Annotated in this window: 50 protein-coding genes (1 of these 50 cut by a window edge); 32 read left to right on the top strand and 18 right to left on the bottom strand. The window is 70.4% G+C overall.

The window, feature by feature from the left end:
- Positions 1-1,048: the 3' portion of an NADH:flavin oxidoreductase gene (locus tag ACIBCK_RS36580; protein WP_399397361.1), read on the top strand. Its footprint begins 77 nt before the window's first position; only the last 1,048 of its 1,125 coding nucleotides appear in the window; its start codon lies off the left edge, out of view; its stop codon occupies positions 1,046-1,048.
- Positions 1,049-1,118: 70 nt separating this feature from the next.
- Entirely contained in the window at positions 1,119-1,751 is a 633-nt protein-coding gene (locus ACIBCK_RS36575; RefSeq protein ID WP_399397360.1) for a CGNR zinc finger domain-containing protein, read from the top strand.
- Here the strand turns inward: ACIBCK_RS36575 and ACIBCK_RS36570 are convergent.
- Both ACIBCK_RS36570 and ACIBCK_RS36565 read right to left on the bottom strand, forming a co-directional pair.
- The gene (locus ACIBCK_RS36570; RefSeq protein ID WP_399397358.1) at positions 1,748-3,010 is read right to left on the bottom strand and encodes an MFS transporter; all 1,263 of its coding nucleotides are present in this window, start codon (positions 3,008-3,010) and stop codon (positions 1,748-1,750) included. The two genes, ACIBCK_RS36575 and ACIBCK_RS36570, sit on opposite strands and share 4 nt — an antisense overlap.
- Positions 3,007-3,651 (bottom strand): helix-turn-helix domain-containing protein, encoded by a 645-nt coding sequence (locus ACIBCK_RS36565; protein ID WP_399397356.1) that lies wholly within the window; start codon positions 3,649-3,651, stop codon positions 3,007-3,009. Before ACIBCK_RS36565 ends, ACIBCK_RS36570 begins: the two co-directional genes overlap by 4 nt.
- A 118-nt stretch (positions 3,652-3,769) precedes the next feature.
- On the opposite strand from ACIBCK_RS36565, the gene ACIBCK_RS36560 reads away from it, so the two are divergent.
- The gene (locus ACIBCK_RS36560) at positions 3,770-4,678 is read left to right on the top strand and encodes a polyphosphate kinase 2 family protein (protein WP_399397354.1); all 909 of its coding nucleotides are present in this window, start codon (positions 3,770-3,772) and stop codon (positions 4,676-4,678) included.
- A 154-nt stretch (positions 4,679-4,832) separates the two neighbouring features.
- A complete protein-coding gene (locus ACIBCK_RS36555) occupies positions 4,833-6,461 on the top strand; it encodes a GMC oxidoreductase (RefSeq protein WP_399397515.1) in 1,629 nt (542 codons plus the stop codon).
- Positions 6,462-6,486: 25 nt separating this feature from the next.
- On the opposite strand, the gene ACIBCK_RS36550 is transcribed toward ACIBCK_RS36555, so the two are convergent.
- The 4 genes from ACIBCK_RS36550 to ACIBCK_RS36535 all read right to left on the bottom strand — a co-directional run bounded on the left by ACIBCK_RS36550 (position 6,487) and on the right by ACIBCK_RS36535 (position 9,349).
- Complete coding sequence (locus ACIBCK_RS36550) at positions 6,487-6,966, bottom strand: carboxymuconolactone decarboxylase family protein (protein ID WP_399397514.1); 480 nt, start codon at positions 6,964-6,966, stop codon at positions 6,487-6,489.
- A gap of 5 nt (positions 6,967-6,971) precedes the next feature.
- Positions 6,972-8,051 carry a dihydrodipicolinate reductase gene (locus ACIBCK_RS36545; RefSeq protein WP_399397352.1) on the bottom strand — a complete coding sequence of 360 codons (1,080 nt, stop codon included), beginning with the start codon at positions 8,049-8,051 and terminating at the stop codon, positions 6,972-6,974.
- Positions 8,052-8,140: 89 nt separating this feature from the next.
- Positions 8,141-8,656 carry a lytic polysaccharide monooxygenase auxiliary activity family 9 protein gene (locus ACIBCK_RS36540; RefSeq protein ID WP_399397351.1) on the bottom strand — a complete coding sequence of 172 codons (516 nt, stop codon included), beginning with the start codon at positions 8,654-8,656 and terminating at the stop codon, positions 8,141-8,143.
- Positions 8,657-8,806: 150 nt separating this feature from the next.
- Positions 8,807-9,349 carry an FABP family protein gene (locus tag ACIBCK_RS36535; protein WP_399397349.1) on the bottom strand — a complete coding sequence of 181 codons (543 nt, stop codon included), beginning with the start codon at positions 9,347-9,349 and terminating at the stop codon, positions 8,807-8,809.
- 157 nt (positions 9,350-9,506) lie between these two features.
- Between ACIBCK_RS36535 and ACIBCK_RS36530 the strand changes: the two genes are divergently transcribed.
- From ACIBCK_RS36530 to ACIBCK_RS36515, 4 genes are all read left to right on the top strand, one after another.
- Positions 9,507-11,201 carry an ABC transporter ATP-binding protein gene (locus ACIBCK_RS36530; protein ID WP_399397347.1) on the top strand — a complete coding sequence of 565 codons (1,695 nt, stop codon included), beginning with the start codon at positions 9,507-9,509 and terminating at the stop codon, positions 11,199-11,201.
- A gap of 41 nt (positions 11,202-11,242) precedes the next feature.
- Positions 11,243-13,063, top strand: a complete 1,821-nt coding sequence (locus ACIBCK_RS36525) for an ABC transporter ATP-binding protein (RefSeq protein WP_399397345.1) — start codon at positions 11,243-11,245, stop codon at positions 13,061-13,063.
- Positions 13,064-13,101: 38 nt separating this feature from the next.
- Entirely contained in the window at positions 13,102-13,638 is a 537-nt protein-coding gene (locus ACIBCK_RS36520; protein ID WP_367046881.1) for an NUDIX hydrolase family protein, read from the top strand.
- A 116-nt stretch (positions 13,639-13,754) separates the two neighbouring features.
- On the top strand, positions 13,755-14,822 hold the full coding sequence (locus tag ACIBCK_RS36515; RefSeq protein ID WP_399397343.1) for a YncE family protein: 1,068 nt from the start codon (positions 13,755-13,757) through the stop codon (positions 14,820-14,822).
- A 20-nt stretch (positions 14,823-14,842) separates the two neighbouring features.
- Here ACIBCK_RS36515 and ACIBCK_RS36510 read toward each other — a convergent pair whose 3' ends face one another.
- Both ACIBCK_RS36510 and ACIBCK_RS36505 read right to left on the bottom strand, forming a co-directional pair.
- The gene (locus ACIBCK_RS36510) at positions 14,843-15,532 is read right to left on the bottom strand and encodes an esterase/lipase family protein (RefSeq protein ID WP_399397341.1); all 690 of its coding nucleotides are present in this window, start codon (positions 15,530-15,532) and stop codon (positions 14,843-14,845) included.
- A gap of 141 nt (positions 15,533-15,673) precedes the next feature.
- The gene (locus ACIBCK_RS36505; RefSeq protein WP_399397340.1) at positions 15,674-16,405 is read right to left on the bottom strand and encodes a FadR/GntR family transcriptional regulator; all 732 of its coding nucleotides are present in this window, start codon (positions 16,403-16,405) and stop codon (positions 15,674-15,676) included.
- 229 nt (positions 16,406-16,634) lie between these two features.
- Here ACIBCK_RS36505 and ACIBCK_RS36500 point away from each other — a divergent pair, with 229 nt between their 5' ends.
- The 4 genes from ACIBCK_RS36500 (at position 16,635) to ACIBCK_RS36485 (ending at position 22,060) form a co-directional block, all read left to right on the top strand.
- The gene (locus tag ACIBCK_RS36500) at positions 16,635-17,927 is read left to right on the top strand and encodes an SLC13 family permease (protein ID WP_399397338.1); all 1,293 of its coding nucleotides are present in this window, start codon (positions 16,635-16,637) and stop codon (positions 17,925-17,927) included.
- Between the two features lie 81 nt (positions 17,928-18,008).
- Positions 18,009-19,463 (top strand): acyl-CoA synthetase, encoded by a 1,455-nt coding sequence (locus tag ACIBCK_RS36495; protein WP_399397336.1) that lies wholly within the window; start codon positions 18,009-18,011, stop codon positions 19,461-19,463.
- 28 nt (positions 19,464-19,491) lie between these two features.
- The gene (locus tag ACIBCK_RS36490; RefSeq protein WP_399397334.1) at positions 19,492-20,910 is read left to right on the top strand and encodes a carboxyl transferase domain-containing protein; all 1,419 of its coding nucleotides are present in this window, start codon (positions 19,492-19,494) and stop codon (positions 20,908-20,910) included.
- A 100-nt stretch (positions 20,911-21,010) separates the two neighbouring features.
- Positions 21,011-22,060 carry an NAD-dependent epimerase/dehydratase family protein gene (locus tag ACIBCK_RS36485; RefSeq protein WP_399397332.1) on the top strand — a complete coding sequence of 350 codons (1,050 nt, stop codon included), beginning with the start codon at positions 21,011-21,013 and terminating at the stop codon, positions 22,058-22,060.
- A gap of 281 nt (positions 22,061-22,341) precedes the next feature.
- Here ACIBCK_RS36485 and ACIBCK_RS36480 read toward each other — a convergent pair whose 3' ends face one another.
- Together ACIBCK_RS36480 and ACIBCK_RS36475 are read right to left on the bottom strand one after the other, a co-directional pair.
- Entirely contained in the window at positions 22,342-23,454 is a 1,113-nt protein-coding gene (locus tag ACIBCK_RS36480; protein ID WP_399397330.1) for a sensor histidine kinase, read from the bottom strand.
- Positions 23,455-23,459: 5 nt separating this feature from the next.
- A complete protein-coding gene (locus tag ACIBCK_RS36475; RefSeq protein ID WP_399397513.1) occupies positions 23,460-24,272 on the bottom strand; it encodes a response regulator transcription factor in 813 nt (270 codons plus the stop codon).
- 205 nt (positions 24,273-24,477) lie between these two features.
- On the opposite strand from ACIBCK_RS36475, the gene ACIBCK_RS36470 reads away from it, so the two are divergent.
- From ACIBCK_RS36470 to ACIBCK_RS36460, 3 genes are all read left to right on the top strand, one after another.
- Positions 24,478-25,266 (top strand): glycosyltransferase family 2 protein, encoded by a 789-nt coding sequence (locus tag ACIBCK_RS36470; protein ID WP_399397328.1) that lies wholly within the window; start codon positions 24,478-24,480, stop codon positions 25,264-25,266.
- A 664-nt stretch (positions 25,267-25,930) separates the two neighbouring features.
- Positions 25,931-26,596, top strand: coding sequence for a DUF2064 domain-containing protein (locus ACIBCK_RS36465; RefSeq protein ID WP_399397326.1), 666 nt, complete (start codon positions 25,931-25,933; stop codon positions 26,594-26,596).
- The gene (locus tag ACIBCK_RS36460; protein ID WP_399397324.1) at positions 26,593-27,285 is read left to right on the top strand and encodes a class I SAM-dependent methyltransferase; all 693 of its coding nucleotides are present in this window, start codon (positions 26,593-26,595) and stop codon (positions 27,283-27,285) included. The genes ACIBCK_RS36465 and ACIBCK_RS36460 overlap by 4 nt, the downstream gene beginning before the upstream one ends.
- On the opposite strand, the gene ACIBCK_RS36455 is transcribed toward ACIBCK_RS36460, so the two are convergent.
- Positions 27,228-27,746, bottom strand: coding sequence for a hypothetical protein (locus ACIBCK_RS36455; RefSeq protein WP_399397323.1), 519 nt, complete (start codon positions 27,744-27,746; stop codon positions 27,228-27,230). The genes ACIBCK_RS36460 and ACIBCK_RS36455 overlap by 58 nt on opposite strands.
- Complete coding sequence (locus ACIBCK_RS36450) at positions 27,746-29,020, bottom strand: molybdopterin-dependent oxidoreductase (RefSeq protein WP_399397321.1); 1,275 nt, start codon at positions 29,018-29,020, stop codon at positions 27,746-27,748. The genes ACIBCK_RS36455 and ACIBCK_RS36450 overlap by 1 nt, the downstream gene beginning before the upstream one ends.
- 113 nt (positions 29,021-29,133) lie before the next feature.
- On the opposite strand from ACIBCK_RS36450, the gene ACIBCK_RS36445 reads away from it, so the two are divergent.
- The 4 genes from ACIBCK_RS36445 to ACIBCK_RS36430 all read left to right on the top strand — a co-directional run bounded on the left by ACIBCK_RS36445 (position 29,134) and on the right by ACIBCK_RS36430 (position 34,613).
- A complete protein-coding gene (locus ACIBCK_RS36445; RefSeq protein ID WP_399397319.1) occupies positions 29,134-30,525 on the top strand; it encodes a hypothetical protein in 1,392 nt (463 codons plus the stop codon).
- 135 nt (positions 30,526-30,660) lie between these two features.
- Positions 30,661-31,572 (top strand): LysR family transcriptional regulator, encoded by a 912-nt coding sequence (locus ACIBCK_RS36440; protein WP_399397318.1) that lies wholly within the window; start codon positions 30,661-30,663, stop codon positions 31,570-31,572.
- A gap of 104 nt (positions 31,573-31,676) precedes the next feature.
- Positions 31,677-33,038: a histidinol dehydrogenase gene (gene hisD / locus ACIBCK_RS36435; protein ID WP_399397316.1), complete on the top strand. Its 1,362-nt coding sequence runs from the start codon at positions 31,677-31,679 to the stop codon at positions 33,036-33,038.
- A 180-nt stretch (positions 33,039-33,218) separates the two neighbouring features.
- Complete coding sequence (locus tag ACIBCK_RS36430; protein WP_399397315.1) at positions 33,219-34,613, top strand: amino acid permease; 1,395 nt, start codon at positions 33,219-33,221, stop codon at positions 34,611-34,613.
- Between the two features lie 4 nt (positions 34,614-34,617).
- Here ACIBCK_RS36430 and ACIBCK_RS36425 read toward each other — a convergent pair whose 3' ends face one another.
- Complete coding sequence (locus tag ACIBCK_RS36425; protein WP_367046843.1) at positions 34,618-35,616, bottom strand: LacI family DNA-binding transcriptional regulator; 999 nt, start codon at positions 35,614-35,616, stop codon at positions 34,618-34,620.
- Positions 35,617-35,771: 155 nt separating this feature from the next.
- On the opposite strand from ACIBCK_RS36425, the gene ACIBCK_RS36420 reads away from it, so the two are divergent.
- From ACIBCK_RS36420 to ACIBCK_RS36390, 7 genes are all read left to right on the top strand, one after another.
- A complete protein-coding gene (locus tag ACIBCK_RS36420) occupies positions 35,772-36,911 on the top strand; it encodes a cupin domain-containing protein (protein WP_399397313.1) in 1,140 nt (379 codons plus the stop codon).
- A gap of 5 nt (positions 36,912-36,916) precedes the next feature.
- Positions 36,917-37,669, top strand: coding sequence for an alpha/beta fold hydrolase (locus tag ACIBCK_RS36415; protein WP_399397311.1), 753 nt, complete (start codon positions 36,917-36,919; stop codon positions 37,667-37,669).
- 99 nt (positions 37,670-37,768) lie between these two features.
- Positions 37,769-39,079, top strand: a complete 1,311-nt coding sequence (hisD, locus tag ACIBCK_RS36410) for a histidinol dehydrogenase (protein WP_399397309.1) — start codon at positions 37,769-37,771, stop codon at positions 39,077-39,079.
- Positions 39,076-39,849, top strand: a complete 774-nt coding sequence (locus ACIBCK_RS36405) for an SDR family NAD(P)-dependent oxidoreductase (protein ID WP_399397308.1) — start codon at positions 39,076-39,078, stop codon at positions 39,847-39,849. The genes hisD (ACIBCK_RS36410) and ACIBCK_RS36405 overlap by 4 nt, the downstream gene beginning before the upstream one ends.
- Positions 39,846-40,700 (top strand): HpcH/HpaI aldolase/citrate lyase family protein, encoded by an 855-nt coding sequence (locus tag ACIBCK_RS36400; protein WP_399397307.1) that lies wholly within the window; start codon positions 39,846-39,848, stop codon positions 40,698-40,700. Before ACIBCK_RS36405 ends, ACIBCK_RS36400 begins: the two co-directional genes overlap by 4 nt.
- A 70-nt stretch (positions 40,701-40,770) precedes the next feature.
- Complete coding sequence (locus ACIBCK_RS36395; protein WP_399397305.1) at positions 40,771-42,135, top strand: MFS transporter; 1,365 nt, start codon at positions 40,771-40,773, stop codon at positions 42,133-42,135.
- An 85-nt stretch (positions 42,136-42,220) separates the two neighbouring features.
- On the top strand, positions 42,221-43,219 hold the full coding sequence (locus ACIBCK_RS36390) for an ester cyclase (protein WP_399397302.1): 999 nt from the start codon (positions 42,221-42,223) through the stop codon (positions 43,217-43,219).
- A gap of 31 nt (positions 43,220-43,250) precedes the next feature.
- Here the strand turns inward: ACIBCK_RS36390 and ACIBCK_RS36385 are convergent, their stop codons facing one another.
- Positions 43,251-44,447, bottom strand: a complete 1,197-nt coding sequence (locus ACIBCK_RS36385) for an MFS transporter (protein ID WP_399397300.1) — start codon at positions 44,445-44,447, stop codon at positions 43,251-43,253.
- A 122-nt stretch (positions 44,448-44,569) separates the two neighbouring features.
- Here ACIBCK_RS36385 and ACIBCK_RS36380 point away from each other — a divergent pair, with 122 nt between their 5' ends.
- Complete coding sequence (locus ACIBCK_RS36380; protein ID WP_399397299.1) at positions 44,570-46,633, top strand: glycoside hydrolase; 2,064 nt, start codon at positions 44,570-44,572, stop codon at positions 46,631-46,633.
- Between the two features lie 35 nt (positions 46,634-46,668).
- Here ACIBCK_RS36380 and ACIBCK_RS36375 read toward each other — a convergent pair whose 3' ends face one another.
- Genes ACIBCK_RS36375 through ACIBCK_RS36365 form a run of 3 tightly spaced genes read right to left on the bottom strand, consistent with a single transcriptional unit; the run spans position 46,669 to position 49,129 of the window.
- Positions 46,669-46,998 (bottom strand): STAS domain-containing protein, encoded by a 330-nt coding sequence (locus ACIBCK_RS36375; protein ID WP_399397298.1) that lies wholly within the window; start codon positions 46,996-46,998, stop codon positions 46,669-46,671.
- A complete protein-coding gene (locus ACIBCK_RS36370) occupies positions 46,995-48,326 on the bottom strand; it encodes a PP2C family protein-serine/threonine phosphatase (RefSeq protein WP_399397296.1) in 1,332 nt (443 codons plus the stop codon). The genes ACIBCK_RS36375 and ACIBCK_RS36370 overlap by 4 nt, the downstream gene beginning before the upstream one ends.
- Positions 48,326-49,129, bottom strand: coding sequence for an alpha/beta fold hydrolase (locus ACIBCK_RS36365; protein WP_399397295.1), 804 nt, complete (start codon positions 49,127-49,129; stop codon positions 48,326-48,328). The genes ACIBCK_RS36370 and ACIBCK_RS36365 overlap by 1 nt, the downstream gene beginning before the upstream one ends.
- Positions 49,130-49,466: 337 nt before the next feature.
- Here ACIBCK_RS36365 and ACIBCK_RS36360 point away from each other — a divergent pair, with 337 nt between their 5' ends.
- A complete protein-coding gene (locus ACIBCK_RS36360) occupies positions 49,467-51,137 on the top strand; it encodes a methyltransferase domain-containing protein (protein ID WP_399397293.1) in 1,671 nt (556 codons plus the stop codon).
- A 623-nt stretch (positions 51,138-51,760) separates the two neighbouring features.
- On the opposite strand, the gene ACIBCK_RS36355 is transcribed toward ACIBCK_RS36360, so the two are convergent.
- Complete coding sequence (locus ACIBCK_RS36355; protein WP_399397292.1) at positions 51,761-52,120, bottom strand: hypothetical protein; 360 nt, start codon at positions 52,118-52,120, stop codon at positions 51,761-51,763.
- 135 nt (positions 52,121-52,255) lie between these two features.
- Here ACIBCK_RS36355 and ACIBCK_RS36350 point away from each other — a divergent pair, with 135 nt between their 5' ends.
- The 4 genes from ACIBCK_RS36350 (at position 52,256) to ACIBCK_RS36335 (ending at position 56,757) form a co-directional block, all read left to right on the top strand.
- Positions 52,256-52,762 carry a hypothetical protein gene (locus ACIBCK_RS36350; protein WP_399397290.1) on the top strand — a complete coding sequence of 169 codons (507 nt, stop codon included), beginning with the start codon at positions 52,256-52,258 and terminating at the stop codon, positions 52,760-52,762.
- A gap of 249 nt (positions 52,763-53,011) precedes the next feature.
- Positions 53,012-53,476: a hypothetical protein gene (locus ACIBCK_RS36345; RefSeq protein WP_399397287.1), complete on the top strand. Its 465-nt coding sequence runs from the start codon at positions 53,012-53,014 to the stop codon at positions 53,474-53,476.
- A 193-nt stretch (positions 53,477-53,669) separates the two neighbouring features.
- A complete protein-coding gene (locus ACIBCK_RS36340; protein WP_399397286.1) occupies positions 53,670-55,343 on the top strand; it encodes a DUF262 domain-containing protein in 1,674 nt (557 codons plus the stop codon).
- A gap of 322 nt (positions 55,344-55,665) precedes the next feature.
- Entirely contained in the window at positions 55,666-56,757 is a 1,092-nt protein-coding gene (locus tag ACIBCK_RS36335) for a hypothetical protein (protein WP_399397285.1), read from the top strand.
- Positions 56,758-57,016 lie beyond the last annotated feature (259 nt).

Genomic DNA, 57,016 nt, shown 5'->3' with positions numbered 1-57,016 from the left:
CAACCGCATCGTGATGGCGCCCATGACCAGGGAGTTCTCACCGGGCGGCGTGCCGGGCGCGGACGTGGCCGAGTACTACGCCCGTCGGGCCGCGGCCGGCGTCGGACTGATCATCACCGAGGGGACGTACGTCGATCACGCATCGGCCGGTACGAGCGACCGGGTCCCGCGCTTCCACGGGGCCGACGCCCTCGAAGGCTGGCGCAAGGTGGTCGACGCCGTGCACGCGTCGGGCGGGAAGATCATTCCGCAGCTGTGGCACGTCGGCGTCACGCGTGACGAGGGCAAGGGTCCGGTGCCTTCCGCTCCCGCCGCGGGGCCCTCGGGAATCGACCTCGACGGGCAGCCGAAGGGCAGCGCGCTGACAGCCGATGACCTCGACGACGTGATACGGGCGTTCGCCGACGCCGCGGCCGCCGCCGAGCGCATCGGCTTCGACGGCATCGAACTGCACGGCGCGCACGGCTACTTGATCGACCAGTTCCTCTGGGAGCGCACCAACCGGCGCACGGACGGCTACGGCGGCGGCATCGAGGCCCGCACCCGTTTCGCCGCGGAGATCGTCTCGGCCGTACGGGCCGCCGTCTCGCCCGACTTCCCCGTCTTCTTCCGTCTCTCGCAGTGGAAGGCGGGCAGCTTCGACGCCAAGCTCGCCGAGTCCCCCGAGGAGCTGGAGCGCCTGCTCACGCCGCTGGCGGACGCGGGCGTGGACGTCTTTCACGCGTCCACCCGCCGCTACTGGCTGCCCGAGTTCGACGGCAGCGACCTCAACCTCGCGGGCTGGGTCAAGAAGGTGTCGGGCAGGCCCGTGGTCACCGTGGGCTCGGTCGGCCTCGACCAGGAGTTCGTCGGGCCGCAGGGCTGGGCGGGTCCTTCCGCGGCCACGGGCATCGAGCTGCTCCTGGACCGCCTGGAGCGCGACGAGTTCGACCTGGTGGCGGTGGGGCGCGCCCTCATCGCCGACCCCGAGTGGGCGGCCAAGGCCCTGGAGGACCGGCTCGGCGACGCGCTGCCCTTCGACAAGTCGCTCCTGACGAGCCTGGCCTGAGCGACAGCCGCCGGGCGACGGCAGCTAATGCCCTACGCTGCTGTCGCCCGCGGTCGCGTACGATGTGCCCATGACCTGGCCTGCCACCGAGCGCTACTTCCCCACCGCCGTCCCCGGCGGCCTGGGGCTCGTGCAGGACATCCTGAACACCGCGCCTTCCTGCGGTGTCCCCGAAGCCGATCTCCTCGATGACGTGGCCGCCGCGCAGGAGTGGATCTCCGTGGCGCTGCCCACCTGGGCCGAGCGGACGGGGCGCACGGCCGTGCGGCTCACCCTCACCGCAGAGGACCTGCCCAAGCTGCGGCAGCTGCGCGAACAGCTGCGCCGTGCCCTGCTCTCGCGGTGCGGCACGACGAGCGGCGAGACCGCGCGCTTCACCTCCTGCGCCCTCCAGGTCAGCCTGCACGGCGACGCCGCGGTGACCACCGAGCCCGAGGGCGAGGGCTGGCGCTGGCTGACGTCGGCCGTGCTGTGCGAGGCGCTGCTCGCGCAGACCACCGGCGAGTGGAGGCGCCTGAAGATCTGCCGCAACGAACGCTGTGCCACGGCGTTCTACGACCGCTCCCGCAACAACAGCGGCGTCTGGCACTCCACCCGCGGCTGCGGAAACGCCGCGAACCTACGGGCCTCGCGCCAACGCCGCCGCGCGTACGCCGAGCCGGAGCCCGCGCCGGACGACGCGCAGCGCAAGGAGCCCCATTAGGCTGCTACGGCGTCCTGTTCGGCGGGTTCGGGCAGTTCCCGGGTGCCCGGCACGGGCGACGGCAGGAGCCACAGCACCGCGATGACGGCGCCGGCCGTGCCGATCCAGAGCGTGGGGCGCAGGCCGATGGCCGTGCCGAGCAGGCCGCCCAGCAGGGCGCCCAGAGGGCGGAAGCCGTGGTTCAGGGTGCGGTAGGCACCCATGACCCGGGAGCGGATGGTCTGCGGGATCAGCACCATCTGGAGTGACGCGGTGGCGATGTCGATGACCATCACGCCGACGCAGCTGAGGAATTCGGCGGCGAACAGCGTGACGACGACCAGCGGCAACGGGCCGTCGGCGAGCGGTACGAGCACCAGGGGCAGCGTGAACCCCACGGAGCCGCAGAGGATCGAAGGGCCGATGCCGAAGCGGCGTACGACTCTGCCGCTGCACGCGGCGCCGATCAGGCCGCCGATGGCCCCGGCGCTCAGTATCGCGCCGAGAACGCCCGCGCTCAGGCCGAGTTCGACCGTCACGTACAGCACGAAGAGCGTGTGGAACATGTAGTTGAAGAACTGGATGGTGCCGGACCACGCGAACAGCGCTCGCATCGACGGTTCCTTGAGCACCCATCGCAGCCCCGCGGTGAAGTGCCCCTTGCCGACGGGTTCGGGCACGGGCTCCACGGGTTCGATACGCGCGAGGAAGCGGGCCGAGACGAGGTAGGTGAAGGCGTCGCCGAGCAGGGCGAAGGGAGCGGTGAGGAACTGTACGAGGAGCCCGCCGATGCCGGGTCCGGCCAGCCAGGACATCGAACGGCTGCCGCTGACCAGTGAGTTGGCCTGCACATAGCGCTCGCTCGGCACGAGCGTCACGATCAGGGTGTTGTTGCAGGCATCGAAGAGCACGGTCAGCGCACCGATCGCGAACGCCGTCGCGTAGAGCTGCCCGAGGGTGAGGGCGTCGAGCAGATACGCGACCGGGAGGGCGACGAGCAGCGCCGCGCGGGCCAGATCGGCGGCGATCATGGCGCGCCGCCGCCGGGCCTGCCGGTCGGCCCAGGCGCCGAGCGGCAGGTTGAGCAGGAGCGTGGGCAGCAGCTCCACGGTCTTGAGCCAGCCCATCTCGGCGGCGTCCGCGCCGAGGACGAGCACGGCGGCGAGCGGGATGGCGATCAGCGAGATCTCGCCGCCGATGAGCGAGACCGTCTGTCCGGTCCAGTAGCGCCGGAAGGTGCGTTCCAGGAGCAGGGCGGGTATGCGCTCCCGCAGCTTCACCCCTCGGCCCCCGTGTCGCCTTCGTCCGGCGCCTCCCCGGGGATCTCCCGGTCGACGAAGCCGAGCCGCATCAGGCTGACGGGGCGCGCGCCCTCGGGGCGCAGGCCGGGATCCTTCTCACGGTCCTCGTACGGCTGCAGCACCGCTTCGATGCGCTCGCCGATACCGGTCAGCTCCTCGGGCGTGAGGTGCAGGAGCGAGTCGCTGAACTGCTCCGCCTCGCGCCAGGCGCGGGGCAGCCGGTGGCGTTGCTCGATGGCCCGGACGGCGCGTTCGAAGTACCGCTCCGCGACCGCGGAGCTCAGCGCGTCCGACGCCTCGGCGACGGACGGGTCCTCGCTGTACCCGGGCCAGTCGGTGAACTGGGCGGTCGCCTGCCACGGCTTCTCGCGCCCCCGGCCGCCCGGCGCCTCCTCGACGAGCCCGTACTTCGCGAGCATCCGCAGGTGGTACGAGCAACTGGCCACGGACTCGCCGGTCAGCTCGGCGGCCCGCGTCGCGGTGAACGGCCCGCTCCGCCGCAGGAAGCCGACGAGAGCCATGCGGGTGGGATGCGCGTAAGCCCGCAGGGCGCGGGGGTCCGTGAGGCGGATGCTGCGGGGCGTGCCGTCCGGGGAGGCCGGTTCCGAGATCTGCGACATGATGTAAAGCTAGCTTTAGAAAGGTTTCTTTACAAGGCATCGCCGCGAGCGTGAGCTGACTGGCGGGACCCCCTCCCCCGGCGCACCATCGACTGACACCGGCGGAAGGGTTCACCCAGTGGCCAAGGTCAAGAAGAAGAAGGACACGAAGAGCAAGAAGGACGCGTCCCGCAAGCCCCCCACCCCGCTCCGCGACGTCCTGCGCGTCCCCGAAGGCGAGCGCGTGAACCTCGGCTCGTACCCGGCCGACGCGACCCCTGCGGGTCCGACGGACAAGGCCGCCGGCCTCCTGGCCACCGCCCGGATGGGCGAACGCCTCGCCGACCTGCAGGAGCGGCTCCACGCGGCGAGCACCGCCGGTGACCGCCGCCGCGTCCTGCTGGTGCTCCAGGGCATGGACACCAGCGGGAAGGGCGGCACGGTCAAGCACGTCATCGGGCAGTTCAACCCCTCCGGCTGCCGCATCAGGGCCTTCAAGGCGCCCACCCCCGAGGAACTGAGTCATCCCTTCCTCTGGCGCATCACGCAGGCGCTCCCCGTACCCGGCGAGATCGGCATCTTCGACCGCTCGCACTACGAGGACGTCCTCATCGCCCGCGTACGCGAACTGGTTCCGCCCAGCGACCTCGGCCGCCGCTACGGCAGGATCAACCAATTCGAGCAGAGCCTGGCCGACGACGGCGTCACCGTCATCAAGTGCTTCCTGCACATCTCGTACGAACAGCAGCGGCGCCGCCTTCTCGAACGTCTCGACAACCCGGACAAGCACTGGAAGTTCAACCCCGGCGACATCGAGGAACGCGCCCTGTGGCCCGCCTACCAGGAGGCGTACGAGATCGCGCTGGAGCGCTGCTCGACCGCGCACGCCCCGTGGTTCGTCATCCCGGCCGACCGGAAGTGGTACCGCAACTGGGCGATCAGCAGCCTGCTCCTCGAGCACCTGACCGCACTTGACCCGCAGTACCCGAAGGCGGACTTCGACGTCACCGCGGCACGTGAGCTGCTCGCGGGCGAAGGCGCCGCATAGGGCCCCGCGTAGGCACAAGATCGGACATTAAAGATCACTCCGACAAGATCGGACAGAAGTTACTTCTAGGTATGCCGTGACTTAGTGCGCCACAAGCAGTAGAACTCGTTCCCATTCCTACGAGAGTGAGGAACGTCACATGAGTGGCACCACCATGCGTTCTGACGGTTCCGGAGGCGTTTCACGCCGAAGATTCATAGCTGGAACCAGTTCTATTCTGGGAGTTGCGTCCCTCGCGACGCTCGCCCCCGCGACCCAGACGTACGCCGCGGCCGCGGCAGGACCCATCGGCGACGGAGCCCGCGTCCCCGTGCTGGTGATCGGCACCGGATACGGCGGTTCCGTCGCCGCTCTGCGGCTCGCCCAGGCAGGCGTCGAAGTGCACATGATCGAGATGGGCATGGCCTGGGACACCCCCGGCTCCGACGGCAAGATCTTCGCCCACACCACGTCACCCGACGGCCGCTCCTACTGGCTGCGCACCAAGACCAAACAGCCTCTGAGCAACTTCCTCGGCTTCCCCATCGACAAGACCATCCCCCGCTACACCGGCATCCTCGACGCCGAGGACATGGGCGGGATCCTCGTCTACCAGGGCCGCGGAGTCGGCGGCGGCTCCCTGGTCAACGGCGGCATGGCGGTCACGCCCAAGCGCGAGAACTTCGGCGCCGTCCTCCCGTCGGTCAACCCCGACGAGATGTACTCCACCTACTACCCGCGCGCCAACGCCGGTCTCGGCGTCAGCACCATCGACCCCGCCTGGTTCGACAGCGTCGACTGCTACCAGTACTCCCGGGTCGGCCGTAAGCACGCCCAGCGTTCCGGCTTCCCGTTCGTCTTCGTGCCCGGTGTCTATGACTGGGACTACATGAAGCAGGAGGCGGCCGGAACAGCGCCCAAGTCGGCGGTCGCCGGTGAGATCCTCTATGGCAACAACTACGGCAAGAAGTCACTCCAGAAGACCTACATCGCCCGTGCCACCGCCACCGGAAAGGTCACCATCTCCCCGCTGCACAAGGTCACTTCGGTCTCCCCCGCGTCCGGCGGCGGATACACCGTCGTCATCGAGCAGCTCAACACCAGCGGCGCCACCACCGCCACCAAGACCGTGACCGCGGACAAGGTGTTCTTCGCGGCCGGCAGCGTCGGCACCAGCAAGTTGCTGGTCAAACTGAAGGCCACCGGCGCGCTGCCCCGCCTGAACGGGGAGATCGGCAAGGGCTGGGGCGACAACGGCAACGTCATGTGCGGCCGGGCCAACCACATGTGGGACGCGACCGGCAAGGTCCAGTCGTCCATCCCCACCGCCGGCATCGACAACTGGGCGGCCGGTGGCGCGTTCGCCGAGGTCGCGCCACTGCCCACCGGGATCGAGACGTACGCCTCGTTCTATCTCTCGATCACCAAGAACCCGAACCGTGCCGCCTTCTCCTGGAACGCGGCCGCGGGCAAGGTGGAGCTGAACTGGCAGACGGCCTGGAAGCAGCCGTCCATCGACGCCGCCAAGACCATCTTCGACAAGATCAACTCAAAGGAGGGGACGATCTACCGCACCGATCTGTTCGGCACGTACAAGATCTGGGGCGACCACCTCACGTACCACCCGCTCGGCGGCGCGGTCCTGAACAAGGCCACCGACAACTACGGCCGCCTGCACGGCTATTCGGGCCTCTATGTCATCGACGGCTCGCTGATCCCCGGCAACACGAGCGTCAACCCGTTCGTCACCATCACGGCGCTCGCCGAACGGAACATCGAGAAGATCATCGCCACGGATGTGTAGCAACTTCGATGTGTAGCAACTTCCCTCAGTGACCGGGGAGTACGCAGACCGCGTCAAGGCCGAGCACGTGGTTGAGGCGGCCGAACGCCAGCCAGGAGCCGATGCTCATGCTCAGTTCCACGATCTCGTGCTGGCTGTAGTGCGCGGTCATCCGCGTCCAGAACTCCTCGTCAAGTCCATGGTGGTCCAGGGCGTACCGCTCGGCGTACTCGGCGGCTAGGCGTGTCCGGTCGTCGAAGGCATCGGTGGTACGCCACTGGGTCACCGCTTCGGCGAACTCCTCCTCGACCTTCCGGCCCTCGCGTTCGGTCCGCCAGTCGAGGCAGAACAGGCACCCGTTGATCTGCGCGATGCGCAGCCGGGCAGCCTCGAACTCCCGTAGCCCCAGGGTCGTGTGCTCGTACACCGACAGCGAGAAGTTCGCGGCGGCCATGCCGATCCCGGGGACCATGTCACCCCACACGTACCCGATCGGCTCCTGCCCCTCGGGGATGTCTATGTGCATCGAGCTCATTGTTTGCTCCTTCCGAGCTTGCCGGCCGCGGGGCGCAGCGGGATGTCGAGTGCGTCGTAGAGTCCGGGTTCCGCGGCCACGAGCCAGTCGATGGCGCCGACCAGTCGGCCGACCGCGGTGGCGTTGCCGCCCGCTGACCGGTTCTCGCCCTCGTCGGTGGCCTCGACCGTGACCTCGATGCGCGGGCGGCCCTCGATGATGACCCGGTGCGCGCCGGCGCCGTCGGGCGGCGTCGGCCAGTCAGGGGCGCAGGACGGGTGGATGCGGGTGACATGCTCGATGACGATGCGGGGCTCGCCCCCGACGATGCCCTGCACCTCGAACCGCACCGCCCCCTGGGTGCCCGCCTCGAAGTCGCCCATGGTTCGTGTGCTCACCGAGGTGTCGAGGGCGCGGCGCTCCAACGTCTCGCGGATGTCGTCGAGTTCGACGCCGAGAGCCCTGGCCATCAGCCGGATCTGACCTCCCCACACCATGGTCGGGACGGTCTCGGCGAGCATCAGCGGTTCGTAGTCCATCGGATGCCCCATGCCGATCAGGTGGCGTACGGAATCCTCCTGGTCGTACGTGGAGTAGTCGAAGATCTCCTGGCAGCGGATCCCGTCGACGGTGCTGCCGAGGCCGCTGATCAGCAGCGGCAGTACGTCGTTGCCCCAGCCGGGGTCGACGCCGGACACGAAGAGGGAGCCGCCGCCGTCCGCGACGGCCGCGAGGATCGGGTCCCGCAGTTCGGCCGGTGCGTTGCGCTGGTCGTACAGCGCGTAGAGGGCGGGGGTGACGACGACGGCTCCGGCGCGGATCGCCCGGCCGACGTCGTCCAGGGCCTCGTCCGGGCGGATGTCGCCGGAGGCCGCGTACACGACGGCCCGGGGCGCCGCCGCGAGGACCGCGTCGATGTCGTCGGTCGCCGTGACGCCCAACTGCCCCTGGAGACCGGCGAGGTCGGCCGCGTCGCGGCCGACCTTGTCGGGACTGTGGACGAGCACGGCCGTGAGCTTCAGCGCCGGGTGTGCCTCGACGGCACGTATGGCCGCGCGGCCGACATTTCCGGTACCCCAGACAACCGTGGAAATCATGCGGCGGAGGGTAACCAGAGGGCGTATCACTTCATAGGGGCATGACCGGAGAGATTTCCAGCAAGGGGCCGTGCCCCGGCGGGTGTTGCCTAACGGATGTTCACGTCGATGCACGCGTAGAAGGCGTTCGACGTGTCGCCGATGTTCCAGACCGCGAGCACCTTGTGCCTGCCGGTGGCGCTGCCGAGGTTGACCTGGTGCGAGACGGTGGCCGGGGGCTGCTGGTTGCCGCCGTCGATCGTCGCGACCTTCGTGCCGTCGACGAAGTACTCGTAGTTCGCGGTGCGGTGCCGTGCGGTGAAGGTCCAGGTGAAGGTCTGGGTCCTGCTCACGTCGCTGACCTTCCAGCCCTTGCTGTCGTCGTTCAGCTCGGCGAAGCGGGCGTTGCCGCCGTTGCAGCTGCGCAGGCCCTTGGGCCCTTCGACGCTCTGCGGCTCCCATGTGATGTCGCCGCACGAGACGGTGCCCGCGGCGCACTGCGCCTGCCGGCTGGCGGGCGCGTTGACGTAGCCGTGCGCGCTGGCCGAACCGGTCGGCAGGGTGAGGGCGAGGACCGGTGCGAGGCCCGCACCGATCATGGCGGCCAGCTTCCTTTTCCTGTGCATGCGTAACTCCTTCACGACGCTGGGGTGGGGGTGTGCGTGAAGTGCTGGGGCCAGATGTTCGTGGGGGCCTATTAGTCCAGACCATAGACTTTGGCGGGCCTCGGTCAAGGCCCCTTTCGAGCCAGGTACGCGCGACAGGAGACCCGCGGCCTACGCCGTGCGGCGCAGACGTGCCGAGAGGTGGTGCTGCAGCGGTTGGCCGACCGCTTCGAGGTCGTGGACGAAGGTGAGTTCGCCCTCGTCGGTGAGCGTGTAGCGGCGGCGCGTGGCCTTGACCTCCTTGGCGGTGGGAGTGCGGGCCACCTCGCCGGTGGAGAGGTCGACCGTGTTCCCCGTCGCCAGGCCCGCCGCGATCTCCGCGATGCCGGTGGGCTGGGTGATCAGCGCCTCCACCCGCCCATCGGGCTGCAGCCGCCACCAGCCGCTCTCCCGCGCCGACGGCCGAAGCGGCGCGTCGTCCGCGTCGAGGAGCCAGGCCCGCGCCTCGTAGCGGAGGAAGGGCCGGCCGTCGTGGCTGAAGGTGACTTCCTGGGCGTAGGTGAATTCCGTTTCGAGGGTCGGGTACTCGCCTCGGCCCCGGCCGTGCCAGGTACCCAGGAGTCCGAGCACGGGCGCGAGGAGCGCGTGCGGCGCCGGCGCCTCGTCCGGCCGGTGGGCGTCGGGGTACGGGTGCTCCGGTGCGGGGTCGAACACGGTGTGCGCTCCAGGGGTAGGGGCCGGTGCCAGGAGGCAGCCTAGGGGCTCCCCGTCAGCGGCATCCGCTGGTCACTGGCCCGGGCCGGCACCATGGAGGGTCAACTTAGGGTAGCCTCACCTAGATTTTTGCTGTCCGGCCCTGGAGAGGTGGCGGGTGAGTTCCTCAAGTCCGTCGGGGCGGGACGTCCTGAGAGAGTCGATACGGGGCCAGCGGCGCGATGTCGCCGTCGGAGCGGTGCTGGGTTCCGGGCACCAGATAGGCGAGGCGCTCGTCCCCGTCCTGATCGGCGTCGCGATCGACCAGGCCGTCACCGACTCCGACACCGGCGCCCTCCTCGTATGTCTCGGCGTCCTCGCCGTCGGCTACGTGGCGCTCGCGCTGAGCTTCCGCTTCGGCGCCCTGGCCGGTGAGCGGTCCGCCGCCCGCGCCGAACACACCCTGCGCGTCTCCCTCGTACGACGCATTCTGGACCCCGGCGGCGGAGCCGAGGAAGGCCGGCTGCCCGGCGCCCTCGCCAACATCGCGACCGAGGACGCCAAGCGGGTCGGCGCCGTCAACATGGCCGTGATGGCCGGGATCTCGGCCCTGACCGGCATCCTCACCTGCGCGGTCGTCCTGCTGCGGATGTCGCTGACCCTCGGCCTCGTCGTGCTGCTCGGCACGCCGGTGCTGCTGTGGCTCGGGCATCTGCTGAGCAAGCCGCTGGAGACCCGCAGCGAGGCCGAGCAGGAGCGCGCCGCGCACGCCTCGGCCGTCGCCGCCGACCTGGTGACGGGCCTACGGATACTCAAGGGCATCGGCGGTGAATCGGCGGCCATCGCCCGTTACCGCACCACCAGCCGCGATTCCCTGGGCGCCACGCTGAAGGCGGCGCGTGCGCAGGCCTTCCAGAGCGGCGTGGTCCTTGCCCTCACAGGGTGCCTGATCGCCACCGTCGCCCTGGTCGGCGGCAGGCTGGCCGCCCAGGGCAGCATCAGCCTGGGCGAGCTGGTGTCGGCGGTGGGGCTCGCGCTCTTCCTCGTCGGCCCCCTGGAGGTGCTCGCGTGGGTCAACGCCGAGTTCGCCCAGGGCAGGGCGTCGGCGGGACGGATCGCGGAGGTCGTCGCCACCGCGCCCGTCGTCACGGCCGGTGACCGGAGCCTGCCCGTGCCGGTGCGCGGGGCGGTGCGGCTCGACGGCGTACGGCACGGCGGGCTGCGCGGAGTGGACCTGGACGTCGCGCCGGGCGAGCTGCTCGGGGTGGTCGCGACGGACCCCGCGCACGCCAACGACCTGCTGCGCTGCCTGGCCAGACGGACCGACCCCGAGGCCGGGACGGTGGAGCTCGACGGCATACCCCTGAGGGACCTCGACCCGGCCGAGCTGCGTACGGCGATGCTGGTCGCCGAACACGACGCGGACCTCTTCGAAGGCACCGTCCGCGACAACGTCACGGCCGCCGCCTCCGACGCCACCGACCCGGAACAGGCGATGGCGGCCGCCGGAGTGGCCCAGGTCGCCCAGACGCTGCCGGACGGCGAGCACACGCCGGTCGGCGAGCGCGGCCGCTCCCTCTCGGGCGGGCAACGCCAACGTGTCGCACTCGCCAGAGCGCTGGCCGCCGAACCCCCCGTCCTGGTGGTCCACGATCCGACCACCGCGGTCGACGCCGTGACCGAGGCCCGCATCGCGGCCGGAGTCCGCGAGATCCGCAAGGGCCGCACCACGGTCCTGGTGACCACCAGCCCCGCCCTGCTCTCGGTCACCGACCGGGTGGTGCTCCTTGACGAGGGACAGGTCATCGACACGGCCCCGCACGCGGATCTGATCCAACGTCATGAGGCCTACCGCGCGGCGGTGTTGGCGTGAACGGTGATGGTTTGAACGCTGATGGCATGAACGGTGTTGGCATGAACGAGTCCTCGGCCGAGCAGCAGCACACGGACACCCGCGAGCTGCTCCCCACCGCCACCGGGCCCCGCACCCGCGCCGCGGTCCGCGAACTGGTGCGCCCGCACCGCGGCCTCGCTGTCGGCGGCTTCGCCGTGATGATCGCGGCGACCGCCGTGGGTCTCCTCGTCCAGCCGCTGCTCGGCCGCATCGTGGACCTGGTGGCCGACCAGAGCCCGGCGGGAGACCTCACCCTGCCGGTCGTCCTGCTCGTCCTGGTCGCCCTCGCGCACGGCGGGACCACCTCGCTCGGCCTCACACTCGTCTCCCGGCTCGGCGAGACGGTGCTCGCGCAACTGCGCGAGCGGTTCGTGGAGAAGGCCCTGCGGCTGCCGCTCGAACAGGTGGAGAAGGCCGGGGCCGGCGACCTCACCGCGCGGGTGACCCGGGACGTCTCGGTGGTCGGCGAGGCGGTGCGCAGCGCCCTGCCCGAGCTGGCCCGCTCCCTGCTCGCCATCCTGCTGACGCTGGGCGCGATGGCGGCCCTCGACTGGCGCTTCCTGCTCGCGGCCCTCCTCGCGGTGCCCGTCCAGGCGTCCACGGCCCGCTGGTACGTACGGCACGCCGTTCCGCTCTACGCCGAGCAGCGCGTCGCCACCGGTGCCCAGCAGCAGCAGTTGCTGGACACCATCGCCGGCGCGGGCACGGTGCGGGCCTTCCGCATCGAGGAGCAGCACACCGCGCGGGTGACCCGGCGTTCGTCGACCGCGGTCGAGCTGAAGATGCGCGGCATCCGGCTGGTCCTCGACTTCTACAACCGCCTGCACGTCGCCGAGTACACGGGCCTCGCCGCGGTCCTCGTCACCGGTTTCTACCTGGTCCGCGCGGACTCCGTGTCCATCGGCACCGCGACGGCAGCCGCGCTCTACTTCCACAGCCTCTTCGGGCCGGTCAACTCCGCGCTCGTGCTCCTCGACGACGCGCAGTCGGCGACGGCGTCGCTCGCCCGCCTCGTGGGGGTCGCCGACGAGCCGACGCCCGAGCCGGCGCGGGCTCGGGCTCGGGCTCGGGCTCGGGGAACGGCCGAGCCGGAGCGGTCCGGTGCGCAGCCGGGCGGAACCGTCACCGTGATCGGCATCGACCACGCGTACGTACCCGGGCAGCACGTCCTGCAGAACGTGGACCTCACCCTGCGGGCCGGGGAACGAGTGGCGCTCGTCGGCCCGAGCGGCGCGGGCAAGACCACGCTCGCCAAGCTCATCGCGGGTGTGCACCGGCCGACCTCGGGCTCGGTGCACCTGACCGGCACCGCGGGCCGGGGCGGGGACGGCCTGCCGGTGGCCCTGGTCACCCAGGAGACACATGTTTTCGCCGGGCCGCTCGCGGACGACCTGCGCCTGGCCCGTGCCGACGCCACCGACGACGAGCTGCGCACGGCCCTGACCGACGTCGAGGCGCTCGACTGGGTCGAGGCGCTGCCCGGCGGCCTGTACACCGTCGTGGGCGACGGAGGCCACCGCCTCACCTCGGCCCAGGTCCAGCAACTCGCCCTGGCCCGGCTCATGCTGGCCGATCCGCCGGTGGCCGTGCTCGACGAGGCGACGGCCGAGGCGGGCAGCACCGGGGCGCGTCTCCTGGAGAAGGCCGCGGACCGGGCGGTGGCGGGACGCACCGCGCTGGTCGTCGCGCACCGGCTCACCCAGGCCGCGACCGCGGACCGGATCATCGTCATGGAGGGCGGACGCATAGTGGAGAGCGGCACCCACGACGAACTGAGGGCGGGTTCCGGGCCCTACGCCTCCCTGTGGCAGGCATGGTCCGGCACCCGCTCCGCGAGGTGAAGCAGCACGGCCGGAGCCAGTGAACGTATGATCAGCCGATGTCTGACACGACCGAAACCACGCCCGGCTGGCTGCCCTCCGACGAGCTCGAGCAGGCCCGCAACCGCATGCCGATCCTGTACGTCGAAGCGGTGCCGGTGCGCGTCGACGACAGCGGCGAAGTCACCAGCATCGGACTGCTGTTGGGCATGGGGCGGGACGGGGTCGTCAACCGCTCCCTCGTCTCCGGCCGGGTCCTGCACCACGAGCGGGTCAGGGACGCCCTGCTGCGCCACCTGGAGAAGGACCTCGGCCCGGTGGCGCTGCCCCGCGTCCCGGCCTCGCTGCAGCCCTTCACCGTCGCCGAGTACTTCCCGACGCAAGGCATCACGCCGTTTCACGACCCCCGCCAGCACGCGGTGTCCCTCGCCTACATCGTCCCGGTGGCCGGCGACTGCCGGCCCCGCCAGGACGCTCTCGACCTGGTCTGGTTCAGTCCGCAGGAGGCCGCGTCCGAGGTGGTCCAGAACGAGATGCCGGGCGGACACGGTGTCCTGCTCAAGCAGGCCCTGGCGCACGCGGGTTGCCTGTCCTGACCGGCGTCGGGCGGGGCGTGGGGCGAATCGTCCGGTGACGGATTAGGTAAGCCTCGGCTAAGTTGATCGCGAGTGGCTCCCTCCGGAGTCACCCCTGCCAAGGAGATCGACGCAGCATGACCGCATCCACCCACCGTGCCCGCATCATCGCGACCGCCGTGTCCCTCGCCGCGGGAAGCGCCCTGGCGTCGACCGGCACCGCGAGCGCGGCCCTCCCGGGCGCCGCACCCGCGGGCGCCGGTTCGGCCGTCACCTCCGCACCGCTCGCGCCGGGCCTGTACCAGTCCGCGTACTCGGAGCGGAACGACGCCCTCTGGGTCGCCTCTTCCGTGGGCCAGCCGCCGGCGCCGGTCACCGAGTCCAGGCTGCTGAGGGCCGATCCGGACACCCTGCGGGTGGAGAAGTCGTACGCGCCTGCCGTCAACGCGGCCACGGGCGCCGTCCAGTCCGTGTACGGCGTCGCCGTGGACGACGAGCACAACACCGTCTGGACGACGAACACCCGGGACAACTCCGTCTCCGTCTACAGCCAGCGCGGCGGCAAGCACCTCGCCACCCTGCCCGGCGTGAACCACGCGCGGGAGGTCGTCGTCGACGAGCGGCGCGACCTGGTGTGGGCCAGCGCCTTCGGTGACGGCACCCTCGTCGCGTTCGACTCCGGCACCTTCAAGGAGAAGCGGCGCGTCACCGTGCCGGGCGCGGGACCGACGGGCCTCGCCGTGAACGAGCGGACCGGCTCCGTGTACGCGGCCGACCACACCGGCGACCGGATCATCGAGGTCTCCCTCGACGCAAAGAGCCCGCGCCTCATACCGACCGGCGACGGCCCACTCTCGGTGGCACTGTCCAAGAACGGCCGCACCGCCTACACCGGTGACCAGACCTCGGGCACCGTCTCGGTCGTCGACCTGCGCAAGGGCGCCGTCACCCGGTCCGTGGCGTCGGGCGAGGGCACCAAGTCCGTGGCCGTCGACCACCGTTCGGGACACGTCCTGGCGGTCAACCGGCTCTCCGCCACCGTCACGGTCGTCGACCCGCGCAAGGGAGCCGTCGTGAAGACCGTGGCCACCGCCGCGCTCCCCAACCACGTCCACGTGGCCGACGGGGCCGCGTACGTGGTCGACAAGTCGGGGTCGGGCCCGGCGGGCGAGGATCTGCTGACCCGCCTGCGCGTCCGCCGGTAGGCCAGGGCGAGCACAGGGGGCTAGCCGCCGACGAAGGCCCGGACCCCCTGTGACACCCCGTCGTCTCCCAGCAGATCGTTGTGTTTCAGGCATCCCGCGGCGTGGTTCGTCGCGCCGCCGAGAGGCACGCTGTTGTCCGGGTTGATGACTTCGTCGCAGTTCGACCACCAGGTCGCGTAGGCGACGTCGCCCGGCGTCTCGTCGCCTTCCGCGAGGCCGTCCTGGACGTAGGAACCCGGCGTCATGTCACGGCAGGCCTGGGACCATGCCGCGCAGGCCCAGGCCGTGGCGGTGCCGTGGTTGGGGCCGGCCAGGGAGGCCCAGTGGGCGACCTTGCCGGTGCCGCCGCCGTGCTTGACGTACCAGCGGGTGACGAGGCTCCCGAAGGAGTGGGCGACGATGTCCACCTTGGCGGCGCCCGACCGCGCGCGCACTTCCTCGACGTACGCGGCGAACCGGCCGGACAGCACCTCGTTCACCGACTGGCTGGTGTCGTAACCCCAGGAGTACAGCTCCGCGTCCGCGTAACCGGACGCCTTGAAGTCGTCGCGCAGGGAGCCCCACACACCCGGGTCGGCGTTGTAGCCATGGACGAAGATCACCGGCGTACGGGCGGCCTCGCGGGGCCCGTCCGCCTGGGCGGACGTCTGCGGCGTCAGCAGAGCGGCGACGGCCGCGATGGTCAGCGGGACGGAGATTCGGCGCAGCACGGGTTCCCCCTCGGTCGGGCGGACGTCTCCACGTTCACCGCGGCAGGGCGCGGGACACGTGTCACCTGAGCGGTGCCGAGAATGGTGGGGTCTGCGGAGGCGAATGAACAGACCTGTGCACCAGGGAAGTTACCGCGGGTATTACGCCTCGGGGTGGTCCGGGGCGTTCGCCTCGTCGTCCGGGTTCCAGTCGAGGAGCCGCACCTTCGCCACCGTCCGCACATGCCGGCGCATCGCGGCGGCCGCCGCGCGGCCGCGGCCTGCCTCGATCGCGTCGAGGATCGCGTAGTGCTGGGCGAGGGAACGGGCGGGGCGCCGCACCTGGCGCAGCGACTCGTTGCGGCTCTCGGTGATCTGCTCGGCGATGGAGCGCATGAACTCGGCGAGGAGCGCACTGTGGGCGGCCGCGGTCACGGCGGCGTGGAAGAGCCGGTCACCCTCGACTCCGCGCTCGCCCTCCTCGATCTCCCGCGCCATCGTGCCGAGAGCGTCCCGCATCGCCCCCAGATCCTCGTCCGTGCGGCGCTCCGCGGCCAGTTCGGCGAGCTTGGTCTCCAGGGCCTCGCGCGCCTCCAGGACGTCGGGCAGCCGCCGCTTGCGCTCCACGAGCCGCTCCACGGGCTCGGCGTCCAGGCTGTCCTTGACCAGATAGGTGCCGCCGCCGTGCCGCACCTCGACGAGCCCCTGCACTTCGAGTACGACGATCGCCTGCTTGACGGAAGCGCGGGAGACGCCCAGGCGCTGAGCCAGTTCGCGCTCGGTCGGCAGCCGGTCGCCGGAGCGAAGACCGCCCTCGCCGACGTAGGCACGGAGCCGGTCGAGGACCTGCTCGTACAGCCTCGTCCTGCCCATGGGGCGCAGCGCGTCAGACATCCCAACCCCCCATGTCGGTCCCCGTGCCGATGGGTGCGCAGCCTAACAGCGGCCGATCCGGTGGACGAGTGGGCAAGTCAGCCAGTGGGCAAGTGGGCAAGTGGCTGAGCCAATTCGCGTCCGAACCCTTGACGGCCGAAACCGATACCCCGACGCTGAGTTCCGCCAACGGCCACATTGGCTCAGCCACTTGGCCACTGAGGGACGGCCCCAGGGACGGGAGCCCACGTTGTCCGCCGAACTCATCTCCATCCTCGTACTCGTGGTGGTCTTCGTGATCGCCACCACACGCTCCATCAACATGGGCGCGCTCGCCTTCGCCGCGGCCTTCGCGGTCGGCGAGCTGGCCGCAGACCTCGACGCGGACGGCATCTTCGCCGGCTTCCCCGGCGACCTGTTCGTCGTCCTGGTCGGCGTGACCTATCTGTTCGCGATAGCCCGCGCCAACGGCACCACGGACTGGCTGGTGCACGCCTCGATCCGGCTGGTGCGCGGGCGGATCGCGCTGATCCCCTGGGTGATGTTCGTGATCACCGGGGCGCTCACCGCGATCGGCGCGGTGAGTCCCGCCGCCGTGGCGATCGTCGCGCCGATCGCCCTGAGCTTCGCCGCCCAGTACGGAATCAGCCCGCTCCTGATGGGCGCCATGGTCGTTCACGGGGCCCAGGGCGGCGGCTTCTCGCCCATCAGCATCTACGGCTCGATCGTCAACGGCATCGTGGAGCGCGAGAAGCTCCCGGGCAACGAGGTCGCGCTCTTCCTCGCCTCTCTCGTCGTGAACCTCCTGATCGCCGGGATCGTCTTCGTCCTCTTCGGAGGGCTGAAGCTGGGCGGGCGCCACGAGAGTGACGAGTCCGCGAAGACCCGGTCGGCGGAGAACGGGACCGCCGAGCCCAAGTCGGCGCAGGACGCGGCAGATTCGCGGCTCGATCCGGCCAAGATCGCCACGCTCGCCGCGCTGGTCGCCCTCGTCGTCGCCGTCCTCGGCTTCGATCTCGACGCGGGACTGAGCGCCATCACCCTGGCCGTGATCCTGAGCGCGTTCTGGCCCGATTCCAGCCGCAAGGCCGTCGGTGAGATCGCCTGGCCGTCCGTCCTTCTCATCTGCGGTGTGCTGACCTACGTCGGCGTGCTCGAGGAGATGGGCACCATCGACTGGGCCGGTAAGGGCGTCTCCGACATCGGCGTCCCGCTCCTCGCCGCCCTGCTGCTCTGCTACATCGGCGCGCTCATCTCCGCGTTCGCCTCCTCCGTCGGCATCATGGGCGCGCTCATCCCGCTGGCGGTGCCGTTCCTGGCCCAGGGCGAGATCGGTGCGGTCGGCATGATCGCGGCGCTCGCCGTCTCCGCCACCGTCGTGGACGTCAGTCCCTTCTCGACCAACGGCGCGCTGGTGCTCGCCGCCGCTCCTGACGTCGACCGCGAGCGCTTCTTCCGGCAGCTGATGGTGTATGGCGGGATCGTGGTGGCCGTGGTGCCCGCAGCGGTGTGGCTCGTCCTCGTGGTGCCAGGATTCGGGTAGGACGAACCAGCGCAAGGGGACCAGCACAAGAGAACCAGCGCAGGACAACGGTCCGTGACGCCTACCAAGGAGATACTCACCGTGAGCTCCCCCCATCCGCCCCTCTTCCCGGCCCTCGTCGCAGCCCCCGACCTTCCCGCCCTGCGCTTCGGCGAGCGCTCACTGACGTACGCCGAACTCGCCGCCGCCGCAGGGTCCCTGGCCGCCTCGATCGGCTCGGCGCGCCGGGTCGCGCTGTGGGCGACACCGACCCTGGAGACCGCCGTCGGCGCGGTGGCCGCGCTGCTCGCCGGCGTACCCGTCGTGCCGCTGAACCCGAAGACCGGGGAGCGGGAGCTGGGTCACATCGTGACGGACAGCGCGCCGTCGGTGGTGCTCGCGGCGCCGGGAGACGAACTGCCCGCAGCGCTGGCGGCATTGGAGCGTCAGGACGTCACCCTCACCGGCACCAACGGGACCGCGGAGGGACCGTGGGCCGAGCCCGACCCCGAGTCGCCCGCCCTGATCGTCTACACCTCGGGCACCACCGGGCCGCCCAAGGGTGCGGTGCTGCCCCGCCGGGCCCTCGCCACCACCCTGGACGCCCTGGAGGACGCCTGGCAGTGGACGTCCGACGACGTGCTGGTGCACGGGCTTCCGCTGTTCCATGTGCACGGGCTGATCCTCGGCATCCTCGGCCCGCTGCGCCGGGGCGGTTCGGTACGGCATCTTGGCCGGTTCTCCATCGAGGGCGTGCAGCACGAACTGGCCCACGGAGCAACGATGTTGTTCGGCGTGCCCACCATGTACCACCGCATCGCGGAGGCGCTGCCCGACGACCCGGGCCTCGCCAAGGCCCTGTCCGGCGCCCGGATCCTGGTCTCCGGGTCCGCCGCGCTGCCCGTCCACGACCACGAGCGGATCGCGTCGGCCACCGGGCGCCGGGTGATCGAGCGGTACGGCATGACGGAGACCCTCATGAACACGAGCGTGCGGGCCGACGGCGAACCGCGCGCGGGAACGGTCGGGGTGCCGCTGAGCGGCGTGGAGCTGCGCCTCGTGGACGAGGCGGGCGCCGAGACCGCCGACCCGCGAGAGGTCGGCGAGATCGAGGTGCGCGGCCCGAATCTGTTCACCGAATATCTGAACCGCCCAGACGCCACGGCCGCCGCCTTCACCGCCGACGGCTGGTTCCGCACCGGGGACATGGCGGTGCGCGACGACGACGGTTATGTGCGCATCGTCGGCCGCAAGGCCACCGACCTCATCAAGAGCGGCGGCTACAAGATCGGTGCGGGCGAGATCGAGAACGCCCTCCTTGAGCACCCGGGCGTACGGGAGGCCGCCGTGACCGGGGAGCCCGACGACGACCTGGGTGAGCGCATCGTCGCCTGGATCGTGCCGACGAACCCCGAACAGCCGCCGCTGCAAAGTGACTTGGCGGACCATGTGGCCGCCCAGCTCGCCCCGCACAAGCGGCCTCGGACCGTCCGCTATCTGGCGGAGCTCCCCCGCAACGACATGGGGAAGATCATGAAGCGGTCGCTGCATGCTTGAGCCGGCGCCTGAGCCGGTGCGTGAGCCGATGCCTGACGGCAGGGCTCGGCGCCTGAGCGCTCGCGCGGCCATCACCGCCGTGGCCGACCAGGACAGTTTCCGTGAATTCGACGTACGCGAGGACGAGTTCACGGTCGCGGCCCCCCGTCCGGACGGTCCGCTCGCCTGGCCTGGGTACGCGGAATCCCGTGCACGCGCCGAAGAACGTACCGGCGAACGGGAGTCGGTGGTCTGCGGCACCGCCACCCTCGGCGGCACCGGGGCGGTGGTCATCTCCTTCGAGTTCGGCTTTCTGGGCGGCTCCCTCGGCGAGCGCACGGGTGACCGCCTGGAAGCCGCGCACCACTACGCCCGGGGCCACCGGCTGCCCGTCGTCTCGTTGATCGCCACGGGGGGCAGCCGCATGCAGGAGGGTATGCGCGCCCTGGTCCAACTCCAGCGCGTGGCACGGCAGTCCGAGCTCACCGGCGCGGCGGGCCTGGCCCGCATCGCCGTCCTGCGCGATCCGACCACGGGCGGCGGCTGGGCCACTCTGGGCGCGGGCGCCGACCTCATCCTCGCCCTGCCGGGCAGCCAGGTCGGCTTCGCCGGGTCCCGGGTGCGCCCGGCGGACACCGACCCGGCCGCGTACACCGCCGAGGGGCAACTGGCGGCGGGTGCGATCGATGACGTCGTACGCCATGAGGAGCTGCGCGAGGCGCTCGCGTTGCGCCTCGGCCTGCTGTCCGCTCCCGGCGGCGGCCACGCTCCCGCGGGGGCGTTCGCGCCGACCGCCGCCGCCGAACCTCCCGGTGCGCTCGGCCGCTCCAACCTGCCGGCCACCGGATGGGAAGCCGTGAGCCGTGCCCGCGACCCGGACCGCCCTCGCGCCACCGCCTACCTGGACGCCTACTTCGCCGAGCGGGCCCCGCTGCGCGGCGACCGATGCGGGGGCGCGGACCCGGGGATGCTGTGCGGGTTCGGGCGGCGTGCGGGGCGGACGGTTGCCTACGCGGCGCAGTGCGGGACGGCGACGACGCCCGCGGGGTACCGCACCGCGGCGCGGCTCGTCCGGCTCGCGGGGCGGCTCGGCATCCCCGTCCTCACGCTCATCGACACCCCGGGTGCCGCGAACGACGCGGAGGCCGAACGTGCGGGGGCGGGCGCGGCGATCGCCGATCTGTTCGCCGCCGTCGCCGGCGCGCAGGTGCCGGTCACATCGCTGGTCATCGGCGAGGGCGGCTCCGGCGGCGCGCTCGCGCTCGCGTCACCGGACAACCTCTGGGCCACGCCCGACAGTTACTTCTCGGTGATCGCCCCGGAGTCGGCCGCCGCGATCCTCAAGCGAGGCAACGAGGAGACCCGGACGACGGCGGAGCAGCTGCGCCTGCGCCCGCAGGATCTGGTGGAGCTGGGTGTGGCGCGTGGAGTTGTGACGGCATGGAGCGGTGACCTTGCGGGCCGGTGACCTGACCGACCCGTGGCCTGACGGGCCCGTGATCTTACGGACCCGTGACGAAGCCCCGTCGTTGGCCGTCACGGCTGCTCGGCGCGCCTAGCGTGGCCGTATGCGCGTACTTGTCACCGGCGGCGCCGGGTTCATCGGATCGCACGTGGTCGAAGCCCTCACCGGACGCGGGCACGAAGTGGTGGTGTACGACGCCCTGCTGCCCTCCGCCCACGCCGATCCGCCGCGCCCGCCCGAGGGACAGCGGTGGACCGTCGCCGATGTACGGGACCGGGACGCGGTGCGGGACGCGCTGCGCGGGGTGGACGCGGTCTGCCATCAGGCGGCGATGGTGGGGCTCGGCAAGGAGTTCGCCGACGCGCCCGAGTACGTCGGCTGCAACGACCTGGACACGGCCGTCCTGCTCGCCGCGATGGCCGAGGCGGGGGTGCGTGACCTGGTGCTCGCCGGGTCGATGGTGGTGTACGGGGAGGGGCGGTACGAGTGCGCACGGCACGGGGTGGTCCGGCCCGGTCCGCGCGCGGCGGCGGATCTGGACGCCGGGCGCTTCGAACCGCTCTGCCCGGACTGCGGGGCGGAGTTGAGGGCTGGGCTGGTGGGTGAGGACGCTCCGACCGATCCGCGCAACGTGTACGCGGCGACCAAGCTGGCGCAGGAGCATCTGGCCGCCGCGTGGGCGCGGGCGACCGGTGGCCGCGCGGTGTCCTTGCGCTACCACAACGTGTACGGCCCCGGCATGCCTCGCGACACCCCGTACGCCGGTGTGGCCTCGTTCTTCCGTTCCTCGCTGGAGCGGGGAGCGGCACCTCAGATCTTCGAGGACGGCCGCCAGCGGCGGGACTTCGTCCACGTACGGGATGTGGCGGCGGCGAATGCGATGGCTCTGGAGGCGGTGCGTGAGCGGGACGCGGGGGCGTTCACGGCGTACAACACCGGCAGCGGGGAGCCGCACACGGTCGGGGAGATGGCCCGCGAACTGGCGCGGGCGTTCGGTGGCCCGGCTCCGGAGGTGACGGGCGAGTACCGCCTCGGGGACGTCCGCCACGTCACGGCGGACTCGGGACGGCTGCGGTCGGACCTGGGGTGGCGGCCGGAGGTCACCTTCACGGAGGGAATGACGAGCTTCGCGAAGGCACCGCTGCGGGGGTAGCGGCACGGCGGTGGCGGTTGTCGCCGTTGCGGGGTAGCGGCACGGCGGTGACGGTTGTCGCCGTCGCGGAGTGGCGCGGTGGTTGCCGCGCGCTCGGCGGCCGTCGTGAAGTCGGTGCGGTGGTTACGCCGGTGTCGTTGGGAGTGTCACCTCGAAGCGGCAGCCGCCTGCCACGTTGCGTACGGCCGCGCGGCCCTGGTAGGCCTCGACGATTGCCGCCGCTGCGGAGTGGGGCGGTGGTTGCCGCGCGCTCGGCGGCCGTCGTGAAGTCGGTGCGGTGGTTACGCCGGTGTCGTGGGGAGTGTCACCTCGAAGCGGCAGCCGCCTGCCACGTTGCGTACGGCCGCGCGGCCCTGGTGGGCCTCGACGATGCCGCGCACGATCGCGAGGCCGAGCCCCGCGCCCGCCGGAGGTGTACGGGACTGGCTGCCCCGCCAGCCGGTGTCGAAGACGCGGGACAGATCCTCCTCCGGGATGCCGCCGCAGCCGTCGGTCACGGACAGGACCACGCCGTCCGGCGAACGCTCAGCGGCCACCGCCACGGTCCCGTCGGCCGGCGTACGGCGGATCGCGTTGATCAGGAGATTGCCCAGGACCCGGCTCATCTCCTTGCTGTCGACCTCCACCGGCACGGCCTCGACACTGTCACCGACGAGACGCACCCGGTGCTCGCGGGCGAGCGGGTCGACGCCCGCGAGCGCGTCGCCCACGAGGTCGTAGACCGAGATGCGGGAGGGCGAGAGCGCCAGCGCGCCCGCGTGGATGCGGGAGAGCTCGAAGAGGTCCCCGACCATGGAGTTGAGACGTTCGACCTCGGTACGGATCTGGCGCAGATAGCGGTCCGGTTCCGCGGCCACGCCGTCCTCCAGCGCCTCGGACATGGCCCGCAGGCCGGCCAGCGGGGTGCGCAGGTCGTGCGAGATCCAGGCGACCAGTTCGCGCCGGGAGCGTTCCAGGGCCTGCTCGCGCTCCCTGGACTCCGCGAGTTTCGCGCTGGTCGACTCCAACTCCCTTGTGAGCGCGGCAAGTTCAGCGCTCACGGGTTCGGGCGGCGCCGCGAAGCTGCCGCCGTCACCGAAGGAACGGGCCGCCAGGGTCAGCGCCTTGCTGCGGGCGACCACCCAGCGGCCGAGGAGCAGCGCGGTGGCGAGCGAGACCACGGCGGCCATCGCCACGACGATGGTGACCACGGTCAGGTCGTGCGGCGACAGGAACATCTCCCAGGCCACGGCGAGCGTCCCGGCCAGCATCGCGAGCACCGCGACGCCCGCCACGACGGTCATCGCCACCACGAGGGAGCGGTGCCGCAGCAGGCGCAGGGTCACGGCTCCCAGCAGCCCGGCACTCGCGGCGCCCAGGAAGGCGAACAGGGCGATGAGGAGGATGTCCCGCATGAGGTTCAGCCTTTGGCTCGGGGCGGTACGCGGTTGCTGTGGGAGTCACGGACGTCGCGGGGCTCGTGAGGTGCGGGTCGGTCGTGAGCGGCGGTGGGTCCGGCGGCGCCGTGCGTGCCGTGCGTGCCGTGTGGAGCCTCCGTGTCCGGCACGTCCAGCCGGTATCCCATGCCCCACACCGTCTGGATGAGCCGAGGCCTCGCCGGGTCGTCCTCGACCTTGCCGCGCAGCCTGCGGACATGGACCGTGACCGTGGAGAGGTCACCGAACTCCCAGCCCCACACCTCCCTCATCAGCTCCTCGCGTGCGAACGCCTGCCCGGGGTGGCGCAGAAGGAAGGTGAGGAGGTCGAACTCCCGCAGGGTGAGGGCGAGTTCGACCCCGCCCTTGGTCGCGCGACGTGCCGCAGGGTCCACCCACAGACCTGCGGCCTCCAGCGTAGGAACACCCTCGGGAGCACGCGGGGCACGGCTGCGCCGCAGCACCGACTCCACCCTCAGGACCAGCTCGCGCGGGCTGAACGGCTTGGTGACGTAGTCGTCGGCCCCGACCTCCAGGCCCAGGATCCGGTCGTCCTCATCGCCACGGGCGGTGAGCATGATGACGGGCACCGGGCCGTTGGCGCGCAGGCGGCGGCAGACCTCCAGGCCGTCCATTCCGGGCAGCATCAGATCGAGGACGACGAGGTCGGGCCGGAACACCCCGGCTCGCTCCAGCGCGCCGGGGCCGTCCTCGGCGCGGTCGACCGTGTAGCCACCGCGTTCCAGGTAGCCCGCGACGACTTCGGCGACGGTCGGGTCGTCATCCACGACGAGCACCCGGAGCGGGCCGGGCGCGGGGGGCCCGGGGGGCCCGGGGGGCCCGGCCGCCGGCGGGTGGTCCTGCTGTGGTGGCCGCATACGGCAAGCCTCGCACCTGCCGCGCGGAGTTCCGCCGGTCAGAGCTGCTTCCGGTGGCCGACGTCCCTGTTTCGTAAGGACCTCAAGTCCAATATGTCCGGTTCGGATCCATAGGGTGAGCCACATGACCCCCTCCCCTTCGCCGGACCCAGCTGGACCCGACGTACCCATCACGCCCACACCCGTGACACCCGTGCCCGACCCGCCCGCCCCCCTCACAGTCCGGGTCGACGTGGTGCTGCCCTGCCTCGACGAGGCCGCGGCGCTTCCGTGGGTCCTGGAACGTGTTCCCGAGGGCTGGCAAGCCATCGTCGTCGACAACGGCTCCTCCGACGGTTCGCCGGACATCGCCCACGCGCTGGGGGCAACCGTCGTGCGGGAGAACCAGCGCGGCTTCGGGGCCGCCTGCCACGCGGGGCTCATGGCGTCCGACGCGGAGATCGTGTGCTTCTGCGACTGCGACGCCTCCCTCGATCCGGGGCTGCTGCGGCCTTTTGTACGCAGGGTGCTGGACGGGGGAGCCGATCTGGTCGTCGGACGGCGGCGCCCGCAGGGACGCGGGGCCTGGCCGCCGCATGCGCGCGCGGGCAATCTCGCGCTCGCGAGGATGCTGCGGCGGCGCACCGGCGTACGTCTGCATGACCTGGGCCCGATGCGGGCGGCGCGGCGCGAGGATTTGCTCGGGCTCGGCCTGACCGACCGGCGCAGCGGTTATCCGCTGCAGATGGTCGTACGGGCGGCCGATGCCGGCTGGCGGATCGAGGAGCGGGACGTGCCGTATCTGCCACGCACCGGGAAGTCGAAGGTCACGGGAACGTGGCTGGGCACGTGGCACGCGGTGCGGGACATGCGAGCGGTCCTGGCAGAGACCCCCCGCCCCCGAGCCCGCCAAACGCCGGGCACCACCCCATGACCCCCAACAGCCCACGCCTCCCGTGCCACGCCACCGCGCACAACCGCAGGTCCCGCGAGGCCACGGACAGACGGCCCCCCTCCCGCCTTCGCCACTGCGAGCGTCCCCGCCGCCCCTACGCAGCCAGCATCGGACGGTGCCGCGTGACCACCAACACCGCACGCCCCCTGCCTACGCCACCGCAAGCCACCCCCGCCGTCCACCGCGCACGGCAACGACGAGCGGTGCCCGTGACCACCGATCGCCCACCCCGGCCCACTCGCGCCACTACAAGCGACTGGCATCGCCGCGCGACCCCAACAACGTGCCTCTGCCTGCCTACGCCACAGCGAGCGAACGCCGCCGCCCGTGCACTCGAGTGGCAGGCGGTGTCACGTGACCACCGACAGGGCACTGCTCCCCGCCCACGCCACCGCCTCCCACCGACCGCGCCCGGCAATCGACGAACGGCCCCACTCGACCCCCACCAGCACACCCCTCCCACCCCTCACCGCGGCCCACACTCAGCCAGCATCGGACGGCACCCCGCGCCCCGCACCAGCACACCCCTCCCGGGCCACGCAAGAACACGCAGCGCCCCGCCCGCCCCCTCCGCACCCACGCGACCACCGCGTACAACCCCACCGCCCTCATCCAGCAAGCAGCCAGCATCGGACGGTGCCGCGTGACCCCCCACGGAACAACCCTGCTCGTCATCGCCAAGGAACCGCTCCCCGGGCGCGTCAAGACCCGCCTCTCCCCGCCCTACTCCCCCGCGGAGGCCGCCGAGTTGGCCGAGGCTTCCCTTGCCGACACGCTTCACGCAGTGCTCGCGGCGCCCGTACGGCGGCGTGTGCTCGTGCTCGATGGGCGGTCGGGGCCCTGGCTTCCCGCCGGGATCGAGGTGGTCCCCCAGTGCGCGGGCGGTCTGGACGAGCGGCTGGGCGCGGCCTTCGGCGGGTGCACCGGGCCCGCTCTCCTGGTTGGTATGGACACCCCACAGGTCACCCCCGGCCTCCTCGCCCCCGCCCTCGGCCCCGACGCCTGGCAGGACTGTGACGCCTGGTTCGGGCCCGCCGTGGACGGCGGATTCTGGGCGCTCGGCCTGGCCGAGCCCGATCCGCGACTGCTGCGTGGCGTCCCCATGTCGAGGCCCGACACCGGCGCCCTGCAACGGGCCCGGCTCACCGACGCGGGACTGAGGGTGCGCGAACTCCCCCTGTTGCGCGACGTCGACACGGCCGAAGACGCCGGGAAGGTCGCCGAAGCCGCGCCGAACAGCCGGTTCGCCGCCGCGCTCGCCCGCCTCGCGACGGCGGCCGGGCACGCGGGTAGGGACGGCGCCCGATGAGCACAGCACCGCCGGACACCCGCCTCCGCGGAGCGGCCTCCGCTGCCGCGCCCTGGCACGCGGACCCGTACACCAACGCCCTGCGCAACGGCCACGGCCCCTTGTTCCTGCGCCGCAGCGACGGCTGGCTGCTGCCGCTCGACGTCGAACGCTGGTGTGCGAGCGCCGACGCGGCGGACCTCTCCGCGTTGCGCCGCTGCGAGGGCAGTGTCCTCGACATCGGCTGCGGCCCCGGCCGCCTGGTGGCCGCAGCGGCGGCCCGCGGCCATCGTGTCCTGGGGGTCGACGTCAGCCAGGCGGCCGTCGACCACACGCTACGGCTCGGCGGCACCGCCCTGCTCCGCTCCGTCTTCGACACGCTGCCGGGCGAGGGGCGTTGGAGTACGGCCCTGCTCATGGACGGCAACGTGGGCATCGGCGGTGACCCCACCGCACTCCTCAAACGCGTGGCTCAACTCCTCGTGCCCTCAGGCCTTTTGCTCGCCGAGACCGCGCCGATGGACGTGGACGAGCGGGTGGAGGTGCACGTCGACGACGGCCACGGTCGACCGGGCGCCCCGTTCCCCTGGGCCCGCCTCGGCACCCCCGCCCTCCTGCGCCACGCCCACCCCCTCGGCTGGACCCCGGCCGATCAATGGGCCACGGAAGGCCGTTCCTTCTTGGCCCTGCGCCGCGCACACCACACTTGAATCACCCACCACACGCCCGCCCCCACGAACAGCAGCACCGTCACCGCCAACCAGCGCCCGAGGAAGACGCCGGCCGGCAGCCCAGTGGCGGACTCATACCGCTCCACCCGCCCGGCGATCAGCGGGAACCACACCAGCAACAGCAGCCCGGACAGGAAAGCCGGAACCCGCACAAAATTGACCCACCCCCCACCGGCCCGCCTCCCACCGGCCCGCTCCCCACCGGCCCGCCCCGCGGCAGCCCGCAGTGCCCGGTCCACGAGTGCGTACGCGGGCACGAACAGCAGATCGTGCACCAGCGCCGCACCGACGAACCAGACCGCGATCAGCAACCCCTCACCTTCGCCGTCGAACAGGCGCACCCCCGCATACCCCGCGAGCGCGAACGAGGCGAGCAGCACGAGGAGTTGGAGCGGGCCCTCGCCGTACCACCGCCGGAGTCGACGCGTGAGAACGCTCATCACAGCTCCCCGAAGGTCAGACGGGACACCCACTTGGTGTTCAGGACGCCGGGCGCGGCCGGCACGATGATCCGCGCCGGATAGCCGTGGTCCGGCGACAGATCCGCCCCGTTGACGTGCAGGGCGAGCAGCGACCGCGGATCGCGGACCTGGTTGTCGCGCAACGCGGCCTTACGGAAGGCCCCGTGCCGTTGCAGGGACTCCACGAGCACGCCCGGCGGCTCCTCGTCGAACCCGGCGAGCGCCGCGAGATCGCGCAGCCGCACGCCACGCCACCACTGATCCGACGTCGACCACCCCTCCACACAGGCGATGGGCAACGCGGCGCCATGCTGCGGCAGTTGGAGCAGGTCCTCGCGAGACAGCCTCACCGCCGCGCCCCGTGGCCCGTCGACGACGAGGCGCCACGACGCACCCGTGTCCCGCTCCTCCACCCCCACTCTCGCCGCTGTCTTGTTGATCTGAAAGCCGTTCGGCCCGCTTCCCGGATCGCCGCCGCCGTGCGGAGCGAACAGCGCGGTCCGCCGCAGCGGCCCGTCGAAGCTCTGCCCCGCCGTCGTCACGAACAGCAGGGCGGACCCCGCGCCGACCATGCCGAGCGCTCCCCGCCGCGACACGGTCGGCGCCGCGGCCCGGGTCGCCACCAGACCGCCTTCGTCCGGCGGCTCGGGCCGCGTGTCCCGCAGCTGTTCGCGCCACCCCCGCTCCCGCAGCACGCGTACGACCTGGGGCAGCCGCAGCGCGACATGCGCAGCGAACGCACCGAAGAACACCCAGGCGCCGTAGAAGTGCAGCGGATAGAACGAGCCGGGGAAGAGGTACTCCAGCTGGACGTTGAGCACGCCGGTGACGAACTCGAACAGCGCGCCACCGACCAGCAGGAGCAGCGAAACCCGCTCAAGGGCGTGCCCCACCGACCGCGCCGGCGGCAGCGCGAAGAGCTTCGGGATCACCGACCACAGCTTCGCGAGCAGCACGGGGATCAGCGTGATGCCGACCGTGACGTGCAGGCCCTGGTTGAGGCGGTAGAGCCAGGGTGGGTCGGTCGGCCAGTCGAAGAGGTAGAAGCCGAGGAGGCCCTTGTCCGGCGTCTTGTCGTTGACGGGTGACAGATTCGGGTTGTACGCCGCGTACGACAGCAGGCCGGTCACGAACAGCACGGTGATCCCGGCCAGCAGGACGACGCCGAGAACCGACGTGAGCCAGCGCCCGCGCAGCGGACTGCGCCAGAAACCGGGGTCGGTGGGCGGGGTGACGCGTGGTGCGGAGGGCATGAAATGACCGTATGCCGGGCCCTGTCCTCCAGCGGGCCCGCGACTCATGACGAAACGCTGACGTCGTCCCTCGCGGCACGTTCACACGCGCCACCTGCGCCTACGGTGCAGACGTGAGCACCACAGAGCGCACCGGACCCCCTCGTGACGCGGCCTCCGAACGCACCGGACACCGTCGCGACCTGGCCGCGGCCGGAGTCGCGGCGCTACTCGTCGCGGCGGCCGTCGTCATCGGCACCGCCATCGAGCACGCGGACGGCACTCTGCACCTCAACTGGCCACCCCTGTACGCCCGGTGGGACCCACACATCGGGCCGGGCACACCCGCCGCGCTCGCGGTCGCCGTCGCCGTGATCGCGTACGCCCCCACCCTCGCCGCCAGCCTCTCCTGGCGGGCCCTTCTCCTCACCGCGTGGACCGCTTCGACGGCCTGGATCTGGTCGCTCGCGCTGATCGACGGCTGGCAGCGGGGCGTGGCGCGGCGGCTCACCACCAAGTACGAGTACCTCCAGGTCATCGACCGCTTCGACGACATCCCGGCGACCCTGCGCGACTTCACCCGGCACATCCTCATCGACTCGCCCGATCACTGGCCGGCCCACACCGCGGGCCACCCGCCGGGCGCCACGCTCACCTTCGTCCTCCTCGACCGCGTCGGCCTCGGGGGCGGCGCATGGGCAGGCGCCTTCTGCATCACGGTCGGCAGCACCGCCGTCGTGGCCGTCCTGATCACCCTGCGTGCGCTGGCCGACGAGGCGACCGCGCGCCGGGCTGCGCCCTTCCTCGTCCTGGCCCCGGCCGCGATCTGGTTCGGCGCCTCCGCGGACGGCTACTTCGCGGCCGTCACGGCCTGGATGATCGCCCTGCTCGCCCTCGCGGCGACACGCAAGGTCCGCTCCCCCGCCGCGGCGGCACTCGGCTCCGGCCTGCTGTTCGGCCTCACCTGCTATCTCTCGTACGGCCTGACGCTGTTCGCACTCGTCGCCGCCGCCGTCCTGCTGATCACCCGCACACTGCGCCCGCTCCCCCTGTTCCTGGCGGGCACAGCGGTGGCCCCGCTCGTCTTCACCCTGGCGGGCTTCGACTGGTGGGAGGCGTACCACCTCCTCGTCGAGCGGTACTACCAGGGGGCGGGCGGCATCAGACCGTACGCCTACTTCGTCTGGGCCAACCTCGCCTGCACGGTACTGGTCGTCGGCCTGGCAACGGTCGCGGGCCTTCGCCGGACGGTGGGCGCGTCGCCCGGCGCGCTCAACCGCCTGCGCTCCGGCCGCACCACGCCCACCGACCGCCTGATCACCCTCGTCCTGGCGGCTCTCGTCACGCTCATCGCCGCCGACCTCTCCGGCATGAGCAAGGCGGAAACGGAACGCATCTGGCTGCCGTTCGCCACACTCCTGCTCCCGGCGACGGCACTCCTGCCGCAGGCGAGCCGACGCTACTGGCTCACCGCCCAGGCCGCACTCGCCCTCACCCTGAACCACTTGCTGTTCACGGGCTGGTGAGGACTGGGAAGGGCTGGTGAGGACTGTCGAGCGCTGGGTTTCCTAAGGTGCGGGTATGCACAGAACCACCGCCCCCGCCGCTCCCCCCTCCCCCGGCAGCCGCCTCCCGGCATCCCCCCGGAAGGGAGGTGCTGCATGACTCTCAATCAGCTGCGGGCCTTCGTCGAAGCCGAGCGGCTCGGGTCCTTCACCGCTGCCGCGCAGGCCATGGACATCGCCCAGGCGTCCGCGTCCGAGCTGGTCCGGCGGCTGGAGACGGAGCTGGAGGCCGAGCTGTTCCTGCGCGGCAGCCGCACTCTGACCCTCACATCCGCCGGGCGAGAACTGCTGCCGTACGCCCAGGAGGCGCTGGCGGCGGCGGACAGCGGGACTCGGGCCGTGCACTCCCTCGGGTCGCTGGGCGGCGGCACCGCCACCTTCGGGGTGCTGCGCAACGCGGACTACTACCTGCTCTCCAACCTCGTGCAGATGTTCCACGCCCGGTATCCGGCGGTCCGCGTACGCCTCGTGGGCCAGAACTCCGCCGAGACCGCCCTTGCCGTCGCGGCGGGGCAGATCGAGGCGGGACTGGTCATTCTGCCCATCGACGACGACGGGCTGGCCATCACTCCCCTCATGCGGGACGAGGTGTTCTACGTCAGCGCGAGCGCCGAACGCACCCGCGACCCCGTGACCATCGAAGCGTTCGCCGGGGCACCCCTCGTGCTGTACGACGCGCACTACGGCTGGGCGGACCCGACCCGGCGCCAGCTCGCGGAGCGTGCCCAGCTCGCCGGAGCCCGTATCGATCCCCTCATCGAGCTCGAACACGTGGAAGCGGCACTGAAGTTGGCGGCGGCCGGAGTCGGCGACACGATCGCGAGCCGGGCGGTGATCGCCAGCCCTTCGTTCCCCGCCGGGCTGCATACGGCGCCCTTCGCCGAGCCCCTCTACGACACCATCGCGCTCGTCAGGCGCCGCGGCCACCCCCTGTCCCGCGCCACCCGGGAACTCGCCCGGCTCGCCGAGGACACCATCCGCGAGATCGGCAACGGTCTGTTGACCTGAGGTGACCGGAAGTCGAGCCGGACCTGTCCCACAGGGAAACCCTGTGGGAAGTGCAGGAATCGCCCCTCTAGTCCTGTGGAACAGCCGCGTCTACCGTCCCGGACATGCAGATCACGCACGACGAACAGAAGACCCTCGCTCCCTTCCAGTGGCTCAAGAAGCCGGAGGTCGACGGTCCCCCCGCCCAGCGCGACCCCAAGGTGGTCGAGCGTGTCTCCCAGATGCTGAAGGAGATCGAGAGCAAGGGCATGGACGCGGTCCGCGCCTACGGAAAGGAGCTCGACGGCTGGTCCGGCGACCTGGAGATCAGCGCCACCGAGCTCAAGAAGTCGGGCGACGCTCTGCCCGCCGACGTCCGTACCGCCCTCGAAATGGGCTACGAGCGCACGAACCGCTTCGCCTCCGCACAGCGCGAGCACCTCACCGACTTCGAGATCGAGCTCGCCCCCGGAGTGGCCGGCGGCCAGCGCTACGTCCCGGTGTCCCGCGTCGGCGCCTACCTCCCCGCAGGCCGCTTCCCGCTCCTCGCCAGCGCCTTCATGACCGTGGGCGTCGCCAAGGCCGCCGGTGTCCCCACCGTGGTGGCGTGCACCCCGCCGTCGGGTGAGCACGGCGCCCACCCCGCCGTGCTCTACGGCGCCTACCTGTCCAAGGCCGACCGCGTCTTCGCCGTCGGTGGCGTCCAGGCCCTCGGCGCGATGGCGTTCGGGCTGCTCGGCGAGGCCCCCGTCGACATGCTGGTCGGTGCCGGAAACGCCTTCGTCACGGAGGCCAAGCGGCAGCTCTTCGGGCAGGTCGGGATCGACCTCCTCGCGGGCCCCTCCGAGGTGGCCGTCCTCGCCGACGACACCGCCGACCCGGTCTGGGTCGCCGCGGACCTGCTCGGCCAGGCCGAGCACGGCCCGAACTCCCCCGCCGCGCTGATCACCACCTCGGAGAAGCTGGGCCGTGCGGTCGTCGCCGAGATGGACCGCCAACTGGAGACCCTCGCCACCCGTGACATCGCCGGACCCGCCTGGCGGGACTTCGGTTCCGTCATCGTCGTGCGCGACCGGGACCAGGCCGTCGCCGTGTCGGACATCCTCGGCCCCGAGCACCTGGAGATCCAGACGGAGGACGACGACTTCTACCTCCAGAACCTCACCAACTACGGCTCGGTCTTCCTGGGCCCCTGGTCCACCGTCGCCTACTCCGACAAGGGCATCGCCGGCACGAACCACGTGCTGCCGACCGGCAAGACGTCCCGTTACAACGCGGGCCTGTCCGTCTCCCGCTTCCTCAAGCCCCTCACCTACCAGCGGGCCGTCAAGGAGGGCACCGCTTCCCTGGCGCCCGCCGTCGAACGCATCTCCGCATTCGAGGGCCTCGCCGCCCACGGTGCGACCGCCACGATCCGGATCGACCGGATCGGCCGCACGTCCGGCGCCTTCGACGCGGTCCCCGAAGCGCTGCGCGAGCAGCTCTGATCCAGTACCGCGCCTCGCCTCCGTGCCGGCTCCGGCCGGAGGCGAGGGGTTCCGGCGCCCGGAGCGCCACGCTCCGGCTGCGACCGGTCCCCGGGCCGCCGCCGGCGTAGACCGCCCGGGACGAGTGAGTACCGTCCTGTACCAAGGGCACCCGCGCTCCCACTCCCCGAGGATCTCCCCATGCACCACCCCTCCTCCGACCCAGCCCCCACGGGCGCGGGCTCCGACCTGCAACAGGGCCTCAAGGGCCGCCAGATCACCATGATCTCCATCGGTGGCGTGATCGGGGCCGGGCTCTTCGTCGGCTCGTCCACCGCCGTCGCGGCCGCGGGACCGGCCGTCCTGATCTCCTTCCTGCTGGCCGCCGTCCTGGTGGTGCTCGTCATGCAGATGCTCGGGGAGATGGCCGTCGCCCACCCCGACACCGGCTCGTTCTCGACGTACGCCGACCGCGCCCTCGGCCGCTGGGCCGGTTTCTCCATCGGCTGGCTGTACTGGTGGTTCTACATCCTCGTGATTCCCATCGAGGCCATCGCCGCCGGCGAGGTCATCGCGGGGCTCACCTCCGCGCCGAGCTGGATTCCGGCGCTGGCCATGATCGCCCTGCTCGCGGGCAGCAACCTCCTCGCCGTGCGCAACTACGGCGAGTTCGAGTACTGGTTCGCCCTCCTGAAGGTCGTCGCGATCGTCGCCTTCCTCGTGCTCGGCGCGCTCGCGATCTTCGGGGTCCTGCCCGGGTCGGACGCCCACGGTGTCTCGCATCTGTGGAGCGACGGAGGGTTCGCCCCCAAGGGCGGGGTGGCCGTGCTCGCCGGTCTGCTCACGGCGATGTTCAGTTTCCAGGGCAGCGAGATCGTGACGATCGCCGCCGCCGAGTCCGAGGAACCGAAGAAGAACATCAAGAAGGCCGTCCGTGCCGTCGTGTGGCGTCTGGGGCTCTTCTACGTCGGCTCGATCTTCGTCGTGGTCAGCCTGGTGCCGTGGAACTCCGACGCCCTCGCCGACGGCTCCTATCAGGCGGTCCTCGACCGCATGAACATCCCGGGCGCCGGACGGATCATGGACGTGGTGCTCGTCGTGGCGGTGAGCAGCTGCCTCAACTCGGCCATCTACACCGCGTCGCGTATGGCCTTCTCCCTCGCCCGCCGCCAGGACGCCCCAGCCGCGCTCGCCGCCACATCGGCGGCGGGTGTGCCCCGTAACGCGGTCGTCGCCTCGACCTTCATCGGCGTCGCGGCCGTCATCGCCAACTACCTTCTGCCGAGCGTCTTCACGTACCTCATCGCGTCCAGCGGCGCGATCGCCCTGATGATGTACATGGTCATCGCCATCACCCAGTACGCCACCCGGCGCAAGGGACCGCGGCCGAGCGAGGTGCGGATGTGGGCGTTCCCCTATCTGACCCTCGCCACGATCGCCTTCATCGCCGCCGTCCTCGTCCTGATGGCGGTGCTGCCCGGCCACCGTCTCGAACTCTGGCTCTCCCTCGCCCTGGCCGCGGTCCTCGTCACCGTGGGGGTCCTGCGACAGCGGCGGCACGGCGCCCGGCCCCTCGCGGCGGCCGGGCGAGGGTGAGGCGTCAGGGGTGCCGGGCGTGCGTTGCCCGCGGCACGAACTCGGTCGGCAGGACGAGGCGTTCGCCCTTGGGGTCGGCGTCGCCGTCGATGCGCCGTACGAGCAGACGAGCGGCCTGCCGCGACAGCTCCCGCAGGTCGTGCCGGACCGTGGTCAGCCGGAACACCTCCCAGGCCGCCATGGGGAGGTCGTCGAAACCGATCACCGTCAGGTCGTCGGGGACCCGGAGCCCGGCCGCGAGCGCCGCGTTCAGGACGCCGATGGCGACCACGTCGTTGCCGCAGAAGACCGCGGTGGGCGTCTGTGCCGCGTCGAGCAGTCGCGGCAGCGCCTGATACCCCGTCTCGTACTCGAAGGCGCCGCGCGCCACCCGGTCCTCGGGCAGTCCGATGCCCGCGTCGGCCAGCGCGAGGCGGAAGCCGAGCTCGCGTTCGCGGCCCGTCGTCGTGTTGGCCGCGCCGAAGATGCCGGCGATGCGGCGGTGCCCGAGCTCGGCGAGCGTGTGCGCGACCAGGCGTCCCCCGCCTTCGTTGTCGACGACCGAGGCGTAGTCCCCGCGGCCGCCCGTGTCCCGGTTGAGGAAGACGTACGGCATGCCGCGGCGGTCGAGCTGCGCGGGGAGAGCGGAGTCGGTGGTGGCCGTCGCGAGCACCACACCGTCCAGGGACTGGTCCAGGAGCTTCTCCTCGGCCAGCGCCTCGTCGGAGCGTTCGGTGAGGAGCATCATGCGGTAGCCGAGGAGCTGGAGCTCGTCGTGCAGGGGCGCGATGACGTGCGGGTAGAACGGGTTCGTCAGGTCGGTGACGATCACCCCGATACGCCGGGTGGACCGGGTCGACAGGGTGCGGCCCGCCTCGCTGGGCACGTAGTTGAGGGCCTGCGCCGCCTGCCGGACCTTCTCGCGGGTCGCCGCGGACACCCGGCTGTCGTCCCGCAGGGCGCGGGAGACCGTCGGCTGCGAGACACCGGCCAGCCTCGCCACGTCGTGACTCGTGATCGCCATCGGCCCTCTCCTCGTCGCCCGGCGCACCCCTGCGGCCACCGGCTTCTCAGTATACGTATGCCGTACCCCTTGACATTGGACAGCACAGAACCTGTCATGGAATGCATACGTATTCCATACGTCTTGCCGTCCCGTTGTCTTCTCTAGGAGCAGCCATGAACGATGTCGTCGTGTCCACCGCCGAGCTGGGACGTCGCACGGTGCGCCGCAGCGACTTCGTCTCCTGCAACCAGGCCTTCATCGACTGCCGTACACCGGGCTCGGACCGGAAGGAGAACTACGCGATGATCGGGCCCGGCGTCTCGCAGGCCGCCGGTCAGCACGTCAATCTCCGCCTTCCGCACGGCTACAACATCGGTGCGGCGGCCATGCCCCACGGCATCACCAACAATCTCCACCTCCACTACACGGCCGAGGTGTTCGTCTGCACCGAGGGCGAGTACCTGCTGCGCTGGGGCGCCGACGGCACGGAGGGCGAACTCCAGCTCAAGGCCGGGGACATCGCCTCCATCCCCACCTGGATCTTCCGCGGCTTCACCAACACCGGGCCCGACGACGGCTGGATGTTCACCGTGCTCGGCATGGACCACACCGGCGGCATCATCTGGGGCCCGTCGGTCCTGCGTGAGGCCGAGGGCCACGGCCTGTACCTGACCGCCGACAACAAGCTGATCGACACGGTCGCCGGCGACGAGATCCCGCCCGGCACCGAGCTGACCGAGCCGATGACCCAGGAGTACATCGACCGCCTGCGCCACTACGGCGTCGACGAGATGAAGCGCCGGGTGGCGGCGGCCGACGAACTGGTCTGGTCCGAGCGGCCGTTCCTCGACAGCACCCTGCCGGGCGGCGGCGTACGCATGAGCTGCGTCATCGGATTCGGCATGACCGAGGACCTGCACCAGGAGCCCCGGATCTTCAACCCGCACGGCCACAACGTCGCCTGGCTGCGTGCCGATCCCGGCCAGGGCGTCTCCCTGCACCGGCAGCACGAGACGCAGACGCTGATCGTCAAGGACGGGGAGTGGGAGATCACCCTCAACCGCACCGACCCCGTCTCCGTACGCCTCGGCCCGCGCGACATGCTCTCCGTACCGCAGGACGCCTGGCGCACCCTGCGCAACGTCGGCGACGAGCAGGGCGACCTCATGGTCGTCAACTCCGGTGACGGCCGCGTCCGCCTGGAGTGGGACGAGGAAGTTTCCAAGGCCGCCGCCGACGCGGGACTCGGCATCGACCACAACGGCTACGTGGCGCCGTACGCCCTCCTCCCCCGCTCCGCGCGCCGCTGGTGACCGCCGTGCCCCGCACCGTTCCCGGCGCCGAACCGGCCCGCCCGCTGCCGCTGGTGGTGGTCCCCGGCATGCTGTGCGACCCGGACCTGTGGTCGGAGGTGGACTTCCCCGAGGGCCATCCGGTCCGCCACCTCGAACTGGGGAAGCCGGACATCGGAGCCCTGGCCGATGACCTGCTGGCGTCGGTGTCCGGACCGTTCGTGGTGGTCGGGCTCAGCCTCGGGGCCATCGTCGCCTTCGAGGCGCTGCGCCGCTCCCCGGAGCGGATCGCCGGACTCTGCGTCATGTCGACGAACGCGGGAGCACCACGCCCCGAGCAGTACGCGGCCTGGCGCGCGATGGACGGCCTGATCGCTGACGGCGGATTCGCCGACGTCGTCGAGCAGACGCTGCCCGGCATGTTCCCCACCCCACGGCCGCCGAGCCGGTCGGCGCAGCGCTACCGGCGGATGGCGCACACCGTGGGCCCCGATGCCGCGCGCGCCCAGCTGGCATCCCAGGCGACCCGCCGGGACGCGGTCGGCGCGCTGCGCGGTGCCCGATGCCCGGCCGTGGTCCTGTCGGGCACGCGGGACGCGCTGTGCCCGCCGGACTTCCACCGGACGACCGCGGACGCCTTGCCCGATGCCGAACTGCGGGAGGTCCCGGGGGCGGGGCACCTGCTGCCGTGGCAGCGCCCTGACGCCGTCTCCGCCGCGCTGCGGGACCTGCTCGCCCGGGTGCGGGCGGCGCGCCCGCCGGCGGAAAGGGCGCGCTGAACGCCCGCCACGACCCGCCTCCGTGACACCGCTCCGACGCACACCCCTCAACAGCTCAAGAACCCCCGGAACCCCCAGAACCCCGAGAAGAGAGCCGTCATGCCTCGTTTCCTCAAGTCCCCCGTTCCCGCAGGCGCGGTGAGCGCCGCCCGCGCGGATGTCGCGGACCGCGTCAGCGCCATCCTCGACGACATCCGCGACCGGGGTGACGAAGCGGTCCGGCAGTACTCCGAGAAGTTCGACGACTGGAGCCCCGAGTCCTTCCGCCTGTCCCCGGACGAGATCAAGAAGATCGTCGCCGGTGTGCCGGAGACGGTCCTGGAGGACATCCGTTTCGTCCAGCGGCAGGTGCGTACGTTCGCCCAGGCACAGCGCGACTCCCTGCACGACGTGGAGATCGAGACCCTGCCCGGCGTCCGCCTCGGCCACCGGCATGTCCCGGTCGCCGGCGCCGGAGCCTACGTACCCGGCGGGCGCTACCCGCTGACCGCATCCGCGCACATGACGATCGTGACGGCGAAGGTGGCGGGGGTGGAGCGGGTCGCCGCCTGCACCCCGCCGATCCGGGGTGAGATACCCGCCGCGACGGTCGCGGCCATGCATCTGGCCGGGGCCGACGAGATCTACCTGCTCGGCGGCGTCCAGGCCGTGGCAGCCCTGGCCATCGGCACCGAGTCGGTCGGCCGGGTGCCGCTCATCGCGGGGCCCGGAAACGCGTATGTCGCCGAGGCCAAGCGGCAGTTGTTCGGCGAGGTCGGCATCGACCTCTTCGCGGGCCCGACGGAGATCCTGGTGATCGCCGACGAGCACGCCGACCCGTTCGTGGTGGCCGTCGACCTCCTCTCGCAGGCCGAGCACGGCCCGGACTCCCCGGCCGTACTCGTCACCACGTCCGAGGAGCTGGGCCGCGCGGTCGAGGCGCACGTGGAGCGGCTGCTGCCCGGTATGCCGACCAAGGACTTCGCCGGGCCCGCCTGGCGCGACCACGGCGAGATCGTCGTGGCGGACTCGCTGGACGAGGCCTTCGAGATCGCGGATTCCTACGCCAGCGAGCATGTCGAGGTCCTGACGGAGAACCCGCGCCAGGCGCTGGACAAGATGCGGGACTACGGCGCGCTCTTCCTCGGGGAAGGCACCTGCGTCTCGTACGGGGACAAGGTCATCGGCACCAACCACGTCCTGCCGACCCGGGGCGCCGCGCGCTACACGGGCGGGCTGTGGGTGGGGAAGTACCTCAAGACCGTCACCTACCAAGAGGTCACGGACACCGCGTCGTCGGCGCTGCTCGGCGAGGTGTGCGGACGCGCCGCGCGTGTCGAGCTGTTCGAGGGACACGCCCGCTCCGGAGACGTCAGGGCCGCCAAGTACGGCGACGGCACGCTGCCGTGGAACGAAGAGGCGAGCGCGTGAGCGGCGCGACGGGCCCGCTGACCGGGCGCACCGCGCTGGTCAGCGGCGGCGGCAGTGGACTCGGCGCCGCGATCACGCGCGCGCTCCTCGCGGACGGGGCCCGGGTGGTGATCACCGGCCGCAACGAGCAGGCCCTGAAGGAAACCGCTGAGCGACTGGGCCCCGGCGTCGTCCACCGGGTGTGCGACGTGTCCAGGCCCGGCGATGTCGATGCCCTCGCGGAGAGTCTCGCGGACGAGGAGATCTCCGTACTCGTCAACAACGCCGGCATCGCGGGGCCGGTGGCGCCGCTGACCGAGATCTCTCCCGAGGACTGGGACGAGGTTTTCGACGTGAACGTCCGCGGGGTGTTCCTGATGTGCCGCGCGTTTCTCCCCGCCATGACGGCGCGGGGCGCGGGGGACGTCGTGAACATCGCCTCGGTGTCGGGCAAGCGGCCCCTGCTGCGGCGCACGCCGTACTGCGCGTCGAAGATGGCGGTCATCGGTCTGACCACCACCCTGGCGGGCGAGGTGGGGCCCGCGGGGGTCACGGTCAACTCCCTCTCACCCGGGCCGGTTTCGGGTCCGCGGATGGAACGGAACTTCCGCCTGGAGGCGGAACGCACCGGCGGCAGCTACGCGCAGGCCGAGGAGGCGTTCGTGTCGCGCTCGGCCCTGGGGCGGATGGTCACCGAGGAGGAGGTCGGCGCGGCGGTCAGCGCGATGCTCCGGATGCCGGGGCTGTGCGGCGCCGACATCGACCTCTCGGCGGGGATGGTCGCGCGGTGAGGGGCCCGGAGACAGGCCCCCGGGGGCGGAACCCCGTCCCGCCCCCGGGGCGCCGCCCCCTCAAGGAACGGCTGGCGGCCGGTGAGCGGCTGTACGGGGCGCTGCTGCGGCTCCCCTCGGAGACCCTGGTGGAGATGGCGGGGGTGGCGGGCCTCGACTACGTGGTCATCGACTGCGAGCACGGCCCCGCCGACACCGCGCTCCTCCAGCACCATCTGACGGCCGCGGCGGCACAGGGCATCGACGTCCTCGTGCGCGTGGGTACGTCCGAGCCCGCTCTCGCCCTGCGCTGCCTGGACCTGGGGGCAGCGGGAATCATCCATCCGCACGTCGACGACGCGCTGGACGCACGGCGGGCGGTGGCCTCGGTCCACTACCCGCCCCTGGGGAGCCGGGGGTTCGCGACCTACAGCAGAGCGGGCCTCTTCGGCACGGTGACGGCGGCCGAGCACGTGGCCGCGTCGCGCAACGCCCTGGTGGTGGTGATGATCGAGACGGAACAGGCCTGCGCCGCCGCTCCCAAGATCGCCGCGACCCAGGGTGTGGACGCGGTCCTCGTGGGCCCCGCCGATCTGGCGGCGGACTGCGGCTTCCCGGGTCAGGACACGGTCGACGCGCTGGTCGCGACGGCCCACCGGGCCGCTCGCGATGCGGGCAGGGCGGTGATGACCATCGTGCCGGACGCCGAGGGCGCGAGGGCCGCCGAGCGTGCGGGGGCACAGCTGGTGCTCTTCAACATGGCGCAGGTCCTGATGGACACCTTCCGGTCCCTCGCGACGCCCGGCACGCGTCATGAGAAGTCTCCGGAAGCCTCCCCTCCACCTCTTGACGACCCCCGTCACGCTCCTTAGTGTTCGGCGGAAGTTCATACGTATGCATAGCTCGTAAGCACAGTCATGAAACCGCGCGATCGGAGAAGTCATGTCCGCTGTAGCGCCGCCCACCACCGCAGCCGGCCCCAAAGGAGCCGAGGCGGAGAAGCGGAGTGCGATACGCCGTGCCATCGGCGCGGGAAGCATCGGAAACTTCGTCGAACAGTTCGACTACGGCCTCTACGGCTACATGGCGCCGGTCCTCGCCCCCGCCTTCTTCCCGCAGAGCAACCAGGCCGTGGCCGTGCTCAGCACGTACGCGATCATCGCCATCGCCTGTCTGTTCCGCCCTCTCGGCGGCACCCTCGTCGGCCGCTGGGGCGACCGCGTGGGCCGCAAGAAGACCCTGCTGTGGACCATCGTGTTCATGGGCGTCACCACGGCCCTCATCGGCGCCCTGCCGACGTATCAGCAGATCGGGGTCCTCTCGCCCCTGCTTCTCCTGCTCCTGCGCGTCGTCCAGGGCATGGTCTCGGGCGGTGAGTACGTCGGCGCGGTCGCCTTCATCGTGGAGTGGGCGGAGCCCAACCGGCGTGCCTACTACGCCTCGTACGCCTCCAACAGCTGTTTCGCGGGCATCCTCGCCGGCGCCGGCACCGCCGCGCTCACCAGCTGGCTCATCCAGGGCCCGGCCCTCGACTCCTGGGGATGGCGCATCCCGTTCCTGCTCGCGCTGCCGCTGAGCGCGGTGGGGATCTGGCTGCGACGCCACATCTCGGAGTCGCCGGAGTTCGTCCGCGCCACGGAAGGCGGCCTCGACGTCGTCAAGGCCCCGATCCGGGAGGCGCTGCGCACGCAATGGCGGCCGATCCTCACGCTGTGCGGCGTCTCCATCATGCTCGCGATCCTGTCCTACAGCTGGGTCACGTTCTATCCCGAGTACCTGACCGGCACGCTGGGCCTGCCGCGCTGGATGGCCCTCGCGTCCAACGCGATATCGGTCGCCGTGCTCATGCCGCTGCTGCCCCTCGCGGGCATCCTTTCGGACCGGATCGGCCGCAAGCCGATGCTCATCAGCGGCGCCATCGCCTGCATCGTCCTGGTCCCGCTGGCCTTCCGGGTCGGCGAGGGCGGCACGTTCGGCGCGGCCGTGGCCAGCCAACTCATCTACATCATCCCCGAGTTCTTCCTGACCGGCATCGTCACCGTCCTCACGGCCGAACTCTTCGCGACGCGCACCCGGTTCAGCGCGAGCGCCATCGCGTACAACAGCTCGTTCTCCATCTTCATGGGGATCACCCCGTTCGTCGCCGCCCTGCTCGTCAGCAGCTTCGACTCCATCTACGCCGTGTGGGTCTACCTCGCGGCCGCCGCGATCCTGGCTCTCGTGGTCGTCAGCGCCTTCATGACGGAGACGTACCGGAGCCACCTGGGAGCGGACAAGTTCGCCTCGGCCCGAGCCACTTCCGCCTGAGCCACTCCCCCTGCTCGTACATACGCATTCGCACCCCGTTGCGCCTACCGGCGTTGCCGCAGCATCAGATCGAAAGGTACCCATCATGTCGCTCGACCCCGTCGCCTACCTCCCCTACCAGGACCCCGACGACTTCATCCGCGAGGTCACCGACCGTATCTGGGTCGGCCGTGACATCTCGTACATCGTCGACAACTACGAGCCGGACTCGATCGTCCACACGAGCCTTGGCACCGTCGTCGGCCGTGACGGCGTGATCGAGGGCACGACGATGCGCATGGGCAGCACGCCGGGCCACATCGGCCAGGCCGAGGACGTGGTGTGGGAGGCGCGCGGGAACGACGCCTTCCTCAGCTCGCACCTCGTCTTCTCCAACGACGAGCACCTGGTCGACGGCCGCAACATCCGTATCCGTAAGCGCACGGTCGCCAACTGCCTCTACCGCCGCGGCCGGATGGTCGAGGAGTGGGTGGTCCGCGACGAGCTGGCCACCTGTCTGCAGCGCGGCGACGACCCGGACGAGGCGGCCCGCGCCCTGCAGTTCCAGGGCTACAGCGGGTCGATGACCGAGGAGGCGCCGAAGGACGTCCTGCTGACCGGTGTCAGCGGACCGCGGCCCGACGAGTTCCGGCCCGAGTGCGAGATGGTCCTGGAGTTCATCGACGAGGTGTGGACCCAGCGCCGGCTGCAGAAGGTCAACGACTTCATGACGCGTGACCTCTTCCTGCACACGATCGGCGACCGCACCGTCATCCGCCCGGAGCGGTACCAGAGCGACCTGATGGCCATGGTCGCCGCCTTCCCCGACGCCCGGTTCGAGGTACGGGACGTGCAGACCAACTACTCGCCCCGGTACGCCGGTCTGCGGGTGGCCGTCACCTGGACCATGCACGGCACCTACCGCGGCACGCCGGACTTCGGCCCGCTGACGGACCAGCCGGTGACGATGCTCGGTGTCTCGCAGTTCCTGATCCAGGACGGCCGGATCGTACGGGAGTTCCGTGTGTACGACGAGATCTCGCTGCGGGCGCAGATCAACAGCACGCGGGGCGACGGGCCCGCGGTGGAGGCCAACATCTACTGAGCCGCGACGGCGGGGATCGGGGGGCTCCGGATCAGCCGGAGCCCCTCCCCGCAGCATCTGGAACGGCAGGCTCTGGAACGGCGGACTCTGGAACGGCCGGTTCGGGCAGGGTGCGGAACAGCAGCCAGCTCAGTACGGGCATCAGGGCGAGAGGCGCCAAGGCGGTCTGCAGGGACGTCGCGTCGGCGAGGCTGCCGATGAACGGACTCACCAGCCCGCCGATGCTGACGGTCAGACCCAGCGTGATCCCGCTCGCGGTCCCGATGCGGGAAGGCAAGTAGTCCTGCCCGAGCGTGACTTGCAGCGAGAACGGGACGTAGAGCCCGGCCGAGGTCAGCGCCACGCACACGTACATCGCCGGGCCGGGCACGAACACCACGCCCGCGACACATCCGGCCGTGAGCAGGTACGACCAGCGCGCCACGGTGACGCGATCCCAGCGATCGGCCAGCGTGCCGCCGAGCACGGAGCCCACCGCGCCGCCGAGGTAGAGCACGAACAGCGCCGCGGTGCCCGCCGCCGTACTGCCCCCCATGCGCTCCTTGGCGAACAAGGCGAGGAACGTGCTCAGTCCGATGAAGGCGATCGACCGGCACACCACGGCCAGCGACAGCTTCACGAACGACGCCCGGTCGTCTTCCCCGGCGGTCACCGCGGCACTGCCCCCGGCTGCCTGCCGCTGCTTCTCCAGCGCGCGCAGCACGGGCAGACACAGGACGGAGCCGACGAGCGCGGGCAGCGCCATAAGGGGCGTCAGGCGCAGGCCTCCCGTCGCCACGACCGCGGTGACCAGGAGCGGAGCCACCGCGAAGCCGAGGTTGCCGCCGAGCGAGAACCACGCCATCCCGCGGTGGCTGCCCCGACTCGCGAGCCGGGCGACGCGAGCGGACCCGGGGTGATAGGCGGCGACGCCCACCCCGGACAGCGCCACGAACGCGAGGGTGAGCGCGTACGAGCCGCTCACTCCGCTCAGCGCGATGCCCACACCGCCCAGCAGCGTGCTGACCGGCAGCAACCACGGCATCGCCCAGCGGTCGGTGAGTAGCCCGAAGACCGGTTGCGCCACTGAGGACAGCAGGGAAGCAGCCAGCACGATGCCGGACACGGCGGCGTAGCTGTAGGCGCGCTCGGCGACGAAGAACGGCACCAGGGACGCGACGGCGCCCTGGTAGAGATCGACGCACGCGTGCCCGGCGGACAGGAGAGTGATGGAGGCGTTTCTTCGCACCCCGTCATCGTCGACGCCGGGGACCGTGTCGCACTTCCGTTAATCTGCCAGAAGATGCCGATGTTCCGCCAGCGGTGCCGTCCTCTTAGAAACTTCTTACGCCCACCCCCGACGCTCTCCCCGTGAACTACGCGAAGAGCAACAGCAGTCAGACCCGGCCGCGGGAGGCCCGGCACAGTGACGTCGCGGGCGCGCGGCGTCGGCGCCGCTTCCGTACGTACGGCATCGCCGCGGCCCTCGTGCTCGCCGCCACCACCGCGTCGGCCGGTTACCTCGCCGTGGCCGAGCCGCCGTCGGACGGTGGTACGCCGGACGCGCCGCCCCAAGTACACGGCAATTCGGTCGACTTCACCGTGCGCGGCGGCACCGCGCGCGTGGACACCGGGTCGCTGCGCGTCACCGGGCAGGCCGACGACGGGGCATCGCTCCCGATGTCCGGCGCGGCGGCACAGCGGCTCGGCAAGCCCGGCGCGGTCAGCGTGGACGGCGGCACGGCCCGCTGGTCGTACCCCGACAAGAAGCTCACCGTCTCGGCGAAGAGCGAGCACGGCCGGCTGCGCATGACGGTGCACTCCGACGCCGACCAGCAGCTGTCCTGGCCCAGTACCGCGCCCGGTGCCGACGGAACCCTGCAGATTCCGCGCGGCGAGGGCCTGCGCGTCCCGGTGAGCGACACGTTCTGGAACTCCGGCGATGCGGGTCTCAAGGACTCGGAGGCCGAACTTTCGGGCGGCCTCACCCTTCCCGCCTGGGGCTACACCCAGGGCAAGCACGGCGTCAGGTACATCGTGCCCGAGGAGGTCGGCACCTCGCTCGGCTTCGCCTCGAAGGGCGACCGGCTCAACTCCACGGCCCGGCACGAGTTCTCGCGGCGCGAGCAGACCCGCGACTACACGGTGCACTTCTCCCTCACCGGCGCCTCCTCGGTCTCCTCCGCCGCCGACTACCGCTCCTACCTCGACGAACACGGCAAGCTGCGCTCCTTGGCACGGAAGATCAAGGAGAACCCCGAGATCGGGCGGCTGCTCGGCGCGGTGCACGCCTACGCCTGGGGCAGCGCCCGTACCGCAAAGGGTGTGGAGGAGCTGCACGAGCTCGGCGTCTCCCGACTCTGGCTCGGTTACGACGCCGACGACCAGCCGATGGACAAGGCAGCCGTGCGAGCCGCGCAGCGACACGGCTACCTGGTCGGCCCGTACGACTCCTACGCCAACGGTCAGCCGTCCCGGAGCGCCGACAACCCGTCCTCGAAGTGGCCCGGATCGGTCTACCCGGACTTCTGCGTACGCGACTGGAAGGGAGTGATCAAGGAAGGCTTCGGCGGCCGCGGCTGCTATGTGAGCTCGCAGGCGTTCAAGCAGGCCGAGCCCGGCAAGCACTACCTGGCCGACCGGGCGAAGAAGATCACGGCCAACGGCGCCGACAGCTACTTCCTCGATGTCGACGCGGCGGGCGAGCTGTTCACCGACAGCAGCGAGGGCCACCGCATGAACAAGAAGCAGGACCGCGCCAACCGCCTCGAGCGCATGCGCAAGCTCGCCTCCGACGACAAGTACGTCCTCGGCTCCGAGTCCGCCGGCGCCTGGGCCTCCCCCGTGCTCGCCTTCAACCACGGTGGGCAGACGCCGGTCGCCGACGGGCTGTGGAAGGTGGAGAAGGACAAGGAGAAGTGGGGCGGTTACGCACCTCAGGGCGAGCCGGCGTTCTTCTTCAAGGAGGCCGAGCTGCCGCCCGCCCTGGCCAAGGCGATGTACGACCCGCGCTACCGCGTCCCCCTGTACGAGACCGCGCTCCACGGCTCCGTCATCAACACCGACCGCTGGGAGATGCCGTACAACAAACTCCCGGCACAGAAGACCGACCGAGCGCTGATGTCCGCCCTCTACAACACCCCGCTCAACTTCACGCTCGGGGACAAGAACCTGAAGTCCACGGGCAAGGAAATGGCAAGGCTCCAGCGCTATTTCGAGCCCCTGCACAAGGCCGCGGGCACCGAGCGGATGACCGGCTTTGGGCGGCTCACCGCTGACGGGACGGTGCAGCGCTCGGAGTTCGGCAACGGCGAGCTGACCGTGACCGCCAACTTCGGTAAGAAGGCGTACGGTTCACTGCCGGGCGGCTGCGTGGACGCACGGCTCAAGAACGAGCCGAAGCCCCACCGACTCTGCCCCGCGCAGCAGTCCTGAGCCCCGCGGCGGGGCACATGGCCTCGCCGTACAGCTCAGACCGTCTCGCTCGCGGGGTGGATGGTGAAGATCTGGTCCAGGCCGACGATCCGCAGGATGCGCAACGTGTCGGCGGGGATGCCGACCAGGATCAGCTCGGCCTCCGCCGCCTGCGCGCGGTGGCGGGCGGCGAGCAGGACGCTGATGCCGGTGGAGTCGCAGAACTCCAGGCGGGACAGGTCGATGGTCAGGTTCTGGCCCCGGGCCAGGGCGAGGCAGTCGACCTGTTCGCGCAGGTCGCCGGCCCGCTCGTAGTCGAGTTCGCCGGCCACATGCAGAACGGGTCCGGCGGCAGTGCTGCGGTAGGTGATGTTCAGAGCGCTCATTGTGCGTGATCCGTTGCCGGGTGGGCGGCGGGGACGCCCAGTGCGAGCAGTGCGGTGTCGTCGTCCAGGCCGTCGCCGAAGCTCTCCAGGAGCCCGGTCAGAGCGGCGATCATCTCGTGGGGAGTGGTGGGGGCGTGGTCGGCGGCGAAGGCCTGAAGGGCCTCGTCGCCGAAGAGGCTCTCGCGGGTGGAGCCGGTACGGGCCTCGGTGAGCCCGTCGGTGTACAGCAACAGCGAGTCACCGGCGGCGAGAGCGGTCTCCGCGGTGGCGAACCGAGCAGCGGGCAGGACGCCGACGAGCAGCCCGCCGGGAGTGGTGAGGTAGTCGGCGGTCCCGTCGGCCCGCAGGACCAGCGCCGGGGGGTGACCACCGGACGCAAGGCGCACGGTGATGTCTCCGTCCTCGGCGCCGGGCTGGATGACACCGAAGATGACCGTGCAGTAGCGGGGGTCGCCACTGGCGCCGTAGCGCTCGTGGAGGACGGCGTTCAGGGTGGCGAGGGCCGCGGCGGGCTCGGGGTCGTGCAGTGCCGCGGCCCGCAGGGTGTAGCGCGTCAGTGAGGTGAGTGAGGCCGCCTGTGGGCCCTTGCCGCACACGTCCCCGAGGAAGAAGGCCCACCGGCCGTCGCCCAGGGCGAACAGGTCGTAGAAGTCGCCGCCGAGGCGGTCCGGAGAGGCCGTGTGGTAGTAGACGGCGGCCTCGAGGCCCGGCACTGCGGGCAGCGAGGAGGGCACGAGGGACTGCTGCAGCACGGCGAGCGAGTCCGCGAGCCGCTGCCGGTCGGCCTCGGCCTGCCGACGGGCCTCCTCCGCCTCCGCACGCGCCCGCTCGGCCTCGGCCCGCGCCCGCTCCGCCTCCTGGCGGCGGTGCAGGAGTTCCTGCTCGTAGGCCCGCCGGTCGGAGGCGTCGAAGACCGTCGTGCGGATCAGCAGCGGGTCGCCCTCACTGCCGTGCTTGATCACGGAGGAGACCAGCACCGGCAGCCGGCTCCCGTCGGCACCCTTGAGTTCGAGCGCGATGCCGCGCAGCTCACCCTGCATGCGCAGCAGTGGTGCGAAGTGCGTCTCGTGGTAGAGCTTCCCGCCGACGGTGAGGAGATCGGCGAAACGGATCTGCCCCACCACTGCCTGGCGCTTCATGCCGAGCCAGTCGAGCAGCGTGGTGTTGACCTTGGCGATGGTGCCGTCCATCAGCGTCGACAGATAGCCGCAGGGAGCCATCTCGTACAGGTCGTCGGCGCTGTCCTCCAGGAGCGCGGTGAAAGCGGCGTCCGTTCCCGCGGCGTCCCCGATCTCCGCCGGCTCCGGCTCGTCGCCGCCCAGGCTCATCAAATCCGGGCCCCGAGAAATTCGAGAATGGCTTCGTTGGTGGCCTCCGGCGCGCTCAGCTGTGGGCAGTGCCCGGTGGCGTCCAGGGTGACCAGGCTGGACGACGGGATCGCGGCGTGCACGTACGCGCCGACCTCGCGCGGCGCGATCACGTCCTGCGCGCACTCGAGCACCAGGGTCGGCACCGTGACGCTCTTCAGGTCCTCGCGGCTGTCGGACAGGAACGTCGTGCGGGCGAAGACCCGGGCGATGTCCGGGTCGGTGGCGCAGAAGCTGTTGGTCAGTTCTTGACCCAGTTCCGGCCGCTCCGGATTGCCCATGATCACCGGTGCCATCTGGGACGACCAGCCCAGATAGTTCGATTCGAGCGAGGCAAGGAGTTCGTCGATGTCCTCCGCGGAGAACCCGCCTCGGTAGCCGTCGCCGTCGATGTAGCAGGGCGAGGGCGCCACCATCACCAACGACCCGATCCGCTCCGGTGCCATCCGCGCGGCGAGGACCCCGACCATGGCGCTGACCGAATGCCCGACAAAGGCCGCCTGCTCCAGGCCGAGATCCGCGCAGACGTCCACCACGTCCTGGGCGTAGCCGTCGAGTGACGCGTACCGCTCCTGGTTCCAGGCCGACAGATCCGAACCGCCGCAGCCGACGTAGTCGAAGAGGACCACTCGGTAGCGCTCCGCCAGCGCCGGCACGGCGAGCCGCCACATGTTCTGGTCACAGCCGAAGCCGTGCGCCAGGACCACCGCGGGCCCTTCCGCCGGCCCCGTGACCGTCACATTGTTCCTGGCTTGTATATCCATGCGGCCCATACTCGCACCTGCACTCCCCATTGCCCCATGGGCCTCAGCAGAGAGCTCGGCCGCGGAGTCCATCACCACGGCCGCCACCGGGGGGCTAAGAACGCCGTGACCCGGTCCCGCGCCCACGTGCCGCAAACAATCTTGAGGCGGGAACGGCACTGGCCAAGGCGGCCATAGCGGCCAACTCCCGCGCCGTATACGAAGGTTGGAGGCATCAGACCCCTCAGTCTTGGATAGCAATCCGCTCACACCACGCGGCACCCCGGGCCTGCGGCACGCGCCGGCCGGGCTGCCGCGCCAGGGCAGGATTCCTCAAGGCTGAAGGGTCCCCATCATCGTGCAACCGGCTCAAGAGTTCGGCGACAACCCTGTCGAAGTACGCGAAACCGGGCACTACACAGAGGAGTACGTCCCCAGCTTCGTCGAGAAGTGGGACTCCCTCATCGATTGGGAGAAGAGGGAGGAGAGCGAAGGGAACTTCTTCATCGACCTGCTGCGCAAGTGGGGGGTGAGGAGCGTGCTCGACGTCGCGACGGGCACGGGATTTCATTCCGTACGGCTGCTGGCTGCCGGATTCGAGACCGTGAGCGCGGACGGCAGCGCGGAGATGCTGGCGAGGGCGTTCGAGAACGGCACCAAGCAGGGAGGGCACATCCTGCGAGTCGTCCAGGCGGACTGGCGCTGGCTCAACAGAGACGTCCACGGCGAGTACGACGCCATCGTCTGCCTCGGCAACTCCTTCACGCATCTCTTCTCGGAACGAGACCGGCGCAAAGCACTGGCCGAGTTCTACGCGATGCTCAAGCACGACGGAATTCTCGTCCTCGACCAGCGCAACTACGACGCGGTCCTGGACGACGGCTACACCGCCAGCAAGCACAGGTACTACTACTGCGGTGAGGACGTCATCGTGGAGCCGGAGTATGTCGACGAGGGCCTGTGCCGCATGCGGTACAGCTTCCCGGACAACTCCATCTACCACCTCAACATGTTCCCGCTGCGCAAGGACTACACGCGGCGGCTGATGTCCGAGGTGGGTTTCCAGCACATCGAGACCTACGGCGACTTCCAGCACACCTACCGGGGTGAACAGCCGGACTTCTTCGTGCATGTGGCGGAGAAGGAGTACCGGACGGAGAACGAGGGCCGGCACAAGGAGAGTAAGTACAAGGGCGCGGTCGGCACAGCCCGCAGCTACTACAACTCGCCCGACGCCGACACCTTCTACGCGACGGTGTGGGGCGGCGAGGACATCCATATCGGCCTGTACGAAAGCCCGGTGGAACCCATCGCTGCCGCGAGCCGGCGGACGGTCGAGCGGATGGCGTCGAAGCTGGAGCTGACCCGGGATTCCGTGGTGCTCGACCTCGGTTCCGGGTTCGGCGGCTCGGCGCGCTATCTGGCACAGACGTACGGCTGCCGGGTCCTCGCCCTCAACCTCAGTGAGGTGGAGAACCAGCGCCACAAGGAGCTGAACTCGGCCCGCTCGCTCACCGACAGGATCGAGGTCGTGGACGGGTCCTTCGAGGACATCCCGTACCCGGACGGCCAGGTCGACGTCATCTGGTCCCAGGACGCCTTCCTGCACAGCGGGAACCGGGTCCAGGTCCTCGAGGAGATCGCCCGAGTGCTGCGGCCCGGCGGCCATCTCATCTTCACCGACCCGATGGCGGCGGTGGACGGTGGCCGCACGGACGTGCTGCAGCCGATCCTCGACCGGATCCATCTGGACGACATGGGCTCACCCGGCTTCTACACGCGCGAGCTCGACCGGCTCGGCTTCACCGCCGTAGACGGCGGCTTCGAGGAGCACCGCGAGCAGTTGGTGAACCACTACACGCGGGTCCTGGAGGAGACCGAGCGCGAAGAGGGCCAGGGGCTGGCCGACAAGATCAGCCACGACTACCTCACCCAGATGAAGAAGGGTCTCGGCCACTGGATCACCGGCGGCCGTGACGCGCACCTGACCTGGGGGATCTTCCACTTCAGGCTCGGCGCGGGGACCTGACCCAACCCTCACCTGCCCGTCCGACACGCGAAAATCTATGTCGGCCGTAGTAGACATTGGGTGGTGGTGTGGTTATGGTTTCTCTCGTAGCCGCGATCGAGCAAGGCCCGGCAGACAAGAACTGCCGGGCAGCAGTACAGGAAGTTGTACAAGCAGTTCGCAGGGCGGTGCGGTGGTGGAGTTCCGAAGCCAGAGCAGTTGCAGGACGGCGACGGGACTGACGACCGGACCGGGCGGCCCGCGGTGATCAGGGGCCGCCGTCAGTAGTACGCAATACCGGCAGTACTCGCAGTACCGCAGTACCCGCAGTTCCCGCTCAGCAAGATCAGAGGGAAAGAACGCCAGAGGGAAAGAACGGAGGAGCAAAGACGCCATCAGGATCGCCCGGACGGAAGTCCTGAGTCCGGGTACCGCAGGACATCGATAGCGAGGTGGTCTTCGGTCAAGCAACCGCGATCCCCGTACGCCCGGCGGCATCCCAGCCGGGTTCACGGAAACAGAAGGCCGACGCAGCCCTAAGGTCGGCAGATGGTGTAGCAGTTCCTTCGGGGCCCGGGTGCCATAAGGCACCCGGGCCCCTCAACGTGTACAGGATCAGTGGTCGGAGTAGCCGGGGTCCCGGATCAGTGGTCGGAGTAGCTGAAGTCGCCGATGGTCCAGGCGCTGACATCCTCGATCGCCACGCGGTACATCCCACCGGTCTCCGGGATCCCCACCGTGCCCTGCAGAATCCGGGCCACGTGGAAATGCAGGTACCTCGGCGGCCCCTCGCCATGCGCCGCGGCGGTGAACATGGCGGAGAAATCGCTCAGGCGGGCCGAATCCGCCAGAACCTCCGACACCCGCTGCCTCCAGACCGATTCTGGAGCCAGCCGGCCCGTGATGACGGCGCCACAGGCGACCACGGTCAGGGACATCTGATTGCTCTGCCCGGACTCCACCAGAGCGGCGATGTCAACGAGCAGTTCGTCAGGCTTCGACATGAGAGAAGATTCTAATCACCAGCCGCCCCGTCAGCTGCCGCGGTGGTGCGCTGTGGACATCGGAAGGCACCAACCGCTGGGGCCGAACCGCCGGGCCGCGAGTAAGAGCAAGTTCCGCCCGCATAGGGTCATTTCATGCGCAAAGGTCACACTCTCCCTCTGTCCGCCGCAGTTCTGGCCGTCGTACTGATGTCCGGCTGCGCGGATGAGCAGGGCGGGAACGGCGAGAAGGAGTGGGAACCGGACGACGCGTTGCGCCGTGCCGAGCAGGCGCTCAAGGCCGCCGCTGACGACGACACGGAGGCGGACCTCGTCGATTCCGGCACCGCGTACGTGGGGTCGGGCCTGAAGAAGTCGTTCCGCGCGAGCGGCGACAAGCCGTACCGCTTCGAGCTCACCTGCGACACGGACGACTCCGGGGACCTCACCCTCACCCTGTCCCGGGGTACGGACGAGCAGGCCTACGGGATCGGCTGCGGGGACCGAAAGGCGGACCACTTCAACCTCCCGCCGGACAAGCCCTTCACGACGCACGTCAAAGCCGATCCGGACGGCACGGGCCTCATCGCCTGGCGCCTGACCACGATCGCTCCCGGCGATGTGGACGGATGCGAGGACGACGTCGACGGCTGCGAGGGCTGACCGCCTCTTCGCGCCGGCTCCTCGATCAAGAGGAGCCATAGCGGAACCCACGGCCTCCCGCCCCCGCCCGCCGAACGGGCCCTGCAACTTTCCCTGTTGATTCGGCATGATGAGACGGTGCTTCACGGCTGCCGGCGGCAACCCGGATTTCCGAGGTCTCCGCCGGAGCCTCGAAGGTGTGACGTTGCGCGGACTCGCGGGGGCCTGGTGGACGCAAGTTGGTCGGGGTTGTGGATAGCCGTGGTGGGCGTGGCGGGAACGCTGAGCGCCGCGCTGTGGACCCAGAGCCGCGCGGACCGTGCGAGGCTCATGGAGAGTCAGAACCAGAGCCTTGAGCGGCGGCGCACCTGCTACATCACCTTGAACACCGCCGCGCGCCAGTACCTCACGGGGATGGGCAACTACCTTCGCGCGCTGCAACATGACGAGGGTGTCTCCGCGACGCTGGAGAATTTGGAGGCAGCCAGGCTTGTCTATCGGGACAGCTACGCGGAATCCCAGATGATCGTTCCCAACGCGGTGCTGGACGCCTCCCGCACGGCAAAGAAACGGTTGAATCACGCGTACGGCGACCTCAAGAGATACGGGGCCGCTCCTTCCCAGCACATGGAGGAACTGGCGAACCTGGAGCAGCATCTCCACCGCGAGGTCTGGCCTTCCGTGGGAGCGTTACGCAAGGCCATGCGCGCTGACCTTGGCGTCGACAATCAGTGAATGCTGGCGCGAACCCGGCTTGAGTATCGGCCGAGGTCGCTGAGGGTGCCATCGTGGTCGGCGGCCGCTACGGCACCCGACGCCACCCCATCGCATTGGTGACGTACCGTGCCCGGGCCAGGCCGCCCCCTTGCATGGTTCAGCTCACGGGATTCCTAGGACATGGCGGCAACAGCCCGTCCATCATCGGAGCATGCGACAACTCGAGGCGCAGGAAGTGTCCCTGCACAAGGTTTTCAGCAGTGACTACGACTTCAGGATTCCGGACTACCAGCGGCCGTACGCCTGGGACGTCGAGCAGGCAGTCCAACTGCTGACAGATTTGGAGGAGTCCCTGGACAGGGGCACGGATGAGCCGTACTTCCTTGGCTCCATCGTGCTCGTCAAGGCCAGGGACAACGCACCCGCCGAGGTCATCGACGGCCAACAGCGCCTCACCACCCTGACCATCCTGCTCGCTCTCCTCCGCGACCTTGCGGAGGACCCCGAGCTGCGCAACGATCTTGACAGGCTGGTTACAGAGCCTGGCAACAAGGTGCGCCGGCTTGACCCCAAGCCGAGGCTCACCCTGCGATCCCGCGACACCAGCTTCTTCCAGCAGTACGTCCAGGCAAAGGGCGCCACCGAGGCACTGCGATTGCTGAAGGAGGAGACGCTGCTGACGGACGCGCAGATGGCCGTCCTGCGCAACGCGAAGGCGCTGCACGCGATACTCGCTGAATGGTCGGAAGAGCGCCGCCTGGACCTTGTGCAGATGCTGGGCGAACGCACCTTCCTGGTCGTCGTGAGGACCCCCGATCTGGACAGCGCGCACCGCATCTTCAGCGTGATGAACTCCCGGGGCATGGACCTTTCGCCCACCGACATTTTCAAGTCGCTCATCATCGGGGCTCTGAGCGAGAAGGCCTCAGAAGAGTGCGCCCGCAAGTGGGAAGACGCTGAAGAGGCTCTTGGGCGAGACGACTTCGCCGACCTCTTCCTTCACCTGCGCATGGTGTTCGCCATGAAGCGGGCGGAGCGAGAACTACTCAAAGAGTTTCCCCAACAGGTACTCAACCACTATCTCCCCGGCAAGGCCGAGTCGTTCGTCAACGACGTCGTCGTGCCGTACGCGGACGCCTACGTTCAGATCCGTAGTGCCAGGTACTCGGCGGCCTCAGGAGCGGAGCAGGTCAATGCCTGGTTCAAACGCCTGCAGCAGATCGACAACAACGACTGGCGACCCGCGGCCCTCTGGGCTCTGCGTAATCACGGTGACGACCCCGCCTGGCTCGATGACTTCTTCGGCGCGCTGGAGCGATTGGCTGCCAGCATGTTCATCCGCCGCGTCTACACCACTCCTCGCGTCACCCGTTACGCGGACCTCCTGCGTGAACTCAACGCCGGCAAGGGCCTGGACGCGGTGTCCTTCGTGCTGACGGAAACGGAGAAGGCCGAAACTATCGCGCGCCTGGACGGCGACATCTACCTCGTCACCAAGACCCGTAAGTACGTCCTGCTGCGCCTGGACGAGATGCTGGCGGGAAAGCCCGGTGTCTCGTACGATCACGCCCTGATCACCGTCGAGCACGTGCTGCCGCAGAACCCCAAACAGGGGTCGCAGTGGCTGCGGCACTTCACCGATGAGCAGCGGGTTCAGTGGACGCACCGGCTGGGCAACCTTGTCCTGCTCAACCGGACGAAAAATGCCTACGCACAGAACTACGACTTCAGCGAGAAGCAAACCAAATACTTCACCGGCAGGCACGGTGTGTCCACGTTCGCCCTGACCAGCCAGGTCTTGCAGCATCAGAATTGGGCGCCCACACTGCTGCAGAAGCGGCAGCGGCGGCTTGTGGGGTTGCTGGTCGATGAGTGGAATCTTTGAGGAGTCAGGGACAACAGGGCTGGGTGTGCCGAGAAATACTTCCGAGCAAAGCGCGTCAGTCATGGCGTCGATCCATGCAGCGGAGGCCTTCCCGCACTGCCAGGAGCTCCCTACAGGCGAGTGTGATGAATAGGCGCTGAGTCTCGTCGTAGGGGCAGAGGGACCGAGTCGGCCGCTTACCGGAAACGGACCGGCACCCTCTGCGCGGTGCAGTCGCACGCTGGCTCGAAAGCCTGCTGGAGTGGTCGCCGTTTCGCCCGATGTCAATGCTCCACCCCAACGCCCCGCGCAGCAAGGGGACATGCGGCTAGAGTCTCGTGCAGTGAACAAGGACGATTCCGAACTGACCCCGGCGGTTGCTGACGCATTGGGCGCTCAGCGCACTGCTGCCCTTGCCGAACTCACCAACCGCGTCACTGCACTGCACGGTTTGAGCGAGGACGCGGGAACCAACGATGTACTACTCACCCCGCTGACCGGCCGAGCCGCGCAAAGGTGGGAACAACTAGCGCTGCGGGAGACCGAGGACTGGGTCTACGTCCGTTTCGACGACGACACAACCGTTCTTGCTACGGACCAGGCATCCGAAGCCGGCATCCGAGATCCCGCAGCCGCTGTCATCTACCCAGAACTGCACACACGACTGGTCAGCTGGTGGCTCGTCCACGCCTGGCGCAGCACCGACCTCCTCACAGACACTCTGGAGAACCTGGCCCGGTGGCGAATCACCTCCGGTGCCGTGACTGCGCGCGCTGTCATCGAAGAAGCAGGATCACTCGTAGATGAGCAAAACGCCATCGCCCAGGCATGGCGAACCGGCAAAGCTACCCCCGCAAGTGCGATGGAACGTCCCACAGCGATCCGGGAGGCGCTCGCTCCCGTCATGCTGAAAGCCGCGTTCGGCTCCAGGATGAAGAACAGTCACGAAAAGCTTCAGGCCACCAATGTCCTGACCCTCGTCAAGAAGCTGACCAAAGCAACCGGCGAGGACAGGCTCCCGCAGTGGTACGACCTGCTCTCCGACGCCGCGCATCCCGCCTTCGGAGCCAGGATCGCCTTCGCCACTCCCCCGCTTCTACACCCCTCCCGCGCCGTCATGGTCCGCAGCTACGCCCGCTCTCCCATGTCGCTGTCGGACGGAGAGAACGCCCAAGCCCTGGAACCGACCGTAGCCTTTGCCGTTGCCGACTCTCTGATCGCCGCAGGCACTCACATGCTGAACCTCCTCGAAGACGGCCTGGCCGTCGTGGACGACTTCGGCCTGACGACAGCAGCGGCCACACTCACCCGTCGTACGTACTGGCGCGACTTCCATCCCACACGCGGCAGCCGCGCCTGCCCTTGCGGCCGCGGAAAATGGTCCACTTGCGGCCACCACTGGGGGAAACGGATACCCACACCCCGCGGCCCTTGACCTTCACATCCACACGGGACTATCCGACCCGATTCTTGGAAGCCCGCTGACCAGGTCGACGGTATGGGTGCGCCCATACCGTCGACCTGGTCAGTCGCGAGTCGTGTAGGTCCACCGTGATCACTGTGCTGCAGCCCGCCAAGCTTGGTCGCCCTGAACGCCCCTAAGGGTTGTCCCGTAAATGATCTCCGGGATGGCTCGGGTGCGGACGGCCGCAGACCGGGCTGGTCTCCTATCCGGCTAGGGCGAGGTTGTGCAG

The organism is Streptomyces sp. NPDC051218 (genome assembly GCF_044455475.1).
In the GTDB taxonomy this organism is placed as follows: domain Bacteria; phylum Actinomycetota; class Actinomycetes; order Streptomycetales; family Streptomycetaceae; genus Streptomyces.
This window is presented reverse-complemented; position numbering and strand designations above follow the sequence as displayed.

What these genes read in the sequence shown, in the direction of transcription:
- ACIBCK_RS36370 (WP_399397296.1), bottom strand. Translation starts at nt 48,326, where the DNA reads ATGAGCCTGGGCGGCGACGAGCCGGAGCCGGCGGAGATCGGGGACGCC.
- ACIBCK_RS36525 (WP_399397345.1), top strand. Translation starts at nt 11,243, where the DNA reads ATGAACGAGTCCTCGGCCGAGCAGCAGCACACGGACACCCGCGAGCTG.
- ACIBCK_RS36480 (WP_399397330.1), bottom strand. Translation starts at nt 23,454, where the DNA reads ATGCGGGACATCCTCCTCATCGCCCTGTTCGCCTTCCTGGGCGCCGCG.
- ACIBCK_RS36485 (WP_399397332.1), top strand. Translation starts at nt 21,011, where the DNA reads ATGCGCGTACTTGTCACCGGCGGCGCCGGGTTCATCGGATCGCACGTG.
- ACIBCK_RS36550 (WP_399397514.1), bottom strand. Translation starts at nt 6,966, where the DNA reads ATGCACATAGACATCCCCGAGGGGCAGGAGCCGATCGGGTACGTGTGG.
- ACIBCK_RS36565 (WP_399397356.1), bottom strand. Translation starts at nt 3,651, where the DNA reads ATGTCGCAGATCTCGGAACCGGCCTCCCCGGACGGCACGCCCCGCAGC.
- ACIBCK_RS36350 (WP_399397290.1), top strand. Translation starts at nt 52,256, where the DNA reads ATGCGCAAAGGTCACACTCTCCCTCTGTCCGCCGCAGTTCTGGCCGTC.
- ACIBCK_RS36575 (WP_399397360.1), top strand. Translation starts at nt 1,119, where the DNA reads ATGACCTGGCCTGCCACCGAGCGCTACTTCCCCACCGCCGTCCCCGGC.
- ACIBCK_RS36490 (WP_399397334.1), top strand. Translation starts at nt 19,492, where the DNA reads ATGCCTGACGGCAGGGCTCGGCGCCTGAGCGCTCGCGCGGCCATCACC.
- ACIBCK_RS36455 (WP_399397323.1), bottom strand. Translation starts at nt 27,746, where the DNA reads ATGAGCGTTCTCACGCGTCGACTCCGGCGGTGGTACGGCGAGGGCCCG.
- ACIBCK_RS36540 (WP_399397351.1), bottom strand. Translation starts at nt 8,656, where the DNA reads ATGCACAGGAAAAGGAAGCTGGCCGCCATGATCGGTGCGGGCCTCGCA.
- ACIBCK_RS36395 (WP_399397305.1), top strand. Translation starts at nt 40,771, where the DNA reads ATGTCCGCTGTAGCGCCGCCCACCACCGCAGCCGGCCCCAAAGGAGCC.
- ACIBCK_RS36340 (WP_399397286.1), top strand. Translation starts at nt 53,670, where the DNA reads ATGCGACAACTCGAGGCGCAGGAAGTGTCCCTGCACAAGGTTTTCAGC.
- hisD (WP_399397309.1), top strand. Translation starts at nt 37,769, where the DNA reads ATGCCTCGTTTCCTCAAGTCCCCCGTTCCCGCAGGCGCGGTGAGCGCC.
- ACIBCK_RS36440 (WP_399397318.1), top strand. Translation starts at nt 30,661, where the DNA reads ATGACTCTCAATCAGCTGCGGGCCTTCGTCGAAGCCGAGCGGCTCGGG.
- ACIBCK_RS36365 (WP_399397295.1), bottom strand. Translation starts at nt 49,129, where the DNA reads ATGGATATACAAGCCAGGAACAATGTGACGGTCACGGGGCCGGCGGAA.
- ACIBCK_RS36375 (WP_399397298.1), bottom strand. Translation starts at nt 46,998, where the DNA reads ATGAGCGCTCTGAACATCACCTACCGCAGCACTGCCGCCGGACCCGTT.
- ACIBCK_RS36390 (WP_399397302.1), top strand. Translation starts at nt 42,221, where the DNA reads ATGTCGCTCGACCCCGTCGCCTACCTCCCCTACCAGGACCCCGACGAC.
- ACIBCK_RS36460 (WP_399397324.1), top strand. Translation starts at nt 26,593, where the DNA reads ATGAGCACAGCACCGCCGGACACCCGCCTCCGCGGAGCGGCCTCCGCT.
- ACIBCK_RS36430 (WP_399397315.1), top strand. Translation starts at nt 33,219, where the DNA reads ATGCACCACCCCTCCTCCGACCCAGCCCCCACGGGCGCGGGCTCCGAC.
- ACIBCK_RS36505 (WP_399397340.1), bottom strand. Translation starts at nt 16,405, where the DNA reads ATGTCTGACGCGCTGCGCCCCATGGGCAGGACGAGGCTGTACGAGCAG.
- ACIBCK_RS36425 (WP_367046843.1), bottom strand. Translation starts at nt 35,616, where the DNA reads ATGGCGATCACGAGTCACGACGTGGCGAGGCTGGCCGGTGTCTCGCAG.
- ACIBCK_RS36470 (WP_399397328.1), top strand. Translation starts at nt 24,478, where the DNA reads ATGACCCCCTCCCCTTCGCCGGACCCAGCTGGACCCGACGTACCCATC.
- ACIBCK_RS36515 (WP_399397343.1), top strand. Translation starts at nt 13,755, where the DNA reads ATGACCGCATCCACCCACCGTGCCCGCATCATCGCGACCGCCGTGTCC.
- ACIBCK_RS36355 (WP_399397292.1), bottom strand. Translation starts at nt 52,120, where the DNA reads ATGTCGAAGCCTGACGAACTGCTCGTTGACATCGCCGCTCTGGTGGAG.
- ACIBCK_RS36520 (WP_367046881.1), top strand. Translation starts at nt 13,102, where the DNA reads ATGTCTGACACGACCGAAACCACGCCCGGCTGGCTGCCCTCCGACGAG.
- hisD (WP_399397316.1), top strand. Translation starts at nt 31,677, where the DNA reads ATGCAGATCACGCACGACGAACAGAAGACCCTCGCTCCCTTCCAGTGG.
- ACIBCK_RS36545 (WP_399397352.1), bottom strand. Translation starts at nt 8,051, where the DNA reads ATGATTTCCACGGTTGTCTGGGGTACCGGAAATGTCGGCCGCGCGGCC.
- ACIBCK_RS36555 (WP_399397515.1), top strand. Translation starts at nt 4,833, where the DNA reads ATGCGTTCTGACGGTTCCGGAGGCGTTTCACGCCGAAGATTCATAGCT.
- ACIBCK_RS36420 (WP_399397313.1), top strand. Translation starts at nt 35,772, where the DNA reads ATGAACGATGTCGTCGTGTCCACCGCCGAGCTGGGACGTCGCACGGTG.
- ACIBCK_RS36450 (WP_399397321.1), bottom strand. Translation starts at nt 29,020, where the DNA reads ATGCCCTCCGCACCACGCGTCACCCCGCCCACCGACCCCGGTTTCTGG.